This window comes from Candidatus Phytoplasma prunorum, assembly GCF_036924415.2.
In the GTDB taxonomy this organism is placed as follows: domain Bacteria; phylum Bacillota_I; class Bacilli_A; order Acholeplasmatales; family Acholeplasmataceae; genus Phytoplasma; species Phytoplasma prunorum.
The window spans coordinates 1-55,928 of the sequence record NZ_JAZHCY020000003.1; the positions used below are offsets into that span (position 1 = coordinate 1).

A 55,928-nucleotide genomic window follows, 5' to 3' on the forward strand; every position below is an offset into this window, starting at 1 on the left:
TTTTTAGTCTGAAAAAAAAAAAAGACTAATTTTTTAATAGTTAGTAGAAAAGAATTTTTAAAAAGTAAAAAATTTATAAAATTTAATAAAAACAGAATAAATTTATAAAAAACCGAACTAAAAAAATCTCCCAATTATTCTTAGAACTCAACAAAGTCTTTAAAATGCAGAATATGATAAATTTTATCAAAATATTACTAAATAAATTTTTTATTAACTATTAAAATAATGTATAACGGTAATAATAATTTTTATAGATAACATTATTTTTAGAAAGGTTATGAACGCATGAATTTAAATAAAAAAAAATTTTATTAATTACATTTGGTATTTTAATAGTCATTACCACATTCTTTTTCGTTAGATTTTACAAATTTAATTCCGTTACTCACAGTCAAACTTTTTCTAAAACCCCTCCATCGGTAATTAAAAAGGGAAAGCCGCCAATGAATCTACTAAATTTAATATTGTTCACACCATCATTACCTAAAAATCAATCTGAAACAGAAATTAAACCTAAAATTTTATCAGTCAACGAACCTCAAAGTAAAAATGAACATGAAATTGAACCTACCGAAGATAAATTTAAAATCACGGCTAATGAATTTACCCAAATTAAAGCTTATATTTTTGCATTAAATGCTGATGTAAATTTATTACCTAGTAATCTACCGCTAAATGCCATTACTATAATTAATCAAACCCGAGAAAAATTTATAAAAAAACAAAAAAATATAATTTAGAAATTAACGAATTTCACAAACAACTTGAAAACATTAATAATCAATTTCCGCCTTTAAAAAAACATTAGCCGATAAAAAAGAGGTAATTAATATTAAAAAAGCACAATTAAAACAATTACCAACGCCTTTAAGTGCGTAAAATATGGACGACCCTAAACGTAAAAATTTAGAAAATGACATTGACAAATTAAAAGCCGAAAGCTCCGAAATTATCAAAAAAAAATTAGAGATCAAAATTGAAATTAAAAAATTAGAAATCGATCAAAAATCGTCCCAAAAAATGTTAACCAAAGAAGAAACTTTTAAAAAAAAATTAGAAGAAATAGATAAAAAATTTATTATTTATAAATTGATTATTGATTTCACAATAAAGACCTAAATTACCTTTATTTTTACAGATTTACAATCGTCTTTTTTATTAAAAAACAATTTACTAAAATATAGTTTATTTTCGACCTATCCAATGTAAGTCTTTTTTTTATACCCAAAACCCAAATTTAGTTTTCAAAAAAATAAAAAAATAAAATTAAAACAAACAAAAATAGAGACAAATATTCATGAATAAAAATAACAAAATCCGCATTCAATATAAAAAGATTGTGAGCACAACAGATTACGAAATTACGAGTAAACTAACAATTTACAATTACTAATGATAAGGTAAATAGCATCAAATTATCGATCTTAAAAATGAAAAGCTTTAAGTTTAAAGCAGAGCATTAAAACTGATCGAGAGAAAACTATTAAACCAAGAGAATTTCACCAAATAAAAATATTAAGGGATAAGTTCATAAATGAACCTAAGTTCCAAAAGTAAGACAATGTTATAATTTAAAGAAACAATAGTTAAAAAAGTCTTAAATCAGAGGTATTTAAATATTTTGAATTGCGATATTTAAAATTATCAATTTAATTAACCATTAAGGACCCAAATTCTGACTTCATCCAGCTAAACGATATTTAACTAAATAAGGTCAGTTCACCAAAAAATATCAGATCGTAATTTTGCGTAACTTTAATTTTCCGAAAAATCAGTTTCATTCGGCAGTTAAAACATTATTGAGTTAATGAATTCAAGGAAAAAACAAAATCCTAGTAGTTGCGAAAGTAAAAATTAATTTAGAATAATTCAGGTAATCGTCTCGCCCAGACAAAGATTAACAATCTTTACAAGGTGAAAGAGGAACTAAATTTCGCACTTTAAATTTATGATGATGAAATTAGCAGATGTGACGTCTACAATTAAATTAAATAATGATTCTAAGCTTTCATCGAAATTAAAGTAACTTCACGAGTTAGAAATAAAAAATAAAATTGTAAATTGTAGTCGCTTACAATTTCTAATGAACAACATTGAAAGTTATTTTTTAGCTTTTAACAAAATTAGTCGGAATCAAGAAGCAGGCACATTAGAAATAAATTGTAAAACAATTACGGAATATAAATTATCTACAATCGAAAAACTATGTCAACTGTTAAAGGCAAATAAATATCAACCGCACCAGTTAAACAAATTGCAATACCAAAAGCGAATAATAGAAAACGGTCATTAGGAATACCAACAATCAACACCGGAACGAAGTTTTCAAGAAGTCATTCGTACCGAACTAAATATCATCTATGAACCCTCAATTCAGAATAGAGTTATGGTTGTTGACCGAATAAATCATTTCATGACACAATAAAACGTTATAAAAAAAATTTCAAGGAATTAATTATTTCATTAAAATTAATTTAAAAGATTTTTTTGAAACCGTGAATCAAACATTACTAATGAAAATTATTAACAAACAATTCAAAAAATAAAAATTACTTACGGCTAATAACAAATATGTTAAAAGGAAGGAGTAATGTAAGAGGGAAAAATAGCACCGACTTATTCAGGTAAACCCTAATCACAAAAAATTTAAACACTTATTGGCGCGCAAAAAATATTTTCTGAATTTGAAAAGATCGACAATTATCAATTTAATTTTTAGTTTTAAAAAGTAATTTTAAAATAAAAAGTTGTATCAAAAACAGCCCATAATTGAAAATCGTATTATTAAAAATGAGTCAAAAAATAACGAATTAGAAGCGGAAAAAATGAATATAGAGTAGTTAAACAACGTTTAACCAAATAATTTAACACTTATTGTGAGTAATCAATACCAAATGGAAAATAAAGCTAGCGTGAGTAATTGTGTTAAATGGAGGTTTAAAAGAAGCTTTTGAATGTATTACCGATTTATTTCCTGCTAAAATTACTACTAATGTCGCTAAATTATAGATTATCGGAACTAAAACTGCAGAAAATATTGTTATAAAACAGGAATGACTTTACATGAAGGGAGCCGATTTTGACATAAATTATCGCCTTTATTTAAAAATGATTCTAAAAATCCCCTTCTATGATTGATGAAAAAAATTTAACCTCTTAATGATGGAACTTAATGCAGATATTAAAGGCATTGATGAAGATATTGCTAAAAATAAATTATAACGGGTTCAATTACAAAATAAACATGATAAAAAAATAGAAAAAGAATATAAAGTTTTAAAAGCCTAACTTGAAGCATTAATGGGAAATTTATAAGAAAATAAACAACAAGAAATTAACAAATATCGAGAAAAAATTCAAAATTTTTGAAAAATAGAAAATGAATTCAATAACCAAAACAAAAATAATAAAATTTAAATTGACATTTTAGAAAATCCATATAAAATGAAATTAGAAGAAAAAGAATTATTAATATATTGAAATTGAAGCTAAAAAAATGAATTAAAAAACAAAAATCCTTCTTACCGCTCTAGCTTTGAAAAACATTTTACGTCAAAAAGGGGTTAAAAATACTCATTTTGAATTAATTACCATCGATTCAAATAATAAACCGATTAATGATAAAAAATAATTAAATGAATATTAATACTAAAATTACACTAAGAAAAGTATTCTTATAATTAAATTTAAAAAAATAAATTAAAAGGAGTTTAAAAAATTAAGTGTCAATTTTTCAAAAAAAAATTTTAATTATTAGTATAATATTTTTAATCACTATCGAAATTAATAGTTATTTTCATTATTTAAGTAATTTAACTCTACCTTCTAACCAGTGGTCAGTATTAAATAATCTTGAATCAAAACCAAATTTAGATTCAAAAACCAAATTAGATATTGAAACCACCCCTCATACAATTGAAAATAAAAATGAATTATCACCGGTAGTAAATAAACCAATTATTAATTCAACTCAATTTAACAAAATTTTTGATTATATTACTAATGTTAACCCCCAATTACCTGATTTTGTTACCGATAATTTCTTAATTAATATTATCGAGGAATTTAAAAATAATTTTTATTTTTGTAAAAATAAAGGTTGGAATAATAATAAATACAAAATATATATTAAAAAAAAATTTGCCGAAAAAATTGCTGAATACGAAAAATACACAATTACTAGAACAACTATTAATGCAATTCAATTTAATAAAATTGTTGATTATATTACTAATGTTGATTTTCAATTACCTGATTTTGTTGCTGATAATTTCTTAATTAATATTTTAGAGGAATTAAAAGAATCATTTATTATTCCTATCTCAAAAGAATTTCAAGAAACGATTACCAAATACGAAGAAAAAATTAATAAATTAAATTCAAAAATATCTGATTTTGAAAATAAAATAAATAGTCAGCAATCAAAAATAAAAACATTAGAACCCGAAAACCACCCTACTTTAAAAGCTAAAAAAGATTCACTACAAATGCAAATTATTCCCATAAAGAATCAAATTAAATCAGAACAAGATCCAAATATTAAGGAAAAATTAAAAATTGAATTAAACCAATTACAAGAACGTAAAATTAAAGTAGGTCATGAAATAATCGATATTGAACATAATGTAGACATTGTCAATAATGAAATTAAAATATTGAAAGATAATTTAAAAAATTTAAATAGTTTTAAAGATGTATTAGAAGAAGCTTTAGATGAAACAATTATAAATCAAAAAAACATTATTAAAGATTATCAAACAAAAATCATTATCCCTAAATTAAATAAATTATACCAAATTAAAGATTAAATTCCACAGAAAGGAGTTGAGTTATTATTTATAATAAACTTAAACAATTAATCTAATAAATTTTTACAATTAATTGATAAAATGATAATTAAATTTGCCATTATTGCGGCAATGTTGGTAACTTTTTGATCTGTTTCCGATTTTTACAAATAGGACTAATGGTTGCTAAAAACGCTAAAAAATATTATCAAATCGAAATAACTGAAGAAATTAAAATAATATCGACCGAAGAAATTCAAGAACAATGGTTTAAATTTACTAATCAACTACCCCTAAAACTTCATATATTAAAAACCTTAGATATCAACAACATTCCCAAATTATTAAAAATTTATGTTTATGAAGATATCACTATTAATAATAAAATTCTTGGGTATAATTGTGCTGTTCCATTTTTTTTAGTAATTAATTGATAATTACTTTGGAGTTTTTTTATATAATTGTGTTTTTCGTCAATAATAAAGATTGGTATTTTATTTTTAAAAATCTTAAAATATGAATAATAATCGTTTTATTTTTTTTGATAAATTTTTATTAAAGGAATCATAATTTTAAATAAATAGGTTTATTGATAAAGAATTACTATTTATAATAATTCAATTTGTTTTTTAACTAACATAAAGAATATTTTCCTTTATTAATATAAAATCATTTTACTATCTCCATAGAAAATAAATCAGCTAAAATAAAAAAATAATTCATTTTTTTAAAACTTTTTAATTTTTTTTATTTAACTAATAAAATGAAGAGGTAGAAATAACAACTTCTTTTATTTTGAAAAAAAATTTAATATTAGGAATTTAAATTCAAAAACTTCCGAAGTTAAAAAAAAGTTTTTTTCGAGAAAAGATGAATTTTTTAAGACTGAAAAAATAATTTTAGTGATTATTTAAATATTTAAAAAATTGTAAAAAAATAAGATTTCAGTACACAATACACAAAATTAAAATACAGCTAATGTAGGTAATTATGTAAAATTAGATTTTATATATCTTTAATGTATTACTGATTTATTTCACGCTAAAATTTATACTAATATCGCTAAAATATCAATTATGGAAACTAAAAATGTTTGAAATATCGTCAAAAATGGCATAGTTTTAAATAAAAAAGGGCAAAGAATTTGGCACAAATTATCCCCTTTATTTAAAAATTATTCTAAACAACAACTTCAATGATTGATGAAAATACTTTTTCATATTAATTAATAAACTTGATGATGAAATATTAAAGGGTTTGATTATAATATTAAAAAAAATAAAATTAATAACAAAAATTTTTAAATAATTATCAAGAATAAGTTGGTAAATTTCAAAAAATAAAAAACAAAATTAAAGTATTCAAAAAATAAAAAACAAAATTAAAGTATTCAAAAAATTTAAAAATCTAAAATTATTTCATATGATAAAAAACTTAATAAAAAAAGTTAATGATCGAAATTGAAACTAAAAAAAAATTAAAAAATAAAAATCCTTCTTTATGATTAAAATATTATAAAACATTTTACGTTAAAAAGGAGTTAAAATACTAATTTTTAATTAATTACTATTGATTTAAATAACAAAACTAATAATGATAAAAATAATTAATGAATATTATTACTAAAATCATATAAATCAAAAAATATTATAATTAAATTAAAATAAATAAAAGGGAGTTTAAAATAAATGTCAAATTTTAAAAAAATTTCATTAACTACTATTTTTATTATTTTATCTATTATTGGATATATTATTTTTTTTCGGTATTTAAGTAATTTAACTCAAAATCCTAATATTCTAAGAGAATTTAATAATATTCAATATGAAAAAAATTTAGAATTAAAACCAAATTTAGATTCAGAAATAAATACCGATATTAATTTAAAATCGGCATTAGAAACATTAGATAAAACCATTATTAACCAATCTCAATTTAATGAGATTATTAATTATATTACAAATGAAGATTTAAAATTACCTAATTTTTTTATGAATAATCAACAAATTACTATTATTAATAATTTAAAAGAAACATTTTTTCTTCCTTTTTTAAAAATAAATAAAAAAATAATTAAAAATTATGAAGATAAAATTAATAAAAACAATAAAAAAATATATAATTGGAAAAATGAAATAAATACTAATAAATCAAAAATAAAAGAATTAAAATTAAAAATACTAACTTTAAAAACCCAAATAGATTCGATTAAAATTCAAATTATTCAAATAAAGAATAAAATTAAATCAGAAAAAAATCAAAATATTATAGAAAAATTAAAAACTGAATTATCACCACTAAAAGATAAAAAAGATAAATTAATTATTGAATTAAATAATATCGAAGATGATATAAAAAAAGCAAATATTGGAATTAAAATATTAGAAGATAATTTAAAAAATTTAAATATTTATCAAGATGATTTACAAGAAGCAATAAATAAAGAAAATATTGAAATAAAAAACATAAATGAAAAATATCAATTAGATATATATATAATACCCAAATTAAAAAAATTTTATCAAATTAAAGATTCAATTAATAAAATAAGTAACCAAAATACGTAAAATTAAAAAAAAAGTTTTAAAAAAAATTAATTTCACTTTTTAAAAAAAATATTATTAACTGTATATTTTACATTATATATTCAAGAATTTATTTTATAAACTAATGATCTTAAAAAAATTTTTTAAAATCTTGAAGTGCGATAAGTAATTAAATTATGAATTTCAAAATAATATATAGATGAATATAAAAAGAAATGATAAAAAAATCAACCAAAACAAAAATTAACTATTGAAAAATATTAGATTAAAACCATAGGGTAAAAAAGAGACCAAAATTAGAAATAAAATAACCATTTACAATTGACATGATAATGAAATACATCAAATTATCGGTCTTAAAAATAAAAAATTTAAGATTATAATAAATAATTAAAGCGGAGATTGAGGGAAAACTATTGAACAAAGATAACTCCGCTAAATTAAGATATTAATAGATAAGTTCTGAAATGAACATAAGAACCAAAAAGCAAGGTAATATAATAAATCAAAGATACAATAGAAAAAATCTTTAATTAAAAACATTTAAATATATTTTTGGAGGATATTTTTAAAATTATCAACTTAATTAACCATTAAGGCTTAAAAATCTCAACTTCATCCAACTAAACGGTATTCATCTAAGCCAGAATCATCTAACCTAAAAATATAAGATCGTAATTTTGCGTAACTTTGTTCTTACTAAAAATCACTGTTTTAGAAGTTAAAAAATTATTAAGGTAATGAATTCAAAGAAAAAGCAGAATACATAGTAGTCTTAGGAACAAAACTTAATTTGGAATAATTGTGCTGTTCCCCTTTTTTTAGACAATTTTAATTTTAAAAAATTGTCTAAAAAAAAAGGGGAACAGCGCAATATAACAAGGCTTCTAAGCGGGCTTTAAATAAAGGTCGTTGGTTTTTGATTAAAGATTGAATTTGGGAATAATAAATTATTTTATGTAAACGTAAATGATTTAATTCTGATTTTTTTTAAATAATGTAATTGGCGACATCAAAAATATTAATATTATTAAATTTATTTTCCATAATTAACTCCTGATTAAAATTAGTTTAAATATCAGCATTGTAACATATTTTTTCTAAGATAAAAAATTGTTTGCTTAATTGTCGGATTTGTTTAGTTAGTTTTTTTAATTGTTTTTGCATTCGATTACTCCTTTCAGTTCGAAATTGGGGATAAAAAAAACCCTATAAAGGGTCAATAAATTAATTATTTTAAATTGATTTTAATTGGCAATTAAATGATTTTTTTATATAATAAAATTACGCATCTTTAAATTAAAGATGTTTTAAAACTGCTTTTTTTAAAGATGCTAAAGATATCTTTAGAAAGGAGTTACAATATGCTACAAATAAAATTAATAATAAAATTAAAATTTAAAAAAAATTTTAATTTTAAAATCTTATTAAAAATAATATTGAAATAGAGCCTCTCACGAAGGCTCTATTTTTTTAAAAAGATATCAAAAAGAGTTTTTTTGCTACAAATAACCTTTTTTTATCCAACCATTAACCAACCCCAACGGCTACTTAAAGCTGAACACTTTTATTATAACACAAAATAAAATTTTGGTAAATTTTTTTAATTAATGATATATAAAAAAATTATTCGGAAATAAAGAATGGAAGTTAATGATTTAATGGTACGCAATCGTTAAACGGCGACATAGGGTTCAACATAACCAATTTCGCGAAAAGTTTGGGTTGTCATGTTAAAATGATAAAGTAAATTACGTCGCCTCCCACTCCGATTTTTTTTAATACTTAATTCAATAATTTTGGCTAAAGGTTGGGTACGACCATGTTCGTATAATTTGGTAGCGGTTTGATCGTATAATTGTAGGGGTTTTTCCATTTCTTTTTTGGGTAAAATAAACGGTTGAAATTCACTCATAATCAAGACTAGGTCGCTGTTGGTTTCAATTCCTCCCGATCCTTTTAAAGCGGTAATTTGGGAAGCTTTGCCTTGATGGGTGTTATAACTATCCCGTGAAAATTGGGATAAAATAATGATTAATAGGTTTAATTCGATCGCCAATTGTTTTAGTTTGGTCATAATTTCATCAATTGCCAAACGGTCATTATCGAAATTATTAGTGACTTTGGTAATTTGTAAGTGATCGATAACCACAATTTCCACTTTTTGTTCTAAATGTAATCGATAAATTAAATCCAAAATATAAGTAATATTTTTACTCCGATCATAACTAAAACTTAAATTGATCTTCACAAAAAAAGCTTGGGTGGTTTGCATACTAGTTTGATACTCGGTAACTGTCATTTTCGCTGCAACGAATTTTTTATTCAATAATACATCTAGGGGAATTTGGGTAAAATTCGCATATAGGCGACTTAAATTTTCCACCAAGGTCATTTAGTAGGAAAAAACTACCATATAGGGATGATAATTACTCGTCTGAAATTTCGCTTGGGTAATGCCTAATAATAAATTATAGACAAAACTGGTTTTGCCTAAACCAGTATAGCCCCCAATCGTAATCACTTGGCCTTTCTTGAAACCATGGGTGATGTGATTTAATCCTAAAAACTGATCCGATAATTGGTAATATTCAGCTTGAATTTGTTGTTGGGCTTGGGGATCGGTAGCGGTGATTTCAGGATGTAAAGTTGCCATTTGGTTGATCGTCAATAAATCTTGATCGGCGTTATGTGGGATTAAAGTCATAAACGTTCTTAATGTAAAGTAATTTTTTCAATTCCCAAAGCCGATCTCTTCTCACAACTCAAATAAAATATTTTTTTTTGATGGTAATTTTTTAAAAAAAAGGTATGATTTAGTTATAAGAAATGTTTTTTAGTCCTAATAACTCTAAATTTGAAAAAAAAAAATTCAAATTTCAAGGAATTATTATAAAAGGTTAGACACTTTTAGGAGGATATAAAAAATATTTTGAATTACGAAAAGGAGTTTATGGACGAAAAAGATGTCCAAATTACAAACAAAAATAACCAATTACTTAACACCACTACTTAACCTACCAAAGGTTAAAAAACATTATACAATTAATAGATTAAAAAAAACGGATTCATAGTAGTCGTCGAAGCAAAACTTAATTTGGAATAATCAAGATAATAACATAACACCCCTCACAAGTAAAGGTTAACAATATTTACAAAATTGAAAAATTATACCTTTTAAACCTTATTAAAAGCAAAAAATAACAACCTTAAAAATAACTATCCTTTATTTAAAATTAATTATAAAAATGAAACTCAAAATCACATTAAAGAATTGATTAGTAAAATTAACCTAGATAAATTAAATACTTTAAAATTATTGTAATTAGATAAGCATAAAAATAAATAATTATTTTAAAAAACCTCAAGAATTTTTATATTTTTGTTCCATTGCCAATGCTTTTAATAATCAAATGATCATTTGGCATAATTTGTGAATAACAAAATAAAAATTTAGTTTTAAAAACTATTCAAAAATTACCAAAATTAACCATCCCTGTATTTTTAATTTAGTTAAAGGAAAATAGTTAAAGGAAAAAAATATCAATCATCCAAAATCCAAAAAACATTAACTAAAGAAGGTTTTTAAATAAGTATGTCAAAAAAAAGCTACTTATAGAAATAAAGTCTTCATTGAAAACTTTTTTAACCAAATAAAAAGTATTTTAGAAAATCAACATCCTTTTTATTTTTAAAACCAACTGAAAAAAATCAAAAATTAATTAATCATTTTCCTAAATTTCGAAATACTAATTGGATTTTAAGTAAATTAATTTTTTCATCACCATTTAAATATTTAATAAACCTTAAAAAAATTATAATATTTAGTGTAAGAATCAAATATTTACTAAAATATCATTCGAAACTAAAAAATTATCAAAAAAAATTTAAACACTTTTTTAAATGAAAAAAATATTTCATTAGTTTAAAATATATCAAATTATATCAACTTAATTTTTAATATTAAAACAATAATTTTAAAATCAAAAGTTGTATTAAAAAAAGTAAAAGTACAAAAAGTTAGAAAGAGTTAAATAATTATTAAAATAATTAAACAAAAAATAAAATTATCAAAATATTAAAATTTGAATTAAATAATTAAAGTGATTATAAATTTTAATATAATTTACTTTAAATAAAATTACTTATTTTTTTATCAGAAATTTTGATAATATTATTTTTTTAATTTTAATTATTGTAGTTCAAAATATTTTTTTAATTTACTAAAAACTTTATTTTTAAAAAAGTTTAAAATTTTAAAATAATATTTTATATATTAAAAATGAAAAAATATTAATTAAATAAATTTTTGAATTAAATTTTCAATTTCGAAAATTTCTTTTGGAATATGTTTTGATAAATTAATTGCTCCATTATTTTTAATTAAAATATTATCTTCAATACGAATTCCAATATTAAAATCAGACAAATATAAACCAGGTTCTACAGTAAAAACACTATTTTCTCCTAAAGCATCGTCTGGAGAAAAATTTAAATCATGAACATCTAATCCTAAATGATGTCCTAGATTATGATAGCAATATTGATTAATATTTGTATTTTCTTTAAATAATCCTAGTTTTTTTAATCCTTTAGTCATAATATCTTTACCATAGATATTCAATTCACTAATCGTGTGGTAAGGCATTACCCATTTAATAATTTTTTTATTTGTTTCTAAAACTAAATTATAAATTTGTTTTTGAAAAGAATTAAAAGTACCACTGATAGGATAACAACGAGTAATATCAGAAGAATATTTTTTATATTGTACACCAGCATCAAATAACAAAATCTCATTTTTGTTTAATAAACTATTATTTTTATTATAATGTAAAATTAAGGCATTTTTACCACATGCCGCAATAGTATCAAAGGATTTTTTAGTTTTATTTTTCTCTAAATAATAATTATAATGGGCGTCTATTTGGTATTCATATTTACATTTTTTAATATTTTTTATCATATTTATTAAAGCATTATGATTAATATGTAAAGCTTTTTTTATATTTTCTAATTCTTCAGGTTTCTTTTGTTTTCTTAAATAAAACATTATAGAAGAACTATTATAAATTTTTAAAAAAGGATATAAATTAGATAAAAATTTAAATTGTTTCAGAGCCCAATTAATAGAAACTTCCGAAGGTAAACAAAATAAATCTAAATAAATACCTTTTAAAATTTCTTGAGGATAATTTTTAATAAAATTGATTTTTTGATTTAAAAATTTATCAAAACTCAAAATATTTAAAATATTTGGTAATGGTAATTTAGAAATTTCAGAAATTTCATTAAAACTTAAAAATTCTCCATTCCACAATAAATTCAATTGATCGGAAACAGAAACAAATAAAAAAGTTTGAGTTTGATTATTTTTTTTTATAAATAACAAAATTGTATTTTCTTGATTAATTCCTGTTAAATAGTAAAAATTACGATTAACTTCAAAAGAAAATTTTTGATCACCGTTTTTAAATAAACTAATACCAGAATAAAATAAAGCTATCGTATTATTTTTCATTTGACCAATAAAATTATTTCTATTTTGTAAAAACACTTAATTATACTCCTTAATTAAAAATTTCATTCTTTTATTTAATGTAAAATATTTAATTTTAAAATAATAATAAAAAATCTAAAAAATTTTTTTATTTTAAAAATAATTATAATCAATAATAATTAAAAAAATAAATTAAATTAATTATAACACAAAAAAATTTATTTTTTTTAATTAATTTTTAAACCAAATTTATAAAAATAAAAATTATTATTATTAATTTTTAAAAGCTATTAATAACTAAAACTAAGTAATTCAATATATAACATTATTTTATGTTATAATATTTAATAGGTATAATTTACATCCTATTTAAATATGACTTAAATATAACATAATTATTTTTATTATTTAAATTTCATTAAATTTGAAATAATTATTAAAAATCTTTGTTACTAATTTTTTAAAGGAGAATTATATGTCTTATATAGTTTTTTATCGTAAATATAGACCAAAGTTTTTTAAAAATGTAGTTGGACAGAAAATTATTATTCAAACTTTACGAAATGCTATTATATATAAAAAATTAAGCCATTGTTATTTATTTAGCGGTAATAAAGGTACTGGAAAAACAACTTTAGCTAAAATATTTTCTAAAACAATTAATTGTTTAAATAATAAAGATGGTGAATGTTGTGGATATTGTGATTCTTGTATAATAACTGATAAACAAAATTCTGATATTATTGAAATAGATGGTGCTTCTTATAATGGTATTGAAGAAATTAGAGAATTAAAAAGTAAAATAAATTATAAAGCTAATTTTTTAAAATATAAAATTTATATTATTGATGAAGTACATGTTTTAACAGGAAATGCATTTAATGCTTTATTAAAAATATTAGAAGAACCACCAAAACATGTTATTTTTATTTTTGCAACAACTGAAAGTAACAAAATCCCTGAAACAATTTTATCTCGCGCACAACATTTTCATTTTTTAAATATTACAAAAAAAAATATAATAGAAAAACTAAAAGAAGTAATTAATTTAGAAAAAATATCAATTGAAAACGAAGCTTTAGAAAAAATTGCTATTTATTCTCAAGGTAGTTTAAGGGATGCTTTGAACTTATTAGATCAAATTAGTTCCTATCAAACAGATTTAATTACAGTTAAATGTGTTCAAGAAATTAAAGGTATTGTAGAAAAATCAATTTTAATAAAATTATTAAAATATATGTTTAATAAAGATTTAAAATCAATAATAGATTTATTATTTAAAATTAACAATGAAGGAAAAAATATTTTAATTTTATTTAATGATTTAATTATTATTTTAAAAAATTGTTTATTAGAAGAATTATTATCAACTAATGATCAAAAAATTAAATTAGAAAATTTTTCTTTAGAATTAGCAAATTATTTTTTAAAAACATTAATTGATTATAAACAAAATTTAAAAAATAGTGATTCAAAAGAGAGTTTTTTAGAAATAATTTTTATTCAAATGTTATCATCGAAAAATTTAAAAAATAATGAAAATAAATTTTTTTTTAATTATAAACAAAATATAGAATCCTCACAAAGTTTATCTTTACAAAGAGAAAAATATCAAAAAAAAATTTTTGATATTTTATTCCATTCCGATGAATCAAAAAAACAATTAATATCGAATGCTTGGTATAAGTTAAAATCATATAAAAATAATACACTGCAAAAAGCAGCTAATTTTTTATTTAAAGGAAAATTAATAGCCGTAGGTTTCAACAACGAAATGTTGTTAGTTTATGAAGAACCTGAAATTTTAGAAAATGTAAAACAAAAAGATATTAAAAAACAAATTTTGACCATTTTAAATAGTAAAAAAAATATAATTAAAGGTTTTATTGCAATTTTAGAAAAAAATTGGAACTTATATGAAACTTATTATTTAAAACACAAAAATAAAATAATTTCGCATCCTAATAAAAATTCAATTAAAAATAAAGAAAATTTAATAAATAAAAAAATAAATATTAATGATGAATTAATTTTAAATAAAGAAAACTTCAAAAATAATAAAAATTTTTATGAAGAAGAAAATAATTTATCTAATAAATTTTTAAATAATGAAAAAAAAATAAATAATAAAACTTTAATTAAAAATAAAAGTTTTTTGTCTTTGATAGAAAAACTTTTTGATAAAGATTTAATAGAAATAAAAGAAGAAATGGATTGATTCAAAAAAGGGATAAAAATGAATACAAATACAAATTTTATTAAAAAAATACTTAAACTCCAAATGGAAATTGATAATGTTCGTAACGAATTAGAAAAAAAAGAGTTTCATAGTGAAATCGGAGATATAATAATAATATTACAAGGAACTCGAAAAGTAGTTGATGTTCAAATTTTATCGCCAAAGATTTTAAAAGATAAATATTTACTACAAGAAAATATTTTACTAGCTTTTAATGATGCTTTAGAAAAAATTGATGTAGATTTTAAAAAAATGATTAATAAAATTACAGGAGGCATTTAATTTTGAAAAATTTACCAACCGTTGATAAACTAATAGAAAGTTTTACTTTACTTCCTGGAGTGGGCAAAAAAACAGCCGAAAGATATACATTTTTTTTAATTAATCAAAAAAATAAAAATAGAATTTTATATTTATCAAAACATTTAAAAGAAATAGTTAATAACATTAAAAGTTGTAATATTTGCGGCTATATTACAGAAAAAAATATTTGTAATTTTTGTTGTGACTCAAAAAGAGATCATTCTACTATTATGATAGTAGCAGATAATCGTGATGTTTATTGTTTTGAAAAAATAAACAATTATAATGGTCTTTATCATGTTTTAGGAGGATTAATCGATTTTTCTCGTTTTATCAAACCAGAAAACTTAAATTTAAATTCTTTAAAATTTAGATTAAAAAAAATTAAAGAAATTATTATAGCCACAAATAGTACTTGGGAAGGAGAAATAACTGCTACATATTCAAAAAACTTTCTTAAAAAATACCTAAAAAATGAAAAAATTAAAATTACAAAGTTAGCTTATGGAATTCCAATAGGTTTGGATTTTAATTATCTTGATGAAAAAACATTATGTAACGCTATAAATAATAGAAATAATTTCGAAGGAGAAAGCAAATGAAATTTTTAAAACAAAAAAATAATTTAGAACTTGCAGAAGAAATTTTAAAAAAAAATAAATTTCCTATGAACATTAATGATTTAATAAATAAAATTTGTGAAATTAATAAAATAGTTCAAAATAATTATGAAAAAATTTCCCAATTATATTTAGATATTAATTTAAGTTCTAAATTTATTTTTTGTGGAGAAGAACTTTGGGCATTAAAAGAGAATAATGTAAAATTATGGGATAAAGATTGTTTTTTTAATGATAAAAAAGATATAATTGAAGAAGACAATATAGATAATAAAGACTATATTTATAATAATGATAATGATTATATTAGCGAAATCATATCAGAAGATGAAGAAACTAAAGAAACATTTGAAAATGACATTTTAGAAGATGATTTAGAAATAACAGAAATAGAAGATGATAAACAAAAAGAGAAAATAATATCAGAAGAAGAACAAGAAGAATACGATAAAGAATTATGGGATATATGAAAGAGAAGATAAATAATATTTATTTTTGTTCAATTATCAATATTTTTTTATATGAAAAATGAGGATATTAAATATGTTGTTAGGAATATATAATTATACAACTATTCTAAGTTATTTAAATTTGTTTGTCGGTTTTTTAGGAATTGGTTTAGCATCAAGCAATAATTATAATTTAGCAACTATTTGTTTATTAATTTCAGGTATTTGCGATATGTTTGATGGATTAGTAAGTCGTAGTAAAAAAAATAGAACTGTTTTTGAAAAAAGATACGGAATTCAAATTGATTCTTTAGCAGATATAATTAGTTTTGGTTGTTTACCTATTTTTATTAATTATGCTTTAATCAAAAATCATGATAATCTTCCAGATAATCATCAAGAACGTTTATTATCAATAAAATCACCAGAACTTTATATTTTATTTTGGTTTATAGGTTCTTTTTATATGTTAGCAACTTTAATTAGACTTTCTTATTTTAATACAATAAGTGAAGAAAACTTACACAAAAAAATTCCTAATAATAATCCAAAAATTTTTATAGGAATTCCAGTAACTTTCTCAGCTATTGTTTTTCCTTGCGTTATTTTAATTTATTCAATAATATCAAAAATATCAGAAAAATATAATTTAAAAAATCAAATAAATTTAAATTATATAATTATTAATATTTATTTCATTTTATTAATGTTTCTAACCTTCTTATTTGTTTTTCCCAAAATTAAAATAAAAAAACCTAAAAAAAAATGTATAAATATTTTAAGTTTTTTCTCTTGTTTGATGATTATTTTACTAATATTATTTAAATCATTTGAAGCAATAAAATTAAATAGATAAATTATGAAAATAATAAATCGAAAGGGAAAAATTATTAAAAAAGAAGTATCTAGTAAAAGTCAAAAATTTTTATATTCTAATTTAGAAAAAAATTTTTTAAAAAGATTTTTTTTAAAAATTTTAATATCTAAAATTATTTCTTTTATTTTTGGTTTATATGCAAAAACACCTTTTTCTAAAATACATATCAAAAAAATCATAAAAAAAAATAAAATAGATTTAAATTTATTCGAAAAACAAAAATTTTTTTCTTATAATGATTTTTTTATTCGTAAATATAAAAAAATTATTTTTGAAAAAAATAATAAAATTTTTATTAGTCCTTGTGAATCAAATTTAAACTTTTACAAAATCAAAAAAAATAATGTTTATAATATTAAAAATAATTTTTACAGTCTAAATGATTTATTAAAAAATAATAATTTAGCTGAAGAATATAAAAATGATTATTGCTTAATTTTTAGATTGGAACCAAATGATTACCATCGTTACATTTTTGTTGATGATGGTATTTTAAAAAATCAAAATGTTAAAATAAAAGGTAAATTCCATACAGTAAATCCAATTTCTTTCAAAAAATTTAACGTTTTTTGTGAAAACTATAGAGAATATAACATTTTATTTACAAAAAATTTTGGAAAAATTATACAAATAGAAGTAGGTGGTTTATTTGTTGGAAAAATTTTCAATCATAATTACAAATCTTTTAAAAAAGGACAAGAAAAAGGATTTTTTGCTTTCGGTGGTTCCACTATTATTTTATTAATTAAAAAAAATATAGTTAAATTTGATGATATTTTTTTTAAAAATACATTAAATAAATGTGAAACTAAAATAAATATAGGTGAAGCTATTGGAAAAAAAAGAGAAAGAAAATGAAAAATTTAAAAAGCAATAATACTAAATTTATTTTCATTACTGGTGGAGTAATTTCTAGTTTAGGAAAAGGTATTACAGCAGCTTCGATTGGTCAAATTTTAAAAAATAGGGGTTTAAAAATTTTTATTCAAAAATTCGATCCTTATATTAATATTGATCCAGGGACAATGAGTCCTTATCAACATGGCGAAGTTTTTGTAACAAATGATGGTTCTGAAACAGATTTAGATTTAGGGCATTATGAAAGATTTTTAGATGAAAATTTATCTAAAGAATCAAGCATTACTACAGGTAAAATTTATAAAGAAATTATAAATAAAGAAAGAAAGGGGGAATATTTAGGAAATACCGTTCAAGTTATCCCCCATATTACTGATGAAATAAAAAAAAGATTATTTAAAGCAGCTGAATTTTCTAAAGCAGACATATTAATTGTGGAAGTTGGAGGAACTGTCGGAGACATAGAATCTTTACCTTTTTTAGAAGCAATTAGACAAATGCGTTATGATTGCGGTTATCATAATGTTTTATATATTCACAATACTTTAATTCCTTATTTACCTTCGATTAAGGAAATTAAAACAAAACCTACACAACACAGTATTAAAGAATTAAGATCATTAGGAATTCAAGCGCAAATTTTAATTTTAAGAAGTCATAGTTCTATTTCAGAAAATATCAAAAAAAAAATTTCTTCTTTATGTGATGTAGAAAAAGAAGCAATTTTCGAAAGTTTAGATGTAAATATTTTATATCAAATGATTATTAATTTATCTAATCAAGGTATTGATAATTTTATTTTAAAACATTTTCAATTAGAAAAAAAAATAATTTATTTAGATTTATCTTGTTGGCAAAAACTAATCTTACGTATTCAAAATTTAAAAAAAAACATAAATATTGGATTAGTGGGAAAATATGTTCAATTACAAGATGCTTATTTATCAATTGTAGAAGCATTAAAACATGCTGGTTATTTTTACGATGTAAAAATTAACATTAAATGGATTAATTCAGAAAATATAAATAAAAAAAATGTACAAATAATTTTAGAAAAATGTGATGGTATTTTAGTTCCTGGTGGTTTTGGTTCTAGAGCCACTAATGGTAAATTAATAGCTATAAAATATGCTAGAGAAAATAACATTCCTTTTTTTGGAATATGTTTAGGAATGCAATTAGCAGTTATTGAATACGCCAGAAATGTTTTAAATTTAAAAGATGCTGATTCTACAGAAATTAATGAAAAAACTTCTTTTCCAGTTATTAAACCTAAAATAGATAATTTAAATTTAGGAGGAACTTTAAGATTAGGTTTATACAAATGTAATTTAAAACTTAATAGCAAAATTTTTAATATTTATAAAAATGAAATAATTTATGAAAGACATAGACATCGTTATGAAATGAATTCTAAGTATATTAAATTATTTGAAAAAAATAAAAATTTTATAATATCTGGTTTTTATAATAAAGAAAATTTACCCGAAATTATTGAATTAAAAAATCATATATGGTTTATCGGAGTACAATTTCATCCTGAATTTTTATCAAGACCTTTAAGACCGCATCCTTTGTTTAAAAATTTTATTAAAACCATCATTACAACTAAAACATTTTAATATTAAATAAAAAAATACTAACTAAAAAAATATATATTTATTTTTTAATAAATATATGATAATTAGATTAGTATTTTTTTATTTAATATTAAAATTGAAATTAATTTAAATTAAAAGCATTTTTTATATTTTCTTTAAATATTACAATTTCGTCTGCAACTTTTTTAATATCTGTTTTTAAGGTTGCTGTTGATGCTGTTTTTGAACTTTCTGCAAAAAATTCTTCATTATAATCTGTTAATGTTTTATTTGCTGTTTTAATTTTCCCTAATGATTCTTTTGCTTGGTTAAACAGGGTTTTTTTATCTTGTGCATCAGGTTCTGTTGTTAATAATTTGTTAGCAGATGTTATAAATGATTCAACTTTTTTAGTTACTTGTTCTTGTAAATTTTTTTTTCTTTCTGCAACAACTTTTGTAAAAACATTTTCTCCTAATGAATTTGAATCTAATGTTAAATTCAACTCACTTGAAAAAATTTCTTGTTTATTTAATTCTACAGAAAAAGGCCAAAAACTCATAGACCAAGCTAAAACAAAATATAAAACTAAAACACCAAAAATTGACCCAACTACTATAAGCATTTTTTGTTGGTTTGTTTCCATTATTTTTTTTCTCCTCTTTGAATATTTTTTATATTAAATTATAATAATCTAATTAATAAATCATTGTTAATTTAATACACTGATTATTATAACATAAAATAATAATATAAATTTAATTTTTAAAAAAATCAAATAAATATTACATTTTTTATTTAATTTTTTTAAAAATTTTATCTAAAATTTGATCAGCTTTATCATTTTGTTCTAAATTTAAAAAATCTTCTTGATTCAATAATTTTTCTATATAATTAACAGATAATCTATTTAATTTTTTAGCTTGTTTAATATTTTCTAAAATCTTATAATGATCATATTTTTTATTTTGGTACCAATCTTTGATAATTTCTAACTCATAATAAGTTAAACAATTACCTTTAAATTGTTCTAAAATTTCAATTGTTTCTGATAATTGAGTTTTTTGTTTTTCAAATATTTTTTTATTTTCTTCGTTTAAATAAAGTTGTTTTATTTTATCAAAAGTTTTATCTAAACTAAAAACTTCAATAATTTTATTTCCTTTAGTTTGCGAAAATAAATGAAAAAAATTTTTTTTTATTAATTGTTCTAAAATTTCTTCTAATTCATTTTTAGAAAAACCAATTTTTTTTGCTAATCCTGATGAAGAAAAAGTTTTTTCTTTATAAGAATTAAATAAAAAAAGTAAAACTGTTAATTCTTTAATACTTAATTTTAATTTATTATATTCTTTAATTAAAATATTTTCAATTAATAAATTACCTTCTTCATAAAGTTTTTTAATCATTTTTTTCTCCTTTAGATAATTTATTAAAAACATATCTAGCTGCATCTTGTTCAGCAGATTTTTTAGTTTTTCCTGAACCATGTCCGACAGATTTTTTTTCTAAAAAAATTTCTGCTATAAATTCTTTAGAATGATCAAATCCTTTTTCTTCAGTAATAAAATAACTAATTGTTTTTTTTCGACTTTGAACTAATTCTTGTAATTGAGTTTTAAAATCAATATTATCAATAATCTTTGATAAATGAGGAATTACAATCAAACGAAATACCTTTTTAGCTATATAATAACCTAAATCTAAATAAATAGCGCCAAATAAAGCTTCGAAGGCATCTGCCAAAATAGAATTATTAATATTTTTATTTTTTTCTCCTTTACCAAGTAAAATATAATTTTGAAGTTGAATACTTTTAGCATAAATAACTAAAGAATCTTCACAAACAGATTGAGCTCTTTTTTTACTCATAAAACCTTCATTTTCTTTGTCTTTTTTTGTATATAAATAATCTGCCATTAAAAGATTAATAACAGAATCACCTAAAAATTCTAATCTTTCATTATCTTTTTTTTTTAATTTATTTTCGTTCGCATAAGAACTATGAGTAATAGACATTTTATATAAAGATATTTGCTTAGGTTTAATTTTTAATTTTTTAATTAATGTCAATAACATTTCATTTCTTATCATAATCAAAATATTTCGATGTTTTATCAACAACATCAACTTCTATTAATTTTTTACCTTGCAAAATAGCTTTACAAAAAGCATAAGCTACAGAAGAACCATGAGCTTTAATTATAATCTTTTTTAAACCTAAAATCATAGCTCCACCAACTTCATTAGGATCGATTTTTTTTTTCATATTTTTAATTCGTTTACCAAAAAATAATTTACTAATAATTTTAACAAAAAAACCATCAGTCAAAATTTTTTTAAAAGCCTTACTTAAATTATAAACAGTACCTTTATAAGTTTTTAAAACAATATTAGCAGTAAAACCATCACTTAATAAAATATCAGCTGTAGTAGTTAATAAATTTTGTGGTTCTTCGTTACCACCAAAATTAATTTTTTTTTCTTCACTAAGTAATTTATAAGTTTGTAATTCTAAAAATCTTCCTTTAGAACTTTCAGAACCTATATTAAGTAACTTTATCTCTGGATTTTTAATATCTAATAATTCTTTAGATATAACAGTAGCACAAATAGCAAACGATAATAAATTTTCTGGTTTTAAATCAATATTAGCACCTGCATCTAATAAAATACGTGTTTTATTATCAAAAGAATTATAAATAGGAGAAAAAGCAATTCTTTTCATAAAATCAAATTTTTTAATAAATAAATGACAAGCTAAAACTAAAGCTTGAGAGGGACCAGCAGTAATAACTCCATCTACCTTATTATCATTAGCATCCTTTAAAGCTAAAAACATAGAAGCATCAGGTTTAATTCTTAATTGTTCTCTTAAATTTTGCACATCCATACTTAAAAAATTATCAGTATGAACTATTTTTATTTTTTTTGTAATATTTATAAAAAACTTATTACTTATATTTTCTTTTAATAAAACATTGATTATGTTTCTATTTCCATATAAAGTAACTTCTAAATTAGAAGTTGTCGATAGGGCCATAATTGTACCTTTAATTATTTCAGTTGGTGCAAAATCTCCACCCATGACATCAATAGCTAATCGAGTCATCATAAAATATTTACCTCTTTTATTAAATTTTTAATTAAAATAATTCATTAATAATATTTTTATATTTTATAATTATTATAAATCTTCTATATCTTTTTTAGTTTGTTTTAAAATTTTAAAATCTTGAGGTAATCTTAAAAATCTATTTTTAAAATAACCACTTTGTTTAAAACCTAAAAATTCTCCTGGTCCTCTTTTTTTTAAATCATAATTACTTAATACAAAACCATCATGTTCTTTTTGTAAAATTTTCAAACGATCATTTTCTTTTTCAGCAATTAAAAAACAATATCCTTGTTTATATCCACGCCCAACTCTGCCTCTTAATTGATGTAATTGACTTAAACCAAAATAATTAGCACCTAAAATAATAATAGTATTAACATTTTGAATATCAATACCAACTTCTATAATAGTAGTAGATAAAAGTATACCGTTTTTGTTATTAATAAAATCTTTAATTAATTTTTCTTGTTTTTCTTTATTTTGTTTGCCGTGTAAAATATATAAATTATCAATATTAGCTTTTTCTAAATAATCAGTTATTTTTACAATGTTAAAATTTTTTTTATTATCTTTAATTGCTGGCACTACTATATAAGTTTTTAAGTTATTTTTTTGATTTTTTTTTAAAACTTCTAACATTTGACTTTTTTTTATTTGTTTAGTAATAACTTTTTTATTTAACATTTCATTTTTCTCTACAAAAGAAACTTCAATATTTTCTAAATAAGTTAAAGCTAAAGTTTTAGGAATGGGAGTAGCTGTTAAATAAATAATATCTGCTGTTTGATTTTGAACAATAGTTTTTTGTTTAATTTCTAAACCAAATTTATGTTGTTCATCAATAATAACCAAACCTAAAGAAAAAAAATCTATATTAGCCAAAATATGAGTTCCAATAATCATTTGAATTTCATTATTTTTAATTTGTTTTTTTAAAATTTCTCTTTTTTTATTTTTAGAAGTTAAAATAACTGATTTTACTTCTGGAAACATTTTTTTAAAATTACGATAATGTTGTTGTGCTAAAATTTCTGTTGGAGCCATCATTAAAACTTGTTTATTAGCAGTAATTACTCCAAAAGCAGATAAAAAAGCTATAATAGTTTTTCCAGAACCTACATCACCTTGAATTAACCTTTCAACTTGATGTTTTTTTTTAAAATCTTTATAAATAGAATTAATAGTTTTTTTTTGAGTTAAAGTTAACTCAAAAGGAATAGTAGTTATAATTTTTTTTACTAATTGAATATTATATTTTAAAGGTTCTTTAGATGGTAAATTTTTTTTAATTTGAAACAATTTTTTATTAATTATAAAAGCTTCTTCATATTTTAATCTTTGTAAAGCTAATTTTAATTTTTGATTATTTTCTGGTAAATGTAAATTTTTAAAAGCTTCTTGTCGTGTCATTAAATTATATTTTTTTATTATTTTTAAAGGTAAATTTTCTTTAATTAATTTGGGATACTTATTTAATATATATTTAATAATTTTAGTTACATTTTTATCTGAAATATCTTTTAAATTATAAATAGGCTGGATATTAAAATCAATTTTTAAATTAGTACTTATCAAACTAGCTATTATAGTCTTTTTATCATTATAATATTTACCTTTAACTATAATAATTTGATTTATCTTTAATATATCAAGTAAATATAAATGGTTAAAAACTACTACTTCAATTAAAATATTATTTTCTAAAAAAATTTTAAAATGAATACGAAAAACTTTTTTTTTGAGTAATTTTGGAAGAGTTACTATTTTTCCAGAAAGCATAACATCTTTTTGTTGTTCTAAATTTTTAATTTCAGTTAATATATAATTTTCGTATTTTTTAGGCTTTTGTTTTATTAAATCAATAAATTTTTTTATATTATTTTGTTTTAACTTAAAATTTAAAATAAAATCTGAAGGGGTTATTAGTTTATTCAAATAATCAATCACGTCCTAAAAATAATTATAAATATTAATATAAATTTATTTTTTAAATAATAAAATAGTTAAATATTTTATTTTTGAAAATTTATATTAATTAATTTCACATTATTTATATTAAAATTACTTTTAAAAATCATTAATGAATTTAATTAAAATAAAAAAACATAATATTTTTTTATTTTAATTAAATTCATTTTTTATTATAACATAATTTAATCATAGTAATTTTTTTAAATATTATAAAAATTATTTAAAAAATAAAAATACTATGTTATAGTAATTAAGTAGTAATATTATTAAAATATAACAAATCCCATATTACATCATACAACAAAAATTAAAATATTATATTAATTAAAAAACAAATCATTATTTTTTATAATTTATTTTTAAAAATATTATAAATAATAAAAATCTAAAATTTAAATTTATAAAAATTAAAGAAAGAAGGAATTGAAAAATAAATAAAAATAAAAAAAAATATATAATTACATTTACAATTCTATTAATTTTAATTTTATTTTTAATAAGTACTGGTCTTTTAGTAATAGCAACAACATCAACCAATAACAATACTTCTGAAATAGAGCCAAAAGAAAGCCAAACAGAAGCAAATAATAATATTAATAACTTACTACCTAATCATTTAGAAGCTAAAAAAGAAGAAATTTTAAGTTTAGAAATAAAAGATTTAAATACTATTAATATTGCTGAAGAAAATGAATTAAAAAAAATTAATAATTCAAATGTTATTACAATAAAAAAAACAAATTCAGAACATTTTAATTCTAAAGACAAAAATCTTAAAGAAGAATTAAAAAAATTTCATAAAAAACAACAAGAAGTTAATACATCAGAAAAATTTTTAATTAAAGATAAAATTATAAAAAGACAAATAGCTAAAAATATTTTTGTCCCAGAAAAAATTTTTTCATTAGAAAAAGATATAATTAAAAATGAATATGAAATTTCTTTACATCCTAAAATAACGGCAAAAGAAAAAACAAATATAAAGATAATAATCAACAATATTGATAAACAAGAAAATTGGTTAAATTTTGATAATGATAATAATAATATTTTGTCAAAAGAAAATTTTGAAATTTCGCATATTTTCGAAAATAAAAAAAATTTTTTTGAAAATATTAATAATAACAAAAATGACAAAATATATTTAATATTAAATTATAAAATTAAATTTACAAATGACAATATTGTATTCGAGTTATTAGAAAAAAATGAAGATTATAAAAATTCCGATCCAAATACAACAAATAAACATTTTATTCTAGCAAATAATAAATTTAATATTACTTTAAAATTTGAATATAGTTAAAAATATTTAATAAATTAATATTAAAAAAGATAAAAAGTAAATATTTTATTTAATTAGAACGTTTTTATAACGTTCTTTTTTTATTGTAGAAATAAAAAAATATAAATTTTTATTATATTTTAATTATTTTAAAAAAAAAATTAATTAATTTTCTTCCTACTAATGTGATTAAAAAATATTATTATTATTTAAAATTTGAAATATTTTTAGTAATCATTTTTTAAAAATAAAATATTAAAATAATAATGATTAAAAATCAAAAAAATCATTATCAATAAAAACATAAAATTTTAAAATAATTACAATAATTAAAATTAATTTTTAAAAATTATAATGAATATTAATAAAAAAAATTAAAATTTTAAAAAAATTAATTTTAATAACAATAAAAAATAAAAAATAAATATAAAATAATTAAAGATAAACAGAAATTATTTACTACATTTTTACGTTTATTTAATATTCATATTAAATAAACGTAAAAAATAAAAATTTTAAAAATCTAAATAAATATTATTAGAAAATAAATAAAACTTAAAAATTAATCAATAATAAATTAGAAAAAATTAATAAATAATTTTGTTAATTTATTATTGTTATTTCTAATAATAATGTAATTTTCTTAGTTCATAATATGTATATTTTTTATTTATTTTCAAAATCTATTAAAATACGATCAATTTCAACTTTATATAGTTTAGATTCGAAAATCATTTTTTGAATAAATTTATCATCTTTTATTACTTCAATAAATTTATATTCATCATCATTAAAATAAACCAAAAAATAAGCTTTATCACATTCACTACAAAAAATTTGACATTGAACTTGAGCCCAATAATAAATAGGGATAATATCTTTTTTAAAAAAACCTTCCCAAGATTTACTTTCTTTATTAATAGGACATTTAATTTCCAATAAACTATTAGATTCCTTATGATAACCATCTAAAGAAGCAGAAAAAATATCATTAATAAAAACAGTTGGTACATAATTTTTTTTCATTTTTAAACTAAAAAATAAATTAGCTTTTTTTTCAGTTTTTTTACCATGTTCAATAGAATCATTAGTTTTAAATTTTATTTTAAAAATCTTTTTTTTAATTAATTCTTCTTTACTTTCGAAAGGATTCAAACCCATCAAACTAGCAACTTCAGAAGCATTGATATAATTTTTACGATGTTCATGCCATTCTTTAGAATTTTGTTTAATTTTAATTTCTGTTTTCATAATTTTTTTATTTTCCTTTATTTTATATTTAAAAAAATAATTATTTTTTTAAATTACACAAAATAAAATGATTTTTATTTACTTCAAAAAAATCTGGATCAACTTTTTTATAATTTTTAAAATTAAAAAAATCAAAAACTTTATTTTCGGCACTAAAAAAATCAATATCAATATTATTATTATAATTTAAACAACCAGTTTTTAAAAAATTAGCTAGTAAAGATTTTGTATAAGGATGTAAAGGATTGTTAAAAATTTCTTTAATATCTGCTTTTTCAACAATTTTTCCTTTATACATAACAATAACATCATCTGATATTTCTGAAACAACTCCCAAATCATGAGTAATAAATAAAATAGATGTTTGATGTTTTTTTTGCATAATTTTCATCAAACTTAAAATTTCTTTTTGTACAATAACATCTAAAGCAGTTGTAGATTCATCAGAAATTAAAATTTTAGGTTCACAAACTAAAGCCATAGCTATCATAATTCTTTGACACATACCGCCAGATAATTGGTGTGGATATAACTCCATAACACGTTCAGGATCATTAATTTTCAATTTTTTTAAAATTTCTAAAGTTTTTTTTAAAGCTTCTTCAATTGTTATTAATTGATGACAAATTAAAATTTCTATAATCTGATTTTTAATTTTAAAACTAGGATTTAAACTAATAACTGGATCTTGAAAAATAATAGCTATTTCTTTACCTCTAATTTTTTGCATTTGTTTTTCTGAAAATTCAGAAATTATTTGATTATTAAAAATAATTTCGCCTTGATAAATTTTTTGATTTTTAGTAAATAATTTTAAAATAGACATAGCTGTTTGACTTTTACCTGAACCAGATTCTCCTAAAATACCTAAAGTTTTACCTTTTTCTAAAGTAAAAGAAACTCCTCTTACTGCTTTAATTATTTTTTTATTAGTGTTAAAATAAGTATGTAAATCATTAACTTTTAATAAAATCATTTTAAATTTTCCTTTATCTTTTCAATGTACAAGCAATAAAATGATTAGGCTTAATTTCATACCAATCATTATCTTTTAAAAAATCATTAGAAAAAATATAATTTTGTTTTGTATTTTTTAATACATTTCTATTTGATATAAAATATTGATTTTCTAAAGAAGGGATTGAATTAATTAATTTTTGAGTATAAGGATGTAAGGGATTTTTAAAAATTTCTTCTGAACTTGCCATTTCTAAAAAACGACCTAAATACATTACAACAATTCTATCACAAATATAATGCGCAACTCCTAAATCATGGGTAATAAATAAATAAGTTAAATTATAATTTTGTTTTAATGAATTCAATAAATCTAAAATTTGAGATTGTAAAGTAACATCTAAAGATGAAACTGCTTCATCACAAATAACAAACTTAGGTTTTAAAATCAAAGAACGAGCAATATTAATTCTTTGTCTTTGACCACCACTTAATTCATAAGCATAACGATGATAAAAATTTTTATTTATACCACACTTTTGCATCATTTCTAAAATATTTTTTTGATAAAAAGGATCTTTTTTATTAATAACAATACGATGAATTAATAAACCTTCGCCAATAATATCACCAATAGTCAAATAAGGACTTAAAGAAGAAAAAGAATCTTGAAAAATAATTTGTAAATCTTTTCTTAAAAATCTTTTTTCATTTTCATTTAAAAGTGTTAAGTCAATACCTTTTTCAACAAAAGATTCATATAAATTAAATAAAGTATGGTTTTTAAGAATATCTTTTTTTTGTTGAAGTTGTTTTTCAATATTTTTTAATTCTTGATTTAACCGTTTTTTGTTAAAATTATTTCTTTGTTTTTGAATTTTTATTTTGAATAACAACAATTTTTTAATTTCTAATAATTCAGAAGATAAACATAAAATACCTAATAATTTTAAAAATTGATGATTTTTAGTATCTTTAACATATAATTCTTGTTGAGAAAAATCTTGTAAATTTAAATTTATTTTAGGCAATTGATAAATTATTTTTTTTACATAATAAGGTGTAAAATCATCTAAAGTTAAACCATAATAAAAAATATTTCCTTTATTTAATTTAGATAACTGTAAAATTACTTTACCTAAAGTAGATTTACCAGAACCTGATTCTCCAACAATTCCTAAAGTTTCTCTAGTAAAAATATTTAAATTAATATTTCTATTAACTGTTAAAAAAGTATTATTTTTAGATAAAAAAGATTTTTTAACAACAAATTTTTTTTGTAAATTTTGAGTTTTTAATAAAATCATATAAACCAAACTTTCTTTAAATATTTTGTTTTTTAGGATCAAAAATATCAGTCAAACCATCTCCTATTAAATTAAAAGATAAACTAGTAATTAAAATCATAACAGCTGGAAAAAAAACTAAATAAGGATAAAGATGAATATATTCTTGACCGTTACTTAAAATATAACCCCATTCAGGAATACTACTATCTAAACCTAATCCTAAATAACCTAAACCAGCAACAGATAAAATAACAGAAGACATACTGTTGCTAATAACAATCATTAAATTTGGAATAATTCCGGGTAAAATATGTTTAAAAATAATTCTACTGTTACTTGCTCCTAAAGCTTTAGATGCTTTTATAAAGTCATTTTTGCATATTTTCAAAGTATTATTTCTTACTACCCTAATAAAAGATACGATATTGAATATACTTAAAATTGTAATCAATTGACCAAAACCATTTTTAAAAAACATTAAAAATAAAATAACAATAACAATACTTGGAAAAACAATCAAAATATCACAAAAAAAATTAATTATATAATCAAAAATACCACGAAAATAACCAGCTATAATTCCTAAAAAACTTCCAAAAAATAAACTAATCGTAACAGAAAAAAAAGCTATTGTAAAAGAATTTTTAGAACCAGCAATTATTCTACTAAATAAATCTCGACCTATTGCATCTGTTCCCATAAAGTGTTTAATGCTAATTGGCAAAAAAGGAGAAAATTTATCTTCTAGAGGATTATGTAAAATATTAAACAAAGGTAATCCAAAACTAATTAAAATTAAAAAAACTAAAAAAATAAAACTAATAAAAGCTGCTTTATTTTTTAAAAAAATTTTAAATTTATTTTTTATTTTTTTTAACATATATTTAATCATAATCTTTTCTATTGTAATTTTAATTTAGGATCTAAAAAAGAACAAATAATTTCTAAAATTATATTTACACATATAACAAGTAAAGAAAGTAAAATAACACAACATGAAACTACAAACAAATCATTTTGTTGAAAATGTTCAACTATTAAACTACCTACTCCGCGAATACTAAAAATTTTTTCAGTAATTACCGAACCACTAATTAAGAAACTAAAACTTAAAGCAATATAAGAAATAATAGGCACGGATGCGTTCTTTAAAGCATGCTTATAAATAATAGTATTTTTATTTAAACCTTTAGCATAAGCTGTTACAATATAAGGTTGTTCCAAAGTCTTAATCATATTGATTCTTGTAATCCTCAAAATAGAACCACTTAATGATAAAGAAATTGTCATAACAGGCAAAATCATTTCTGAAATATTATTAAAACCAGTCAAAGGAAACCAACCTAAATAAACTCCAAATATTGATTTTAATAAAAAACCAATAAGAAAGGTTGGTAAAGAAATCATTATAACGGAAAAAAAAATAATAAAATAATCTATTTTTGTATATTGATAAATCGCTGCTTTAATTCCTAAAAAAATTCCTATAAAAGATGCAAAAAAAACACTCAAAAAAGATAACTTTAAAGTTTGTTTAATTTTTTTTAAAAATAATGATAAAGCTGATTGTTTATCACCATGATAAGATTCACCAAAATCAAATTTAGTTAAAATTTTAATTAAATAATCTTTTAGTTGTATTAAAACAGGTTTATCTAATCCTAATTTTTTTCTTAAATTCATTTTATTTGATTCAGAAGTTTTATTTCCTAAAATAATATCTACTGGATCAGTTGGCATTAATTTTAACATTAAAAAAATAATAACACAAATAGAAATAAAAATTATAAATGAATATAATATTTTTTTTAAAATATATTTAAAATTCATTAATTAACACCTAATTACTATTTATTTTTATATATTTATTGTTTTTATTTATATCATAAAAACACAAATTATTAAATTTTAATAATTTGTGTTTTAATAATTAATTAAGTTTTATGTAATGAAAGCGTTTTTAAAATTTATAAAGTTACAATGAGTTTTAATACCTTGAATATTTTTATTCATTAACATTATATTTACTCCCATTTTATCTACGTTTATAGGAAAAACAGGTATTTTTTGATTTAATATTTGTCCTATTTTTTTTAGTCTCTCTTTTTTAGAATGATTTCGATCTATTTTATCTATATTTTCTATTAATTTTTTAAATTCATCATCTTGAAAAAAAGATATTTTATTTGTGTCTTCTGAATTTAAATCAGAAACGTAAAAATAATATCTTATGTCACTAGAAATATCGAAATTATCAAAAGAATTAGCAAAAAAACAAATATTATGTTTAGAATCTGGTTTACTGCATTTTTTAATCATTAAATTAAAATCTGGTGATACTTCATCTTCTACTTGAAAACCAATATTTTTTAAAGCTAAAATTATTTTTTCGATAATTCTTTTTGTAACGCCACTATAATTAGGTCTTAAAATTTTCAGTATTTTATCTTCCGAGTTTAAACTCGCAACTTTTTGTTTTGTAAGTGATGATTCCTCTTGTGAATCTCTTAAAGAAAATTTTGGATTTTCTTCATATCCTAAAAATTCTGAATGATAAATAAAACTTTTAGGTATGGAATAATCTTCTGATTTTATTTCTAATTCACTCAAAATTTTATCCATATCTAAACTTTGAGCAATTAATTTTCTAACATTTTCTTTTGTAGTATTACAGTTTAACATAAAAAAACGTAATGAATAATTATGAATTGGTATTTTTTTAATTTTATCATTTAGTTGTTGAGGTTGAATATTCATATTGTTCATATCCAACAAGATTGTATTATCTGCAGTATTATTTAGTGATTGAATTGCCATTGTTTCATCTTCAATTTTTTTAAAAATAATTTTTTCAAAATTATTTTGAATTGTTTTATCATAAAAATCATTAAAGCGTACCAAAACAACATCATCGTTGTCATTTTCTTTAAATTCTTTAAGATAAAAATAACCTAAACCTATCTTATAACCCATATTTTGGTTCTGTATATTATTTTCTTCAAATGCTTCTTGGTTTAAAATATAAATTCGACTTAATTCCAAAAACATATTTGATGTATCAATATCGTCTTTATAATAAATTTCAATTGTATTATTATTATTATCACATGTTTTAGAAATTTTATCAATATTTAATTTGCTTAATACAGAATCATTTGGTTTTTTTTCAAGACCTCTTTTAAAAGTGAACACAATATCAGAAGGTTTTAAATATTTACCATTATGAAATTTAATATTAGGTTTTAAAATAAACTTATATCCAACAATAATATCTCCATCTTGTTTAATAGCTTCATAACTTGAAACAAATTTTTGTGGTTCATATATATTGATATTATCATTATAATTATATACTGTTAAACCTTCGTGTATGAAATCATACATACGTTCATCATATAAGTTATGGTCTACTTGATAATCAACATTATTAACAATTTCTTTTTGTTTAATAATTAATTCTTTACCAACAATAGATTTAGACTTAAAAAATAAATAATAAAAAACCATTCCAAAAAATAAAAATAATAATAAAATAATTATAATTAAAAACTTATTATTTTTAATTTTAGATAAATAATCATTCCATAACATATAATTTAATATTCACCCCATCATTTTCTATTTTTAATTATTATTTTAAAAAATTATTAAATTTTATAATTTTTATGTAAAAAATTTTAACAAATATTAATTAACATTATTTAATATCACTCATAATCATAAAAAAATTATTTTTTTATAATTTAATATTATACTTTGTTAATATTTTTTACATAAAACATAAAAATAATATTAATATAAATTTTACTATAATTTTAAAATAATGTAAATTAATATAAAAATAAATTTAAAATTTTAATAATATTTACTAATATAAAATATATAAATATAAATAAAAATGATAAATAAAAAAAATATATATAATTTAAAATTAAATTATATATATTTTTATTTTATCATTAAATATTAACTTTTTAATATTTAAATTAATATATAAAATTATATTTGAATTTAATTTGTAAATAACTAAAAATTAAAAAAATAAAATTTTTTTAAATAAAAAGTTCCTTAAATGAATAAGATTTAGTTAATTTATAAATTCTAACAACAATTTTATTCGCCTTAACATCACTATTAAATTCTTGAAATTTAAAATGTTCAACTAAATCATTTAATTTCATATTACTACTAATAAATAATGGTTTTTTATTTTCTAAACGATAATTTAATAAAGAAAATAAAATATCATCACGAAAATTAGGATTCATTTGTTCAGTTCCTAAATCATCTAAAAATAAATAAGGTACTTTTTTTAAATAATTTAATTTATTCTCTAAAACTTCATTATGCCACGAAATAATTTTAAATTGTCTAACTAAATCAGACATAAGAACAAAGATAAAAGGAATTTGTTGTTTAATTAATTCTTTAGCAATAATTTTTAAAAAATATGTTTTACCAGTGTTAAAAGGTCCATGTAAAAAAAAACCCTTATTATTTAATATAAAATTATTTGAAATTTTTTTAAAATCTTTTACTAAAATTTCTTTTTTAGATTCGTTAATTTTAAAATTTTCTAAAGAAATATCATCAAAATTTAAATCATAATTAAACCAATTATGTTGTTGTTCTAATTTTTTTTCAAATTCAATTTTACGTGTTTGTTTAGTAGATACAGTGACAGTATGAAAAAAAGGTTTAGTTTTTAAAATTAAACGACTTCCAAAAATATTTTTTTGTTTTTTACTTTGAATATAATTATATACTAAAATGACATCATTGTCATGAACTTTTAATTTTTTAGTTTCTTCATCTTCGGAAATAACTCTTCTTAATTTTTCTAAAAAAGACATAATTTAATTTTCCTTATAATTTGAATTTTTGGATTTATCATCTTCTAAAGATAATTCTTTTTGTACATCTTTTAACCAATCTGGTTTATGTTTTTCATATTTTTTAACTTTTTTAATATTTTTTTCATCTTCAATTAAAAAATCATAAGCATCCTCAGTAGAAATAATACCTTGCTTAAACCAATTTTTCAAAACTGTTTCCAAATAATTAACAGTTGGCAAAATTCCTTCTTTAAATTTTAAAATATATATTAATAAAGCATTAATCATTCCTGTTTCAACATTATTTCTCTCTATTAAACTAAAAACTGTTTCACTAACACTAGAACGATAATTATTTTGACAATATTTTTTAATAATTCTTTGAGGCGAAACATTTTTTAAAAAATTAATCATTTCTTCTTCATCATTATTATGTTTTTTATAAAAAATATTTTTAGTATTAGAATATTTTTGATAATTTTTTTTATTTAAATTAATCCTTAACATATTTAAATTTACAACATTTTTATCATTATTTTTAAAAGTTAAAACATAAAGTTCAGCTAAAGCCCTAGGAGTCAAACCGTAAATAAAACTTAACTTTTTTAAATAATCAATAGTATTCCATTCTACTAAAATAGGTTTTTTACAACGTTCTGGTAAAAAATCTAAAAAAATTTCATAATCAAAATCACTTTCGAAAAAATTTTGAACTGAATTTTTTTTATTTTTAAAAACCATATATTCTTCTTTTAAATTTGTTTTTTTAAATTCATAAAGATCTTGAAATTTTTTACTAATATTTTTATATTCCTTAGTGTTAATTTCTTCCACTTGAAAAAAATTAACCAATAAAGTATAAACTTTAATACCTATTTCACTTAATAAAAATTCTCCTAAAATAGGATCTTGTAAAAAACATTGATATTCTAATGGAGAATTTAAAACATAAACTATTTCTTCATTATTTATGTAAGTGCTTAATAATCCAAAAGCTTCTAATTTATGACTTAATTCTAAAAAATAATTTTCGCGAATATTTAATAAATCAAATAAAAATAAATATTGATAATTTTTAAAAAATTCTACACTCTGTTTTAAAGACAAAGAATAAAATGTTTGATAAAGTCCGATCGCTTCTAAGCCAATTAAAGGATTATATAATAAATTTAAAACTTGGTAATCTTTAGAAGATAAATTAATATTATTTTTAATTTTAAAAGATTTATTTAATGACAACATTAGTACATCACCCCTTTTACATTAATTAAATTTTAATTTGACAATTAGAACAAAAATAAGTCCCACGTCCTCCTAATTTAATTTTAATAATCGGCCTATAACAAACTAAACATGCTTGTTTTTCTTTACCATGCACTAAAAGTTTTTTTTGAAAAGAGCCTTGAATGCCTAAAGCATCAAATGTGTTTATACTTGTTCCACCAAATAAAATAGATTTTTTAAAAATTTGTTTAGCATGCTTTAAAATTTTTTCTGTTTGTTCAAAAGTTATATCACAAGAACGATTAGCTGGATGAATTTTTGATAAAAATAAAACTTCATTTGCGTAAATATTACCTAATCCTGCAATTATTTTTTGATCTAATAAACTATTCTTAATAGATTTCTTTTTATTTTTTAAAATTTGATAAAAATCAAAAGTTGAAAATTCAAATGGTTCTAAAGCTAACTGATCTAATTTACTATATTTTAAATAATTTTTCTGATCATAAACTATAAAACGACCAAATTTACGAGTATCTTGAAATCTCAAAGAAATATTATTTTCCAAAAATAAAACAAAATGTTCGTGTTTTGTAATAATTTCATTAGAAGGTTTAAAATAAAGTTTACCTTCCATTCTTAAATGTCCCACTAAAACTAATTCATTACTAAAGAAAAAAATCAAATATTTACCTTTTCTAGTTAAATTTAAAAATTTTTGATTTAAAATTTTTTTAAAAATATCTAATTTACCAACAATAGGCTCATAGAAAACTTTTATATTAATGATTTTTTTATCTATTAATTTTTTTTTTAAAGATCTAACAACAACTTCTACTTCTGGTAATTCTGGCATTTTCCTTTAACCTAAATAATAATTTTTTTAAAAATATTGAATTTAAATTATATTATCTCGAATATATTTTTTTTGTAATTTAAAAATTAATATTTCTAATTCCATTTCTTTATAAAAAGTTATTAATTCTTTAAAATCAATATCTTTTATCTTAGTATCTAATAAATTAAAAGGTAAGGGAACTGATAAATCAATAGTTAATAATAAACGATTAAAAAAAACTTTTTCTTTAAATAATATTAATTTATTTTTAATAGTAGGTTTAATAATATTTAAAGAAGAAAAAATATTTTCTAAATTAGAAAATTTTTGTAATAGTTTAGTAGCTGTTTTAGGCCCGATACCTAAAACTCCTTTTATATTATCAGAGTTATCACCAACCATACTCTTAAAATCAATCATTTGACACTCATTCAAACCATATTTAGAAAACAAACTAGTCGGATTATAATATTCAACTTGAGAAATTCCTTTTTTCATTAAACAAACAGTAATATTATCATCAACTAATTGTAATAAGTCTTTATCACTTGAAAAAATTTCTACTTTTATATTTTTTTTACTAGCTTTTTTAGCTAAAGTACCAATAATATCATCAGCTTCATAACCATTTTGTTCATAATATTTAATACCAGAAAGTTCTAAATATTGTTTAATTAATGGAATTTGACTAATTAAACTTAAAGGAGTTTTTGGACGACCTTTTTTATAATCTGCATATATTTCATGTCTTTTAGTTAAATGATGTGCATCGAAAGCAATAAAAATATAATCTTTACTTTTGGCAATAATTTTTTCTAATATATTTATAAAACCTAATAAAGCATTAGTATAAACACCTTTTTTATTTTTAATTATATTATTAGTATTAATTGTAGCGTAATAAACCCTAAACATCAAAGAATTGCCATCTACTAGCACTAAATTTTTCATTTAATCTCCTGTAATTTAAACTTTTTAATAAATTTTTATTTATCTTTATTTTGATTTAATATTTTTTCTAAAATAAAATTAGGATCTTGTTCTAAATTTATTTTATTTTGTTTAAAATTACCCATTTTTTTAGCTATTTTTTTTTGTTGTTCTAATAAAGAAATTAAATTTAAAACATCTTTTTGTTTAACGCCTGAACCTTTAGCAATTCTCATTCTTCTACGGCTACTTGAAGAAATCAAATGAGTTTTAAATTTTTCTTCTTTAGTCATACTTTTTATAATAGATTCAAATTTATTTAATTCAAAATCTTGTAAATTTAAATTACCAAATTTAGAAGATAAACCAGGAATTAACTTTAATAAGCTACCGATAGAACCAATTTTTTTTAACATTTTTAATTGTTTTTGAAAATCATAATAATTATAATCATCTTCTAACAATCTATCTATCATTTTTTTACCTTGTTTTTGTTCTATATTATCAGTTAATTTTTCTATAACTGTTAAAATATCACCCATGCCTAAAAGTCTAGAAGCCATACGTTTAGCATCAAAAACTTCTAAATCATCATTTTTTTCAGAAGAAGACATCAATTTAATAGGTAATTTAGTAGTAGCTTTAACAGATAAAACAGCACCTCCTTTAACATCAGCATCCATTTTTGTTAAAATAACACCTGTTACTTGAAGTTTTTCATTAAAAGTTTTAGCAACATTTACAATCTCTTTACCAAATAATACATCAATAACTAACAAAATTTCTGAAGGATTAGATAAATTTTTAATCATTTTTAATTCTTGAATCATAACTTTATTAATACTTAAAGTACCAGCAGTATCAACAATAACTACATCATATTGATTTAATGATGCATATTTTAAACCTTCAGAAATAATGTTTTCCACAGTAACATCTTTTTTAAAAAAAACATTAATATTAATTTTATTACCAATATCTTGTAATTGTTCAATAGCTCCTGGACGATAAATATCACAAGCAATCAATAAAACTTTTTTTTGAAACTTTTTACGAGCTAAAACGGCTAATTTACCTGCAGTAGTTGTTTTCCCACTACCTTGTAAACCTATCAACATAAAAGTTGTTATTTCATTATTATTAGCAAAATTAAGATTAATATTTTTTGAATTTAAAATCTCAACCAAAGTATCATTTAAAATTTTAATAACTTGTTGATCTGGATTTAAACTTTTTAAAATTTCTTGACCTAAAGCTTTAGATTTAATTTTTGCACTAAATTCTTCTACCACTTCATAATTAACATCAGCTTTTAATAAAGATAAACGAATTTCTTCCATTATCTCTTCAATATGTTTTTCTTTAATAAGTTTGATACCTTTTATTTTATTAATAATTTTTTGAAAACTATTACTTAAAAAATCCACAATAATTGTATTCTCCTTATATTTTTTTTAATTTAAATTTTCGATATTTCAAAAAAATCTTTTAAAAAACTTAAAATATAATTTTTTATTTCAAAAGAAATTAAATCTTCAACATTTTCACCAATACCAATATATTTTATATCAATATTATATAAATGTTTAATAGTGAAAATTAATCCTCCTTTAGAAGAACCATCTAATTTAGTTAAAATAACACCAGTTATAGAAACATTTTTTTGAAAAATAGATACTTGATCAATAACATTTTGACCCATCATAGCATCCAAAACTAAAAAAGTTTCTTGTGGTTCATAATTTAAAACTTTGAGAATAACTCTTCTGATTTTAGACAATTCTGACATTAAATTTAATTTATTTTGTAATCTACCTGCTGTATCACATAAAACAATATCATAGTTTTCTTTTTTTGCTAATTGAAGACCTTCAAAAATAACATTAGAAGGACTTTTGGCTTGTTCTTTAAAAAAAACTGTAATTTGAGTTCTTTGACCCCACATTTTTAATTGTTCAACTGCTCCTGATCTAAAAGTATCACCAGCTATCAAAAGAACTTTTTTTTGTTTATTTTTAAATTTTTTAGCCATTTTAGCAATAGTAGTTGTTTTACCAACGCCATTTACACCTACAAATAAATAAACTTGGGGTTTAGCAAAAATTTCATTCGAAAAAGAATTTAATTTTTTTTGATCAATTAAAAGATCATCTTTTTGATACAATTTCAACATTGTTTCAAAAATTATTGATGATAAATATTTGGAATATATTACTTTTTTTTCTTTTATTTGATTTTTAATCTCTGTCATTAAATAAATAACAGTTTCAATTGATATATCTGTTTGAATAAATAAAATTTCTAGTGATTTTAATAAATTATCATTAATTTTAGAATTTAAATTTAAAATTTTTTTAAAATTATATAAATCATTTTTATTATGATTAAAATGAATTTTATGTTGTTTTTCTTTTTTTTTAAAAAAATATTTATTTAAAAAATCTAACATAATTTAATACGCTCCGTAAAAATTTTTTTAATTATTTTTATAAATATTATTTTTTATCATGTTTTTTTAATTTTACTATATTTTTACATTTAGGAAAACCACTACAACCTAAAAATTCACCATAGCGTCCTTTTTTTATTAATAAAAATTTATTACATAAAGAACATTTTGAATCATTTATATTATTATGATGTTCATATTCTAAAAAAGAAGTCAAATATTTACATTTAGGAAAACCACTACAACCTAAAAATTCACCATAGCATCCTTTTTTTATTAATAAAAATTTATTACATAAAGAACATTTTTTATCTGTAATTTTAGGAACTATTTTAATTACTTTTTTATCAGCAATATCATATAAATTTTTAAAATAATGATAAAAATTTTCTAACATAGTTTTTGGGTTAATTTTACCTATAGCTATCTGATCTAATTTTTTTTCCATTTGCGATGTATATTCAACATTAATAATATCAGAAAAAAAATTTTCTAAAATATTTTTAGTTAAAATTCCTTGTTCGTTAGGCACAAATCTTTTATCTTCTAAAATCACATAAAATCTATCTTTTAAAGTTTTAATAATTTGAGAATAAGTTGAAGGTCTGCCGATATTTAATTTTTCCAAAGTTTTAATCAAAGTAGCTTCAGAAAAACGTTTTGGAGGAGTAGTAAAAAATTGCTTATTAATAAATTCTTTAGGATAATATACTTCTTTTAAAGAAAAATTAGGTAAAATTTTATCTTTATTATCAATATTTAAAACTTTTTGATAACCATCAAATTTTCTAACTAAACCTTCCAAAATAAAAATATAATCAACAGATTGAAAAAAAACTTTAGTATTTTCAAAAATAGCAGATTTCATTAAACTAGACAATGTTCTATAATAAATTAATGAATAAAGTCGGTATTCATCTGCTTTTAAATATTTCTTTAAGCTTTCAGGGGTTTTATTAATATTTGTAGGACGAATAGCTTCATGAGCATCTTGAGAATTGACATTTTTTTTTTGTTGATAAAAACCTAAATAATTTTCGCCATAATGATATTTAATAAATTTTTGTACAGTTTCTATAAAAGATAAAGAAATTCTATTAGAATCAGTTCTCATATAAGTAATTAAACCTGTACGTTCTCCATCAATATTAATTTCACCTTCATAAAGTCTTTGCGCTATTATCATTGTTCGTGACGAATTCATATTAAATTCATTAAAAGCAGTTTGTTGCAAAGTAGAAGTAATAAAAGAAATAGGAGGTTTTTTATTTACGTTTTTTTTTTCAATATTCTTAACTATAAAAGGTTTACTTTTGATTTTTTTTAAAATTTCATGAGTTTCTTCTTTTTTTATTTTTTTGGAACCATCAATTAACAAATCTGCTTGAAAATTTTCAAAAACAACTTTAATCAAATAATATTCTTCTGGTATAAAATTATTTATTTTATTTTCTAAATCTACAATTAATTTTAAGGCTACCGATTGTACTCTACCAGCGGATTTTGAATGTAAACGCTTAACTATTTTAGATAATTTAAATCCGATAATACGATCTAATATGCGTCTAGTTTCTTGAGATGATACAAGCATTATATCAATTTTTTGAGGATTTTTCACTGAATTAATAATAAAATTTTGAGTCATTTCTCTAAAAATAATTCTATTTTTAGATTTAGGATTTAAATTTAAAATTTCTGATAAATGCCAAGCAATAGATTCACCTTCTCTATCAGGATCGGTTGCTAAAAAAACTTCTTTACCTTTAGAGGATTGAATTAATTCTTGAACAATTTTTTTTTTATCATTAATAATTTTATAATTAGGTTTAAAATTATTTTCAATATCAATTCCTAAACCATCCTTACCAGTTAAAGATAAATTTCTAACATGACCTTTAGAAGATAAAACTAAAAATTCTTTATTTAAAAAATTATAAATAGTTTTTGCTTTAGAAGGAGATTCAACAATAATTAATTTTTTCATTTTTTTACTAATAAACCCCTTATAATTTTAAATAAATATAAATCAAAAAAAATATTTAAACAATTAATTTAGAATGATAATAAAAATCTAAATCTAAATTAATATTAATTAGACATTTATCTCTTATTTTTTTTAAAATAATATGATAAATATTAATAATATCAATATTTTTACAATTAATTAAACAATTATATTTATTCATTATAATTTCTAATAAATTATCTTTTTCTATTTCATCCATACTTAAATTTAAATATAATTTTAAATAATTACAATAATATTTTTTTAAATAATTTAAAGTATATTTTAATAAAATTTCTAAATGTAAAAGTGTATCTTTTATTGCTCCTATTAAAGCTAAAGACATACCTATTTTTTCTTCTTTAAATTTATGCCATAAAACTCCAGGTGTATCTAATAATTTAAAAACATTATTATAATTTAACCATTGAAAATTTTTAGTCAATCCAGCAATATTTGCAGTTTTAACAACTTTTCTATTTATTAATTTATTAATTAAAGTTGATTTACCTACATTAGGTATACCAACAACCATCATTTTTAAAGGTTTATAAAAGCGTTTTTTTTGATTTTTAATTAAATATAAAGCTTTTTTATAAATAGAATTAACATTAAATCCTGTTTTGGCATCAATTTCTAAAACATAAAATCCTTTGTTTTTATAATAATTTAAAAAAAAATTATTTTTATCAAAATCACTTAAAGTTTTTTTATTAAATAAAATTATACAAGTTTTATTTTTAACAATTTCAAAAAGTTTTTCATTCATACTTGAAATAGGAACTCTAGAATCTAAAATAACTAAAACCACATCTACAAATATTAAATTAATTTTAATTTGTTCCAAAGTTTTTTTCATATGCCCTGGAAACCATTGTAATTTATTCATAAAAATAACCACTCTGTATTGAATTTAATTTTTTTTAATTTTAAAACATTATTTATTCAAATTATTATCTATATTTGGTTCTGTTTTTTTTAATTCTATTTCTTCTAAAAATTTTGTTAAATCTTTTTCTGATTTTTCTTGATAAGAAAACATTTTTTTACTATAAATTTTATACATTTCTTCGCCAAAAATTATAATAATAGATTCACCTAATTTAGAAAAAATAATTTGCATACTTTGTTCTAAAACAATTTTTTTAAACCAATAAAAAGGGTTAACTAAATTAATAACATTGCTAAAAACAGTAAATTTTTTTTGAGTTTTTTTATAACGCTTAATAATAGATTTTTCTATAAACATTTTTCTTAGAACAAAAATTTTTCTCAAAGTCATATTTCGAAAAAATTTTAAAATTCGATTTTCAAATAATTTATCTAATCTTTTATTAATATATTTAAATAAAAGCAAAATTTCTCCCATAGTTAATTCAAAATAAGGATATGGTGAATTAGGATAAAAACCAAATACTATTTCATAAGATAACATTTTTAAATTATTTAATAATATTTCCATGTATTCATCTTTATTAATTTTAATTTCAGCTTTAAATTTATCAGAAAATTTTTTAATTAAAATTTTAGCCTCTTTTTTATTTAGATTAACTTCAGTAACAGATGATTTTTGTAACTCATTTTTAATCCTTTTTAAAAAAAATAAAAAATAGAATAAAATACAAAAAATAATACCAGTTATAAAACCAAAAAAATATTGTAACAAAGGAAAAAATTTATTTATTAAAAAATGGATAACCCAGTTTTGGGAAAGATTCATTTTAAAACCTCTTTAAATCATAGTACTTTTAAAAAATATTTTTAAAATATAAATTATTTTTTATAAATAAATTTATGAATTATGAAAAAATATAATATTTACTAAAAATATATTTTACTTATCATTTATTTTATCTTAAATAAAGAATAAAATATAAAATAAGTTATTAATAATATAAATAAAATTATTTTTTTTTATAATTTGGTTTTTGTGTTTCTTTAATTTTATCAATAAATTTTAAATAATTATCATAACGCCAATCAGAAATTAAACCTAATTTCAAAGCTTTTTTAACACCACAATTTATTTCTTTAATATGTAAACAATCTTTTTTAAAATAACATTGATCAGAATACAATAAGAAATCTAAATAAAAAAATTTTAACTCTTCATAATCAAAAATAGTTAAATCTAATTTAGAAAAACCAGGAGTATCAGCAATATAACCACCATAAAACTCATATAATTGAGCATTTTTTGTTGTATGTTTTCCTAAACCTAATTTTTTCGAAATTTCTTGTGTTTTTAATCGTAAACTAGGTTTTAGAGAATTTAAAAATGTTGATTTACCAACACCAGTTTGACCAGCTAAAACAGTAATTTTATTTGAAAAAATATCAATCAAATAATGAGTGCTATTTTTATCTTTACTATTGACATAATGAATACTATAAAACTTTTCATAATAAGATATTTTTTTTTTAATACTTAAAAATTTATCTTTATTTATTAGATCAATTTTAGTAAAAATTAAAATTATTTTTAATTTATATTTACTCAAAATTAATAAAAATTTATCCAAAAGTCTAAATTGAAATCGTGGTTTATATATAGAAAAAACTACAATAACTTGATTAAAATTAGCAATATTTGGTCTAATCAACTCATTTTGACGTTTTAAAACTTCCGAAATTAAATACCTATCTAAATAATTTTCATAAATCACAATATCTCCTACTTTAATTGTAAAAATATCTTTTTTATGAATATCATAATTTTTAAATTTGCCTTTAACTTGAGCAGTAATTTTATCATTAGTTTCTATATCACTAATTAAATAATTACCCATGAAAAATTTAATTACTAAAGCTTTTTTCAAAAAAATCTCCTTATAAAATAAATTATATTTATTATATAAAGATTAATATATAATAAATTTTTTTATTTTTATCGAACTTGAACTTTATATTTTTCATAAAGTTTATGTTGAATTTTTATCATAATATCATCTACTTGTATTTTATTTAATTTACCATAAATATCATTAAAAATAAAACCAATAGTTAAAGAATGTTGATGAGAAAATAATTGATCAGAACAATAAACATCTAATAATTCAAATTTAAAAAATAAAATTGAAATAAATTCTTCAATAGTTTTTGAAATATCCGAAAAATCATATTTTTTATCAATAAAAAAAGATAAATCACGTTTAATAGAAGGAAATTTGCTAATTTCTTTATAATAATTTAATTTATTTTTATTTAAAATTTCATCATTTAAACTTATTTCTAATAAATAACTCTTTTTTAATTGATATTTTTCATTAATAAAACAATTAGTTTCGCCCATAAAACCAATTTTTTTATTATTAAATATAATATTGGCTTGTGTACCTGAACAAAAACTATTATAAATATTAGTTTTTTTTAATTGTAAATTTATTTTTAAAAAAAGAGAAATTCTATCTAAAATACCTTTTAAAACAAAAAAAGAACTATTAATATTATTTTTATGCCAACCAGAATTAACAAAATTACCACTCATTCCTAAAGCTAAATTTAAATATTCACCTTCAGGAAAATAAACTTTACCTATTTCAAAAAAAGAATTATCAAAATTGTTACGTTTTTGATTATAACTTAAAACTTCTATAAAACTAGAAATCAAATTTTGTCTTAAAATAATTTTATCTTGAGATAAAGGATTTAAAATTTTAACTTTATTTTTTTTATAAGGAAATAATTTAGAAATTTTATCACTCACTAAACTATAAGTAATAATTTCACAAAAACCAATATTTTGCAATAAATGTCTTAAATTTCTAATTTTATTTTGCTTAATAGTTTTAAAAGCAGCATAATTTAAAATATTTTCATTATTGACACAAATATTATAATATCCATACATTCTTAATAAATCAGAAATAACATTTTCAGGAATATTAACATCATAACGTCTTAATGGAGCAATAACATAAAATATTTGATTTAAATCATTAAAAGAAAAAAAATCAACATCAAAAATAATTTTATATTCCAATAATTTTAAAAATTTTTCAATTTGTGACCATACAAAATTAATACCAGTTTTATGACGAATAAAACTTAAAGATAAAGCAATTTTAGGATTTTTTCTTAATTTGATTCTATTAGAAACTATATTTTTAGTTATTCTAGCATCAGTTATTTCTTGTAAAATCTGACAAGCTCTTTCTAAAGCTTTAACTATTAAAGTTTGATCAATACCTCTTTCATAATATAAAGAAATATTAGTTAATAATTTTAATCTTTTACTAGTTTTAGAAATTATTTTAGGTTCAAAATAAGCAGTTGTTAAAATAATATTCTTAGTATTTGCATTAATATTATTATTATTTAAACCTATAATACCTGCTAATTCTATAGGAATATTATTATTAACAATAACTAAATCTTCAGAATTTAAAAAATATTCTTTAGAATCAATAGTAGTTATTTTTTCATTTAAATTAGCATTTCTAACTACAATCGATGAGTTCATTAATTGATCAGCATCAAAAAAATGTATAGGTACACCATATTCAATCAAAATTAAATTAGTAATATCTACTAAATTATTAACTGGTAAAATATCTGATTTAAATAAAATATTTCTAATCCATAAAGGCGAAGTAGTAATTTTTATATTTTCAATATATCTTAAATTATATTCATAACAATTATCATTTTTGATTTTAATTTTAAAATAATTTAATTTAGAAACTTCTTTATTTTTAACAATTAATTGTTGTTCTAAAAAATCATTTTTTCGTTCAGAAACTGCATTTAAATCTTTAATAAATCCTATATGAGAATAAAGATCTACTCTATCAGGAGTTAAACTTAGTTCTAATATAAAACCTTTTAAACTTAAAAATTTTAAAACATCATTACCTATTTCATTATCAAAGTCATCGGAAAAATAATAAATATCTTTTTTTTCTGATAAAGTTAAATATTGATTAGAAATACCTAATTGATTTAAAGAACAAATAATACCTTCAGAATTAATATTTTGAATTTTTTTAATTTTAACAAAAGATTTTAAACCTTCTAAATAAGAACCTTCTTGCGCGACAATAACTTTTTTTCCTATAATTAAATTATTACTATTACAAATAATATTTAATAATTTATGACCAATATCAACTTTAACTAAATAAAAATGTTTAGAAATAATAATTTTTTCAAAATTTAAAATTTTTCCTATTATTAAATTATGATTTTTAGTTAAAAAATAAAAATTATCTACTTCAGCAATATGGTTATTCACTAAATTAACGATATCTTTAGGAATAATTGATAAATATTTTTTTATAACATTTTCATTAATTTTCATTTTTATTCTACCTTATAATTTAATTAAAATTGTTTTAAAAAACGAATATCACTATTATAAAAACTTCTTATGTCATCTATTTTATATTTCAACATAGCAATACGTTCAATTCCAATACCAAATGCAAAACCTTGATATTTTAAAGGATCATAACCGCCATTAATAATAACTTGAGGATGAATTAAACCAGCTCCTAAAATTTCTAAATAAAAAGAAGGTTTTTCTTTTGGTGTTACTAATAAATCAACTTCTATACTTGGTTCTGTAAAAGGAAAATAGGAAGGACGAATTCGAATTTCTGGTTTTTTACTAAAAAAAGTTTCTAAAAAAAATAAAATATGTTGTTTTAAATCCATTAAATTAATATTTTTATCAATAACAAAACCTTCTAATTGCATAAACTGATGACTGTGATTAGAATCATCATTATCTCTTCTAAAAACTTTTCCAGAAGAAATAACTTTTAAAGATTTTTTTTTTCTTTTTAACATATATTTAACTTGTACAGAAGAAGTATGAGTTCTTAATAAGGTTTGATCATCAATATAAAAAGAATCTTGCATTGCTCTTGAAGGATGTTCTTTATCCATGTTCATCATATCAAAATTATATAATTCTTTTTCTAATTCTAATCCATCATGAATTTCATAACCTAAAGATAAAAAAATATCTTCTATTTGTTCTATCACTTGATTTAAAGGATGTATACTACCACAAGGTAAAAAAAAACTAGGTAATCCAACATTAATATTTTCTTGAAAATTAATTTCATCATAAGATTTTTTTTTAAATTTTTTTTTAATATTTTGTAATTCTGAAATAATTTTTTGCTTTAATAAATTGATTTTTTTACCAAATTTTTTTTTTTCAATTAAAGAATTATTTTTTAAATTATTCAAAAAATCTTTAATTAAACTTTTTTTACCTAAAAATTGTATTTCTAAATTAGCTACATCATCTAAATTTTGAACTTCTTCAATTTTTTTTTTAAATTTATATTCAATTTCTAATAATAAATTATTTAAATTTTGAATTTTTGGCGTAATCATATTTTAAAAAACCTCTTTATTTTTGATAAATTAAATTTAAAATTAAAAAAAACTAAAAAAATTAATAAAATAACTTTAAAAATATTTAAATCATTCATCTGGTAAAGAATTTAATAAACCCATACTTTCTATTTTGGAAAAAATAGTCTTATTAACTTTAGAACGTTTTAAAAAATCTTTTTTTGTAAAATCTTTTATTTTTCTTTCTTTTATAATTCTTGAAGCCGCTACAGGTCCTAATCCATCTAAAGTTATAAAAGGCATTAGCAATCCTTTGTTTTTAACTAAAATAAAATTATTTTTTTCTGATTTATTCAAATCAATAGGTAAAAATTGAAATTTTTCTTTTCTATTTCGAAACTCTTTAGCTACTTTCAAAATACTTAATAAATTTGTTTCTTTAGCAGTATTTTTTAAATTATTATTTAAAGAATTAATTTTATTTTCAATTGCATTATATTTATCGCTAGTCATAGTATCATAATCAAAATGATCAGCTCTCTTAGAAAAATAACCACTATAAAACAAAAGTGGTTTATGAAATTTAAACCAAGCAATTCTAATAGCCATAATAACATAAGCAACAGCGTGAGCCTTAGGAAAAAGATATTCAATTTTTTCTGCAGATTCAATATACCAATCTTCAACTTGATTTTCTTTCATAATCTCTTTATATTCAGACCATTTTTCTTTATTTTTAAAAGGAAGACCTTTACGAATAAACTCCATAATTTCAAAAGATTTTAAAGGTTCTATTTTTTTTTCAATTAATTGAGTCATAATATCATCTCTACAAGCAATAATTTCATTAAATTCACGATAATTTTCTGTACTATGATCAATTAATTTTTCAGCATTATTAGTCCAAACACCAGTACCATGTGAAAGACCAGAAATTTTTACTAAATCAGAAAATTTTAATATTGATTTTTTTGAATTTTTATTAACAATATCTTTTAACATTTTTCTAACAAAAACAGTTCCAAATTCTGGTATTCCTAAAGTAGTATAACCTTTTATTTCATTATCATCAGAAAATATTTTATAAACTAGTTCATCATATAAAGGAATATCTTGAGCTTTGTTAAAATCAAATTCTTCGGAATTTGTTTTAACATAATCCATTAAAAATTTAATCATAATAGGATCATCGTGACCTAAAATATCTAATTTTAATAAATTATTTTCAAAAGAATGATAATCAAAATGTGTAGTTTTCCATTCGGAATTTTTATCGTTAGCTGGATATTGAATAGGAGTTATATCATAAATAGAACACTCTTTAGGAACAATAACAATTCCACCTGGATGTTGACCTGTAGAACGTTTAACACCTTGTATTACTTTAGTTCTTCTTGAAATTTCACTTTCATTTAAAAATTTATTTTTATCTTTTAAAAAACCCTTTATATAACCATAAGCATTTCTTTCAGCTACTGTTTGAATAGTTCCTGCTTTAAAAACATTATATTCACCTAATAATTCTTTAATATAACTATGAGCTTTAAATTGATAATCACCAGCAAAATTTAAATCAATGTCAGGAATTTTATTACCTTTAAATCCTAAAAAAGTTTCAAAAGGAATATCATTTCCATCTTTTTTTAATTTTTTACCACAATTAGGGCAATCTTTATTAGGTAAATCATAACCAGAATAAACTTTTTTTATTTTAATTAATTCTTGTTTTAAAATTTCTATTTCATGTTGTGCATCGTTTTTATCATTTTTTAATGGTTCTTGTTTTTGTTGGGTTAAAATTTGATCAAAATAATCTATTTTAGACTTTAATTCTTGAGAAATAATTTTAATATCAGTATAAAAAAAACATTTAGGACAAATATAATGAGGTTTTAAAGGATTAACTTCTGTAATATCTAATAATTTAGCAACTAAAGAAGAACCAATAGAACCGCGAGATCCTACTAAATAACCATCTAATAAGGATTTTTTCGCTAATAAATGGGATAAATAATAAATCGGAGCAAAACTTAAAGAATTTTGATCTTTTTCATCACCATTAATAATTTTAAATTCTTTTTTTATTCTATCTTTAATTAAAAAATGAGGTTTTTTACCATACAATTCAGTTAATTTTGAATTTACTATAGATTTAATCTCAGACTTTATACTAGAAATATTTAAATTTTCTTTAAAAATATTATCAGATAAAGAAAAAAGTTTATTAGGAAAAATTTTAATTTTTTCTATTTTTTGATTTAATTTATGAGTATTAGTAATAACAATTTCTTCAGCTATTTCAGAAGACAAAAAATTAAAAGAATCTAACATTTCTTGAGTGGTTAAAAAAGCATTATCTGGTAATTGAGAAATTTCATATTTAGATAATTTATGTAAACCACCACCAATTAATTTAGCGTTAATATAAATTTCACGATAAATTTTTTCATGCGGATATAAATAATGAACATCACCAGAAGCAATAATAATTTTTTTTTGATTTTTTGATTCTTGAATAATTTTTAAAATGGTTTGTTCAATAATTTTTCTTCCTTCATTGCCTAATTCATAAATCAAATGACTATAAGATTGAGGCGGTTGAACTTCAATATAATCATAAAAAGAAATAGCTTTTTTTAAACTTTCTAAATCATCATTTAAAGCAATTTCAAAAACATTACCATTATAACAACCACTACCAATCAACAAGCCTTCACGATATTGAGCTAATACAGTTTTTAAAACTCTCGGTTTTTTATAAAAATTATTAGTTAAAGCATCGCTTAAAACTTTAAATAAATTACGATAACCAATTTGATTACTAACCAAAACATTAATATCATAAGTTCTTTCATATTCAGAAGAAAGTTTATTTCCTAAATCATAAAAAGTAAAAACTTTATATTCATTTTCTAAAAGATCTAAAATTTTAATAAAAATTTCGACCGTAGCCTTTGCATCATTTTCAGCACGGTGATTTTCTTCTAATTTAATTTTAAACTTCGATGCTAATCTTTTTAAAGAAAAAAATTTCATAAAACTACTAAAATAATATTGTGATAAAGATAAAGTATCAATAACTGGAATTAGAGGAAATAGAATATTCAATTGCTTGGATTTTTCAAAAATAAAACCTACATCAAAAGAAGCATTATGAGCTACTAAACATGTATTTTCAATAAATTTTAAAAAATTAGGAAGTACTTGTGAAATTTTTGGAGCATTTTTTAATGTTTCATTGTTTATTTTAGTTAATATATAAATATTTTCAGGTAAATCTGTTTCTGGATTAACTAAAGAAGAAAATTGATCAATAATAATATTATTTTTAATCTTAAAACCAGAGATTTCAATAATTTTATCTCTAACCTTAGAAAAACCTGTAGTTTCAATATCAAAAACAACATATTCCATTTCTTTTAAAACAAAATCTTTTAATTCTGAATGATAATTTTGATTAGTTATAAAAATTGGTTTTTCTTCAATAAATTCTAACTCTACACCATAAATAGGTTTAATTTGTTTATCTTCAGAATATTTAGCAATTTCAGGGTAAGCATAAACACCATTATGATCTGTAAAAGCAATGGCTTTATGACCCCATTCATCAGCTTTTTCTAAATAATCTTTAGCGCTAGTAACTGCATCCAAATTAGACATTTTAGTATGCAAATGAAATTCAATTCTTTTTTTACCAGAATAATTATCTTTTCTTATTAAATAAAAAGGTATTGTCGGTAAAAGATTATATTTTATTTCTCCATCACGAAATGTTAAATTAAACAATTTTTTTTCTTTATATATCATATTTGTCGAATCTAAAGAAAAAATAATTTCAATTTCTTTATCTTTTTTTAATTCTTTTTCTAATTTTTCTACCTTTTCTTTATTTTTTGTATAAGATAAAATTTTAATAGAATTATCAACTTGACATAAAAAAAAACTAAATTGATAAGAACCATTTTTACAAATTCTAGATTCAGGAAATAAAATATAACCTTTAATTTTAAGTATATTTTTTTTATAATTATCTTTAAATTTTTGTAAATTTTGTTTTTCAAAAGGTAATTTATTAAGATCATCTAATAATTTTATATCATCAATATTTTTTATAATTATATTTGGTTCATCTTTTAATTTTAATTTTAAATTACAATTATCTTTAAAAAATTTTTCTAAATTATTATATTCTTCAGAATTAATTAAAACTCGAAAATCACAAGATTCAACCGAGATTTCAAAAAAATCATCCTTCAATATAACATGATCTTTATACTTTTCTAATTTATTTATATATTTAAAATTTTGATAATCTTTAATATCTTTTTTAAACAATTTTAAAATATATTTATATTCATGATCATTAACATAGTTTTTATTAAAAATAAAATAATAATTTATTTTTAAATCCGTTATATGATTATTATTTTCTTTTTGAATAAATTCTGTTAATTCATTTAAACATTTTCTCAAAGCATCAAAATTATCAATTTTTTGTGTTATAAATAATTGAATTTGAATTTTCTTTAATTTTTCAAAAATACAAATTTTTTTGACATTAATTTTATTAAAATCTGAAGCTGAATATTTTTCTATTGAATAATTTAAAAATTGTTGAATTTTATTAGAGGACATTATTTTTTATCTCTTTATCATTAATATATCTAAAAAAATCACATATTTTATTATGTGATTATTATAATATAATTTATATATAGTTTAAATTAAAGTAATTAATAATATTTGGTACTGATAGTCGGATTCGAACCGACATGAGTTTTACCTCGTTTGATTTTGAGTCAAATGCGTCTACCATTTCGCCACATCAGCATAAAAATATAATTAAAATATAATTAATCACTATTAAATAGTATAACATTAAAAAATAATTATTTCAATTTTTAATATTAATAAATAAAAATTGAAAATAAAAAATATTAAAATTGACTTTACAATTAATAAATACAATGAATAAAAAATAATTTATTAAATATAATCTAAAAATTTAAAAAAATAAAAACTAAATTTAAATTTATAAAAAATTTAAAATAAAATATACTTATTTTTTAATTATTAAACAAGGTCGTAAAAGATACCTAAATTACAAGTAAATAAATATTTGCAATTGTAGTTATAAAGCAATACATCAAATTATCGGTCTTAAAAATGAAAAGTTTTAAGATTATAGCAGAGAATTAAAGCAGATTGAAGGGAAACTATTAAACAAAGAAAATGACTCCATCAGATGAAGGATATGAACAGATAAGTTCAGAAATGAACCTAAAAACCAAAATTAAGGAAATATTTAAAATTAAAGATACAGTATGTTAAAATATTTAATCAGAAGTATTTAAATATTTTTTGAACTTGATATTTAAAATTATCAGGATTAATTAACTCATTAAGGTCCTAACTCACAACTTCTCACTCAGCTAAACGGTGTTTAAATAAGTTTGAGAAAGTGGAGCTGTTCCGTTTTTTTAATAGAACTTTAATTTTAAAATTGTTCTTTAAGACTAAAAATTAAATTGATAATTACATAATTTTTGATAAGATAAAATACTTTAAAATATAAATTTAGTTTAAATTCAATGTGCAATTCGTGATAAAAATTAAAATTTTTTTACTTTAACTGTATGTTTTTGTTTGAGATAATAAATTTAATTGACACATTTTATTTAAAAAAAGTTTTATGTTTCAAATAGTAACTTTGTTATATTAAAAAATTATGAACTTTATGATAACCGAAAAATTAATTTATTTTTCAATAACTGTTGAATCAAGAATTTTGATAAAAAATTTATTAAATTATTTTTTTCCAATCATAATTAAATTTTTAAAAAAGCAATTTAGGATTTTAAAGTTCTATAATAAGTAATTTATTAAAATTAACCCATTTTAATAAATTTTTTTAAAAAAATTTAGTTTTATATTCATTAATAATTTTGTAATATAATAATTTATGATTTTTTTTATTTTTATAACTAACTGTTTTTTAATTAACTTTATTTTTTATTGTTTTTCATTAAAGAAATACTTTTAGGCGTTTTTATTTGGCATTTTGGTATATAGAGAAACAATCAGAGTTTGAAAAAGATAAATTTAACCCATTTAATAATATTTAATCGAAATAATTATTTTATTTTATGATGTTTAATTTTTAAAAGGTTTTTAATTTATAATTTTAATTCATTAACTTTCTAACTGAATATTTTGAAGATTAAGTTTTAATTTTAATAGTTTACTTTTGATGACTTAAATAAGTTATTAATTCTTCAATAATTTAAAATAAAAGGATATATTCTGGCATGATAATTTTTTTTAAATTATTTACTTTATTTTATAATAAAAAAAATACCTTTTTAAAAATTTAGGAAAATTAAATTTTATTCTATAATTTTAATTAGCGGTTTTAAATTGAAAGTTATTTTTTTTGATTTTTTTGAAATATTTTTTTCAATTTCGGATATTTTTTGTTTTATTTCTATATATTCTTTTTCTAATTTAATAATTTCTATTTTATCATAACGATTTAATTTATTTTTATTTCGAAAATCATTAATATTTTCTACTAATTTTATTTTTATTGTTAAAAGATTAAATAATTCTAACCGCATATCTATTAATTTTTTATCGATATAAGATTTTTGTTTTTTCATTCCTATAATAGGATTATTATTGGTAATTAAAAATAACCATAAGCCTATGAATAAAAATATCTTAAATAAGTATAATGGTTTTTTTAATTTATTCATTATTAATATATACCTTCTTTATTTTATTTCTTATTTAAATGTTTTTTGGATATCTAATATTTATAATTAATTATATCAATAATTAAGGCAAAAATTCATTTTTTTGTTTATTTTTTTTAATTTCTGATATTTTATTTTTTAAATAATTGATTTTGGTATTGTTAATAATAAATTATTTTTTTTTGCAAGATAAATATTAGAAATTAAAAAATTACTAAATAAAATAAAATCACATTTATTTATTAATATGATTAAAACAAATTCTAATAAATTATAAACCACCATTTATAAAAATACGTCTCCAATTAACCATTAAATTAATTATAGCTTATCTTTTCTAAATTTTTTAGAGAGAAAAGCAATGTTAAAAGACGAATTATTTAAAGAATTTTTCAAAAATAAAAAGAATTTGAAAATTCGTAATCAATTAATAAATTTATATGTATCATTAGTTAATAAAGTGGTTAATGAATTTACAACTTATCCACCGCAAAACCGAAAAACCCCGCTATCAGCATCGCCATTTAAATCTTAGTAACCATTTACAAGTGCAACCCAATTTAATCCGTCAAAACTTTCAGGCGTCGCAACCTTATCAAAAACTATTTACGGATATTACTGGTTTTAAAACGGCCACGGGTTATGTCTATTTTACAGCGATCATTGATGCTTTTAATCATCAAATTTTAACGTGGCAAACCGCCACCACCCCGAATTTGGCTTTGATCACCAAGCTGGTCCGTAAATTACCACCTTTAAAACCCAATTGTATTATTCATTCCGATCAAGGCGCCGTTTATCTTTCCAAGAAAATTCAAAAAATTTTAATTAAAAAAGGCTGTTTAATCAGTATGTCACGACCAGCGACACCCTTAGATAATGCGGTGATTGAAAATTTTTTCGGCCAAATGAAAAGTATTTTAGACGCGCACCATCCCACTTTATCCCAA

40 protein-coding genes, 1 tRNA gene and 1 pseudogene are annotated in these 55,928 nt (G+C 19.9%); 14 read left to right on the forward strand and 28 right to left on the reverse strand.

Translation table 11 applies throughout. From position 1 onward, the window contains the following. The first annotated feature begins 446 nt into the window (after nucleotides 1–446). The 5 genes from V9D86_RS00015 to V9D86_RS00035 all read left to right on the forward strand — a co-directional run bounded on the left by V9D86_RS00015 (nucleotide 447) and on the right by V9D86_RS00035 (nucleotide 7,357). Nucleotides 447–743: a hypothetical protein gene (locus V9D86_RS00015; RefSeq protein ID WP_334330760.1), complete on the forward strand. Its 297-nt coding sequence runs from the start codon at nucleotides 447–449 to the stop codon at nucleotides 741–743. 142 nt (nucleotides 744–885) lie between these two features. Beyond that, a complete protein-coding gene (locus V9D86_RS00020; RefSeq protein ID WP_334330761.1) occupies nucleotides 886–1,122 on the forward strand; it encodes a hypothetical protein in 237 nt (78 codons plus the stop codon). Nucleotides 1,123–3,725: 2,603 nt separating this feature from the next. Next, nucleotides 3,726–4,811, forward strand: coding sequence for a hypothetical protein (locus V9D86_RS00025; protein ID WP_334330762.1), 1,086 nt, complete (start codon nucleotides 3,726–3,728; stop codon nucleotides 4,809–4,811). 158 nt (nucleotides 4,812–4,969) lie between these two features. Next, nucleotides 4,970–5,224 carry a hypothetical protein gene (locus V9D86_RS00030; RefSeq protein ID WP_334330763.1) on the forward strand — a complete coding sequence of 85 codons (255 nt, stop codon included), beginning with the start codon at nucleotides 4,970–4,972 and terminating at the stop codon, nucleotides 5,222–5,224. Between the two features lie 1,254 nt (nucleotides 5,225–6,478). Further along, nucleotides 6,479–7,357 (forward strand): hypothetical protein, encoded by an 879-nt coding sequence (locus V9D86_RS00035; protein ID WP_334330764.1) that lies wholly within the window; start codon nucleotides 6,479–6,481, stop codon nucleotides 7,355–7,357. 1,654 nt (nucleotides 7,358–9,011) lie between these two features. On the opposite strand, the pseudogene V9D86_RS00040 reads toward V9D86_RS00035, so the two are convergent. Continuing rightward, nucleotides 9,012–10,055, reverse strand: a pseudogene (locus V9D86_RS00040) (DnaB-like helicase C-terminal domain-containing protein); the annotation flags it as partial. A 1,578-nt stretch (nucleotides 10,056–11,633) separates the two neighbouring features. Further along, nucleotides 11,634–12,893, reverse strand: a complete 1,260-nt coding sequence (locus tag V9D86_RS00045) for an aminopeptidase P N-terminal domain-containing protein (RefSeq protein ID WP_334330765.1) — start codon at nucleotides 12,891–12,893, stop codon at nucleotides 11,634–11,636. A 418-nt stretch (nucleotides 12,894–13,311) separates the two neighbouring features. Between V9D86_RS00045 and dnaX the strand changes: the two genes are divergently transcribed. The 7 genes from dnaX (at nucleotide 13,312) to pyrG (ending at nucleotide 19,804) form a co-directional block, all read left to right on the forward strand. After that, complete coding sequence (dnaX, locus tag V9D86_RS00050; protein WP_334330766.1) at nucleotides 13,312–15,054, forward strand: DNA polymerase III subunit gamma/tau; 1,743 nt, start codon at nucleotides 13,312–13,314, stop codon at nucleotides 15,052–15,054. An 18-nt stretch (nucleotides 15,055–15,072) separates the two neighbouring features. Continuing rightward, nucleotides 15,073–15,357, forward strand: coding sequence for a YbaB/EbfC family nucleoid-associated protein (locus tag V9D86_RS00055; RefSeq protein WP_334330767.1), 285 nt, complete (start codon nucleotides 15,073–15,075; stop codon nucleotides 15,355–15,357). A gap of 2 nt (nucleotides 15,358–15,359) precedes the next feature. Continuing rightward, a complete protein-coding gene (gene recR / locus V9D86_RS00060) occupies nucleotides 15,360–15,980 on the forward strand; it encodes a recombination mediator RecR (RefSeq protein ID WP_334330768.1) in 621 nt (206 codons plus the stop codon). After that, on the forward strand, nucleotides 15,977–16,468 hold the full coding sequence (gene rpoE, locus V9D86_RS00065) for a DNA-directed RNA polymerase subunit delta (protein ID WP_334330769.1): 492 nt from the start codon (nucleotides 15,977–15,979) through the stop codon (nucleotides 16,466–16,468). The genes recR and rpoE overlap by 4 nt, the downstream gene beginning before the upstream one ends. Before the next feature lie 73 nt (nucleotides 16,469–16,541). After that, the gene (locus V9D86_RS00070) at nucleotides 16,542–17,303 is read left to right on the forward strand and encodes a CDP-alcohol phosphatidyltransferase family protein (RefSeq protein ID WP_334330770.1); all 762 of its coding nucleotides are present in this window, start codon (nucleotides 16,542–16,544) and stop codon (nucleotides 17,301–17,303) included. 3 nt (nucleotides 17,304–17,306) lie between these two features. Continuing rightward, on the forward strand, nucleotides 17,307–18,182 hold the full coding sequence (locus tag V9D86_RS00075; RefSeq protein WP_334330771.1) for a phosphatidylserine decarboxylase: 876 nt from the start codon (nucleotides 17,307–17,309) through the stop codon (nucleotides 18,180–18,182). Next, the gene (gene pyrG / locus V9D86_RS00080; protein ID WP_334330772.1) at nucleotides 18,179–19,804 is read left to right on the forward strand and encodes a CTP synthase; all 1,626 of its coding nucleotides are present in this window, start codon (nucleotides 18,179–18,181) and stop codon (nucleotides 19,802–19,804) included. The genes V9D86_RS00075 and pyrG overlap by 4 nt, the downstream gene beginning before the upstream one ends. Nucleotides 19,805–19,904: 100 nt before the next feature. Here pyrG and V9D86_RS00085 read toward each other — a convergent pair whose 3' ends face one another. The 5 genes from V9D86_RS00085 to V9D86_RS00105 form a co-directional block, all read right to left on the reverse strand. Next, the gene (locus V9D86_RS00085; protein ID WP_334330773.1) at nucleotides 19,905–20,408 is read right to left on the reverse strand and encodes a hypothetical protein; all 504 of its coding nucleotides are present in this window, start codon (nucleotides 20,406–20,408) and stop codon (nucleotides 19,905–19,907) included. 148 nt (nucleotides 20,409–20,556) lie between these two features. Further along, on the reverse strand, nucleotides 20,557–21,171 hold the full coding sequence (locus V9D86_RS00090; protein WP_334330774.1) for a DnaD domain protein: 615 nt from the start codon (nucleotides 21,169–21,171) through the stop codon (nucleotides 20,557–20,559). After that, entirely contained in the window at nucleotides 21,164–21,841 is a 678-nt protein-coding gene (gene rnc / locus V9D86_RS00095; RefSeq protein WP_334330798.1) for a ribonuclease III, read from the reverse strand. The genes V9D86_RS00090 and rnc overlap by 8 nt, the downstream gene beginning before the upstream one ends. Before the next feature lies 1 nt (nucleotide 21,842). Further along, complete coding sequence (gene plsX, locus V9D86_RS00100) at nucleotides 21,843–22,877, reverse strand: phosphate acyltransferase PlsX (RefSeq protein ID WP_334330775.1); 1,035 nt, start codon at nucleotides 22,875–22,877, stop codon at nucleotides 21,843–21,845. 72 nt (nucleotides 22,878–22,949) lie between these two features. Next, nucleotides 22,950–24,815 (reverse strand): DEAD/DEAH box helicase, encoded by a 1,866-nt coding sequence (locus V9D86_RS00105; RefSeq protein WP_334330776.1) that lies wholly within the window; start codon nucleotides 24,813–24,815, stop codon nucleotides 22,950–22,952. A gap of 1,087 nt (nucleotides 24,816–25,902) precedes the next feature. Here V9D86_RS00105 and V9D86_RS00110 point away from each other — a divergent pair. Continuing rightward, complete coding sequence (locus tag V9D86_RS00110; protein WP_334330777.1) at nucleotides 25,903–26,157, forward strand: hypothetical protein; 255 nt, start codon at nucleotides 25,903–25,905, stop codon at nucleotides 26,155–26,157. A 645-nt stretch (nucleotides 26,158–26,802) separates the two neighbouring features. Here the strand turns inward: V9D86_RS00110 and V9D86_RS00115 are convergent. From V9D86_RS00115 to V9D86_RS00215, 21 genes are all read right to left on the reverse strand, one after another. Continuing rightward, nucleotides 26,803–27,387, reverse strand: coding sequence for a lambda-exonuclease family protein (locus V9D86_RS00115; RefSeq protein WP_334330778.1), 585 nt, complete (start codon nucleotides 27,385–27,387; stop codon nucleotides 26,803–26,805). Between the two features lie 40 nt (nucleotides 27,388–27,427). Next, nucleotides 27,428–28,363 carry an ABC transporter ATP-binding protein gene (locus tag V9D86_RS00120; protein ID WP_334330779.1) on the reverse strand — a complete coding sequence of 312 codons (936 nt, stop codon included), beginning with the start codon at nucleotides 28,361–28,363 and terminating at the stop codon, nucleotides 27,428–27,430. Nucleotides 28,364–28,376: 13 nt separating this feature from the next. Beyond that, entirely contained in the window at nucleotides 28,377–29,651 is a 1,275-nt protein-coding gene (locus V9D86_RS00125; protein ID WP_334330780.1) for an ATP-binding cassette domain-containing protein, read from the reverse strand. 16 nt (nucleotides 29,652–29,667) lie between these two features. Beyond that, nucleotides 29,668–30,513 (reverse strand): ABC transporter permease, encoded by an 846-nt coding sequence (locus V9D86_RS00130; protein WP_334330781.1) that lies wholly within the window; start codon nucleotides 30,511–30,513, stop codon nucleotides 29,668–29,670. Between the two features lie 20 nt (nucleotides 30,514–30,533). Beyond that, nucleotides 30,534–31,463 (reverse strand): ABC transporter permease, encoded by a 930-nt coding sequence (locus V9D86_RS00135; protein ID WP_334330782.1) that lies wholly within the window; start codon nucleotides 31,461–31,463, stop codon nucleotides 30,534–30,536. Between the two features lie 111 nt (nucleotides 31,464–31,574). Further along, a complete protein-coding gene (locus V9D86_RS00140; RefSeq protein ID WP_334330783.1) occupies nucleotides 31,575–33,224 on the reverse strand; it encodes an ABC transporter substrate-binding protein in 1,650 nt (549 codons plus the stop codon). A gap of 461 nt (nucleotides 33,225–33,685) precedes the next feature. Then, nucleotides 33,686–34,486 (reverse strand): ATP-binding protein, encoded by an 801-nt coding sequence (locus V9D86_RS00145; RefSeq protein WP_334330784.1) that lies wholly within the window; start codon nucleotides 34,484–34,486, stop codon nucleotides 33,686–33,688. 3 nt (nucleotides 34,487–34,489) lie between these two features. After that, on the reverse strand, nucleotides 34,490–35,710 hold the full coding sequence (locus tag V9D86_RS00150) for a DnaD domain protein (protein ID WP_334330785.1): 1,221 nt from the start codon (nucleotides 35,708–35,710) through the stop codon (nucleotides 34,490–34,492). A gap of 25 nt (nucleotides 35,711–35,735) precedes the next feature. Next, on the reverse strand, nucleotides 35,736–36,548 hold the full coding sequence (mutM, locus tag V9D86_RS00155; RefSeq protein WP_334330786.1) for a DNA-formamidopyrimidine glycosylase: 813 nt from the start codon (nucleotides 36,546–36,548) through the stop codon (nucleotides 35,736–35,738). Between the two features lie 42 nt (nucleotides 36,549–36,590). Further along, a complete protein-coding gene (locus tag V9D86_RS00160; RefSeq protein ID WP_334330787.1) occupies nucleotides 36,591–37,481 on the reverse strand; it encodes a 5'-3' exonuclease in 891 nt (296 codons plus the stop codon). Between the two features lie 35 nt (nucleotides 37,482–37,516). Then, entirely contained in the window at nucleotides 37,517–38,887 is a 1,371-nt protein-coding gene (ffh, locus tag V9D86_RS00165; protein ID WP_334330788.1) for a signal recognition particle protein, read from the reverse strand. Between the two features lie 32 nt (nucleotides 38,888–38,919). Beyond that, on the reverse strand, nucleotides 38,920–39,909 hold the full coding sequence (ftsY, locus tag V9D86_RS00170) for a signal recognition particle-docking protein FtsY (RefSeq protein WP_334330789.1): 990 nt from the start codon (nucleotides 39,907–39,909) through the stop codon (nucleotides 38,920–38,922). Nucleotides 39,910–39,955: 46 nt separating this feature from the next. Then, a complete protein-coding gene (gene topA, locus V9D86_RS00175; RefSeq protein ID WP_334330790.1) occupies nucleotides 39,956–41,893 on the reverse strand; it encodes a type I DNA topoisomerase in 1,938 nt (645 codons plus the stop codon). A 55-nt stretch (nucleotides 41,894–41,948) separates the two neighbouring features. After that, on the reverse strand, nucleotides 41,949–42,803 hold the full coding sequence (ylqF, locus tag V9D86_RS00180; protein ID WP_334330791.1) for a ribosome biogenesis GTPase YlqF: 855 nt from the start codon (nucleotides 42,801–42,803) through the stop codon (nucleotides 41,949–41,951). Nucleotides 42,804–42,851: 48 nt separating this feature from the next. Further along, nucleotides 42,852–43,634, reverse strand: a complete 783-nt coding sequence (locus V9D86_RS00185) for a hypothetical protein (protein ID WP_334330792.1) — start codon at nucleotides 43,632–43,634, stop codon at nucleotides 42,852–42,854. 184 nt (nucleotides 43,635–43,818) lie between these two features. Continuing rightward, nucleotides 43,819–44,733 carry a ribosome small subunit-dependent GTPase A gene (rsgA, locus tag V9D86_RS00190; RefSeq protein WP_334330793.1) on the reverse strand — a complete coding sequence of 305 codons (915 nt, stop codon included), beginning with the start codon at nucleotides 44,731–44,733 and terminating at the stop codon, nucleotides 43,819–43,821. A gap of 68 nt (nucleotides 44,734–44,801) precedes the next feature. Further along, entirely contained in the window at nucleotides 44,802–47,213 is a 2,412-nt protein-coding gene (gene pheT / locus V9D86_RS00195; RefSeq protein WP_334330794.1) for a phenylalanine--tRNA ligase subunit beta, read from the reverse strand. Between the two features lie 23 nt (nucleotides 47,214–47,236). Next, complete coding sequence (pheS, locus tag V9D86_RS00200; RefSeq protein ID WP_437439149.1) at nucleotides 47,237–48,262, reverse strand: phenylalanine--tRNA ligase subunit alpha; 1,026 nt, start codon at nucleotides 48,260–48,262, stop codon at nucleotides 47,237–47,239. 90 nt (nucleotides 48,263–48,352) lie between these two features. Further along, nucleotides 48,353–52,858: an exonuclease domain-containing protein gene (locus V9D86_RS00205; protein ID WP_334330795.1), complete on the reverse strand. Its 4,506-nt coding sequence runs from the start codon at nucleotides 52,856–52,858 to the stop codon at nucleotides 48,353–48,355. A gap of 109 nt (nucleotides 52,859–52,967) precedes the next feature. Beyond that, nucleotides 52,968–53,053: transfer RNA gene (locus tag V9D86_RS00210), tRNA-Leu, on the reverse strand. A gap of 1,556 nt (nucleotides 53,054–54,609) precedes the next feature. After that, nucleotides 54,610–54,978 carry an SVM family protein gene (locus tag V9D86_RS00215; RefSeq protein ID WP_334330796.1) on the reverse strand — a complete coding sequence of 123 codons (369 nt, stop codon included), beginning with the start codon at nucleotides 54,976–54,978 and terminating at the stop codon, nucleotides 54,610–54,612. A gap of 467 nt (nucleotides 54,979–55,445) precedes the next feature. Between V9D86_RS00215 and V9D86_RS00220 the strand changes: the two genes are divergently transcribed. Next, nucleotides 55,446–55,928: DDE-type integrase/transposase/recombinase (locus V9D86_RS00220; protein ID WP_334330797.1), on the forward strand; the 483-nt coding region annotated here is incomplete at its 3' end.

Coding starts and splice junctions, on each gene's coding strand:
- V9D86_RS00015 (WP_334330760.1), top strand. CDS start 447: ATGAATCTACTAAATTTAATATTGTTCACACCATCATTACCTAAAAAT.
- V9D86_RS00020 (WP_334330761.1), top strand. CDS start 886: ATGGACGACCCTAAACGTAAAAATTTAGAAAATGACATTGACAAATTA.
- V9D86_RS00030 (WP_334330763.1), top strand. CDS start 4,970: ATGGTTGCTAAAAACGCTAAAAAATATTATCAAATCGAAATAACTGAA.
- V9D86_RS00035 (WP_334330764.1), top strand. CDS start 6,479: ATGTCAAATTTTAAAAAAATTTCATTAACTACTATTTTTATTATTTTA.
- dnaX (WP_334330766.1), top strand. CDS start 13,312: ATGTCTTATATAGTTTTTTATCGTAAATATAGACCAAAGTTTTTTAAA.
- V9D86_RS00055 (WP_334330767.1), top strand. CDS start 15,073: ATGAATACAAATACAAATTTTATTAAAAAAATACTTAAACTCCAAATG.
- rpoE (WP_334330769.1), top strand. CDS start 15,977: ATGAAATTTTTAAAACAAAAAAATAATTTAGAACTTGCAGAAGAAATT.
- V9D86_RS00070 (WP_334330770.1), top strand. CDS start 16,542: ATGTTGTTAGGAATATATAATTATACAACTATTCTAAGTTATTTAAAT.
- V9D86_RS00075 (WP_334330771.1), top strand. CDS start 17,307: ATGAAAATAATAAATCGAAAGGGAAAAATTATTAAAAAAGAAGTATCT.
- pyrG (WP_334330772.1), top strand. CDS start 18,179: ATGAAAAATTTAAAAAGCAATAATACTAAATTTATTTTCATTACTGGT.
- V9D86_RS00085 (WP_334330773.1), bottom strand. CDS start 20,408: ATGGAAACAAACCAACAAAAAATGCTTATAGTAGTTGGGTCAATTTTT.
- V9D86_RS00090 (WP_334330774.1), bottom strand. CDS start 21,171: ATGATTAAAAAACTTTATGAAGAAGGTAATTTATTAATTGAAAATATT.
- rnc (WP_334330798.1), bottom strand. CDS start 21,841: ATGTTATTGACATTAATTAAAAAATTAAAAATTAAACCTAAGCAAATA.
- plsX (WP_334330775.1), bottom strand. CDS start 22,877: ATGATGACTCGATTAGCTATTGATGTCATGGGTGGAGATTTTGCACCA.
- V9D86_RS00115 (WP_334330778.1), bottom strand. CDS start 27,387: ATGAAAACAGAAATTAAAATTAAACAAAATTCTAAAGAATGGCATGAA.
- V9D86_RS00120 (WP_334330779.1), bottom strand. CDS start 28,363: ATGATTTTATTAAAAGTTAATGATTTACATACTTATTTTAACACTAAT.
- V9D86_RS00125 (WP_334330780.1), bottom strand. CDS start 29,651: ATGATTTTATTAAAAACTCAAAATTTACAAAAAAAATTTGTTGTTAAA.
- V9D86_RS00130 (WP_334330781.1), bottom strand. CDS start 30,513: ATGTTAAAAAAAATAAAAAATAAATTTAAAATTTTTTTAAAAAATAAA.
- V9D86_RS00135 (WP_334330782.1), bottom strand. CDS start 31,463: ATGAATTTTAAATATATTTTAAAAAAAATATTATATTCATTTATAATT.
- V9D86_RS00140 (WP_334330783.1), bottom strand. CDS start 33,224: ATGTTATGGAATGATTATTTATCTAAAATTAAAAATAATAAGTTTTTA.
- V9D86_RS00145 (WP_334330784.1), bottom strand. CDS start 34,486: ATGTCTTTTTTAGAAAAATTAAGAAGAGTTATTTCCGAAGATGAAGAA.
- V9D86_RS00150 (WP_334330785.1), bottom strand. CDS start 35,710: ATGTTGTCATTAAATAAATCTTTTAAAATTAAAAATAATATTAATTTA.
- mutM (WP_334330786.1), bottom strand. CDS start 36,548: ATGCCAGAATTACCAGAAGTAGAAGTTGTTGTTAGATCTTTAAAAAAA.
- V9D86_RS00160 (WP_334330787.1), bottom strand. CDS start 37,481: ATGAAAAATTTAGTGCTAGTAGATGGCAATTCTTTGATGTTTAGGGTT.
- ftsY (WP_334330789.1), bottom strand. CDS start 39,909: ATGTTAGATTTTTTAAATAAATATTTTTTTAAAAAAAAAGAAAAACAA.
- topA (WP_334330790.1), bottom strand. CDS start 41,893: ATGAAAAAATTAATTATTGTTGAATCTCCTTCTAAAGCAAAAACTATT.
- ylqF (WP_334330791.1), bottom strand. CDS start 42,803: ATGAATAAATTACAATGGTTTCCAGGGCATATGAAAAAAACTTTGGAA.
- V9D86_RS00185 (WP_334330792.1), bottom strand. CDS start 43,634: ATGAATCTTTCCCAAAACTGGGTTATCCATTTTTTAATAAATAAATTT.
- pheT (WP_334330794.1), bottom strand. CDS start 47,213: ATGAAAATTAATGAAAATGTTATAAAAAAATATTTATCAATTATTCCT.
- pheS (WP_437439149.1), bottom strand. CDS start 48,262: ATGATTACGCCAAAAATTCAAAATTTAAATAATTTATTATTAGAAATT.
- V9D86_RS00205 (WP_334330795.1), bottom strand. CDS start 52,858: ATGTCCTCTAATAAAATTCAACAATTTTTAAATTATTCAATAGAAAAA.
- V9D86_RS00215 (WP_334330796.1), bottom strand. CDS start 54,978: ATGAATAAATTAAAAAAACCATTATACTTATTTAAGATATTTTTATTC.